The following is a 57,130-nucleotide window of genomic DNA, read 5'->3' on the forward strand; positions in this document are numbered from 1 at the left end:
ACACCCCACCCCCCCCCCCCCCCCCCCCCCCCCCCCCCCCCCCCCCCCCCCCCCCCCCCCCTCCCCCCTCCCCCCCCCCCCCCCCCCCCCCCCCCCCCCCCCCCCCCCCTTCGGCGTCCGCCGTCCGCAGTGCGGGCAGGGAGCCGTCGGGCCCCGCGGCGCGGATAGGCTGAGCGCGCAGTTCCCCATCCCACCACCAGGAGCGTGGACCATGAGCGTTGTGACCCCGGCAGGCGGCGAGAGTCCGGCGACGCGGTCCTGGCCGGACGTGCTGACCACGCTGCTGGCAGGGCGGAATCTGGGTGGGGACGACACCGCGTGGGCGATGGACGCGATCATGCGCGGCGAGGCGAGCGACGTGCAGATCGCCGGGTTCGTCGTCGCGCTGCGGGCGAAGGGGGAGACCGTCGAAGAGGTCTCCGGCATGGTGCGGTCGATGTACGCGCACGCGAACACCATCGAGGTGCCCGGCGCGACCGTGGACATCGTCGGCACCGGCGGCGACCGGGCGAAGACCGTCAACATCTCCACCATGTCGGCGATCGTGGTCGCGGGCACCGGCGCGAAGGTCGTCAAGCACGGCAACCGCGCCGCGTCCTCGGCCAGCGGCGCCTCCGACGTCCTGGGAGAGCTCGGCGTCAATCTGCAACTGACGCCGCAGCGGGTCGTGGAGGTCGCGGAGGAGGCGGGCATCACCTTCTGCTTCGCGATCAAATTCCACCCCGCGCTGCGCCACGCGGGCACCGCCCGGAGCCAGTTGGGGGTGGCGACCGTCTTCAACTTCCTCGGCCCGCTGACCAATCCGGCCCGGGTGCGGGCGCAGGCCACCGGGGTCGCGGACCCGCGGATGGCGCCGATCATGGCCGGGGTGCTGGCCGAACGCGGCTCGTCCGCACTGGTGTTCCGCGGTGACGACGGCCTGGACGAGCTGACCACCACCGCCACCTCCCAGGTGTGGGTGGTGCGCGACGGCAAGGTGGAGCAGACCGCCTTCGACCCGCGGGACGTCGGCCTGCCCCTGGTGCCCGTGGAGGCGCTGCGCGGCGCCGACGCGGCCCACAACGCGGACGTCGCCCGGCGGCTGCTCGCGGGCGAGACCGGGCCCGTACGGGACGCCGTGCTGCTCAACTCGGCGGCGGCGCTGGTGGCCCTGCGGCCCGGCAGCGGGCCGTTGGAGGAGCAGATCGCGGCCGGTCTGGTGACGGCGGCCGAGTCGATCGACTCGGGCGCGGCGGCGGCGACGCTGGAGCGGTGGGCGGCGGCGAGCAACGCGTAATCGCCACTGTGGCGGAATTCGGATAGGTCCCCCGGGGACCGAGCACACGACGCTGTCCAATTTCTGGACGGCGTCTTGTGCGTTCGGCGCCTTGTGGCAGAATGCTGTCCAGGTCACGAGTGACAGCGTCAAGGCCCCGGCTCGCTGTCCGGCAACCCTCCGTCCGAGGCGGGGTGCCCCGGGTGATGACCAGGCCGTGAGCAGCGAGGCTCATGGCAAGCCGGACTTGGGGAGTTCTTTCATGAGCAAGCGAATGCGATAGGGCCTGTCGGCCCGGTTCCGCCGTTCCGCCTTTCGTTCGACGTTTCCATCCCGCGCTTCTGTACCGCGAGCCATTCCTTTTCGGCTTCAGACGTGCGGTGATTTCGCCTGCCGTAATCCGGGAGATCGCCATGACTGTGTCCATCGCTGCCACCGACCGTGAGATTTGTACCCCGCTGCCCGTTCTGGGCCGGGACGTCCTCGTGCCGCTCGTGACGGGCGGCGAAGTGACGTACGCCGCGCTCGACTACGCCGCCAGCGCCCCCGCGCTCCAGCGGGTGTGGGACGACGTGGCCGCCTACGCCCCCTACTACGGCAGCGTGCACCGCGGCGCCGGCTACCTCTCGCAGCTCTCCACCGACCTGTTCGAGCAGAGCCGGGTCACGGTCGCGGAATTCCTCGGCTGTCGGGCCGAGGACCAGGTGATCTTCACCCGTTCGACGACCGACTCGCTCAATCTGCTCGCCGCCGTCATCCCGGCGGGCACCCACGTCTTCGTCTTCGAGACCGAGCACCACGCCTCGCTGCTGCCGTGGCGGACGCGGGACGACGCGCGGGTCACCGTCCTGGGCGCGCCGCGGACGCCCGAGCAGGCCGTCGCCGCGCTCGACGTGGCCCTGCACGGCGCCCCCAAGGGGCCCAAGCTGGTCTGCGTCACCGGCGCCTCCAACGTCACCGGTGAGCTGTGGCCGGTGCGGGAGCTGGCCGCCGCCGCGCACCGGCACGGCGCCCGTATCGTCCTGGACGCCGCCCAACTGGCCCCGCACCACCCGGTGGACATCGCCGCGCTCGACGTCGACTGGGTCGCCTTCTCCGGCCACAAGCTGTACGCGCCCTTCGGCTCCGGTGTCCTCGCGGGCCGCGCCGACTGGCTGCGCGAGGCCGAGCCGTACCTCGCGGGCGGCGGCGCCAGCCGCAAGGTCGCGCGGCGCGCGGACGGCGGAGTCGACGTCGAGTGGCACACCACCGCGGCGCGGCACGAGGCCGGGTCGCCGAACGTCATCGGCGTCTACGCCATCGCCGCGGCCTGCAAGGCGCTGACCGAGGCCGGGTTCGACCAACTCGTCACCCGTGAGCAGCGGTTGCTCGCCCGGCTGCGGGAAGGGCTCGCCTCCGTGCCCGAGGTGCGGGTGCTCTCCCTGTTCGGCGAGGACGCGCCCCGGGTCGGCGTGCTCTCCTTCGTCGTCCAGGGCTGGAACAGCTCGCACTTCGCCGCCGCGCTCTCCGCCGAGTACGGGATCGGTGTCCGTGACGGTCTCTTCTGTGCCCACCCGCTGGTGCGTACGCTCCTCGGCGCCGAGGGCGACGACCCGGGCGAGTGCGGCGCTCCCGAGGCCGCGCCCGGCGAGCGCGTCCTCAACGCCATCCGCGTGAGCTTCGGCGCGGGCACCCCCGAGGAGCACGTCGACCGCTTCGTCCACGCCGTCCGCACCCTCGTGCGCGACGGCGCCCAGTGGAACTACCGCACGGAGGACGGCCGCTGCGTGCCGGACCGCGGCTAGCGCCTCTCCGGCGGAACACGAACGGCGTCTTCGGTGCGGGACTCGATGGCCTTCAGGACGGCGATCATGTCCGCGGCCGGGTCGGTGGCGGCGGTCTCGGTGAACAGGGCGAGGCAGGTGTCGAGCAGGGGAGTGGCGGTGGCGGAGGCGCGGGCGGCCTCCGCGATGAGGCGGTTGTTCATGAGGACGTCGGCGGCGGCGGCCTGGACGGTGAAGTCGCGGGCGAGCAGCTTGGGGGACTTCATACGGGAGACGCCGCTGGCCATCGGTCCCGCGTCGAGCACGGCGAGGAACTGACGGGCGTCGACGCCGTGCCGCTCGGCGAAGTGGAACGCCTCGGTGAGCCCGGTGACCACGGTGATCAGGAAGAGGTTGACCGACAGCTTCATGAGCAGGGCGCCGGGCACCGGCCCGCAGACGAAGGTCTCGTGGCACATGGGCGCCAGCAGCGGCCGTACCGCTGAGACGGCGGCGTCCTCGCCCGCGAGCATCGCCACCAGGCGGCCCGCCTCGGCCGGGGCGCGGGAGCCGGAGACCGGGGCCTCGACGTAGTGGCCGCCCGCCGCGCGGACCTCGGCTTCGAGGCCGAGCGAGTACTCGGGCGAGGTCGTGCCCATGTGCACGAGGGTGTGCCCCGCGACGTTCGCCGCGAAGGCGGGGGTGCCGCGGCCGAGGCAGGAGTCGATGGCGGCGCCGTCGGCGAGCATCACGAAGACGGTCCCGGCCCGGTGGAAGAGGTCGGCGGGGCTGTCGGCGGTTTCGGCGCCCGCCGCCCGCAGGGCCTCGGCGGCGGGCGCGCTGCGGTTCCACACCACCAGCGGGGTCCCGGCGCGGAGGAGATTGAGCGCCATGGGCCGGCCCATGACCCCGAGCCCCAGGAAACCGATGTCCACGACGCACCGCCGCCTCTCTTGCCGTTTATGACAGCCGTCATAATACTGGTCGTTATGACAGTGGTCATAGAGGGTGCGGAGCGGCGGGCGGCCGCTCCCGCCGACGGGATCGACCTGCTCAGGCCCGCCGACGCGGACGCGGTGGCCGCCCTCTTCGCGGCCTGCTCCCCGGAGACGGTCCGGCTGCGCTTCCTCGGCGGCGCGCGCGAATTCCCCCGCGCCCACCTGGACCGTCTGCTGGCAGGACCGCCCGCGGCGCACGACGCCGTGGTCGCGTACCGCGGCGGCCGGGACCGCCTGGTGGGAATCGCGGGCTTCGCGGCGGACGACACCGCCGGGCCGGGAACCGGCGGCGAGCTGGGCGTGCTGGTGGTGGACGCCTGGCAGCGCCGGGGCGTCGGCACCGCCATGGTCGGCCTGCTGCTGGCCCGCGCGCGGGCCAGGGGTGTCGAGCACGTGACGGTGAACGTCCCGCACGGCAGGCGGGGCCTGCTCGCCGCGCTCGGCCGCCGCCTGGAACCGGTCCGCGCGTCGTACACCCCGGACGGTCTGACCGCCGTCTATAAGGTGGCCCGGACGACCCGTGCGGCAGGGGTCGGAACGCAGTAGCTCCGTGGAGGTGTCGACGATGGCCGGGTCAGAACGCGGACCGCGCGAGCGGATGGTCTTCAGCGCGGCCCAGCTCATCCGGCGCGAGGGCGTCGGCGCGACCGGCATGCGCGAGGTCGCCGCCCACGCGGGCGCCCCGCGCGGCTCGCTCCAGCACTACTTCCCCGACGGCAAGGAACAGCTCGTCAACGAGGCGGTCGTCTGGGCGGGTAACTACGCCGCCAAGCGCGTCGCCCGCTTCCTGGCCGCGCTGCCCGACCCGACCCCCGGCGGGCTGTTCGCCGCGATGGTCGGCCAGTGGACGGACGAGTACGCGGCCGACGGCTTCGACGCCGGATGCCCGGTCGCCGCCGCCTCGGTGGACTGCGCGCGGACCACCGAGTCCACCCGGAAGGCGACCGCCGCCGCCTTCGCGGCCTGGACCGCGCCGGTGGCCGCGGCGCTGACCGGCATGGGCGTTCCCGAGGACCGGTCCGTACCGCTGGCGACCCTCATGATCAGCACCCTGGAGGGCGCGATCCTGATCGCCAGGGCCGAGCGCGACGTCCGCGCCCTCACCACCGCCGCACGGGAGTTGGGCCCGCTGCTCGACGCGGCCCGCGCGTGACCGCGTACCGGGAGCGCAGGACGAATCCGTAGGACGGACCCGTAGGCGGAATCCGTAGAGGGAATCAGCCTCAGGCGTCGAGGCCGATCGCGAACGCGGCCTCCAGGTCGTGCTGCGAGTACGTACGGAAGGCGACATGGGTGTCGGTGGCCTCGACGCCGGGGATCTTGGAGATCCGGCCCGGAATGATGTCGGCCAGGTCGTCGTGGCGGGCGACGCGGACCAGCGCGACGAGGTCGTACGTGCCGGTCACGGAGTAGACCTCGCTGACGTTGTCCAGCGCGGCGATGGCCTCGGCGATCTCCGGAATCCGGTCGACGGAAGTCTTGATGAGCACGATCGCGGTGATCACGGCTGGATGTCTCCTTGGGTCGACCCGACTACGACGCTCAGCTTACGACGCGGCCGGTAGCACACCCAGGCGCACAGGAACCCGAAGGCGAAGCCGACGACATGGGCGAGATACGCCACTCCCGGACCGTTGTTGCCGGTCTGGGCGGCCAGCCACTGGAGGACGAACCAGAAGCCGAGCACCATCCACGCGGGGAAGCGCAGCGGGATGAAGAAGAGGAAGGGGAACAGGCTCGTCACCCGGGCCTTGGGATACAGATAGAGATACGCGCCCAGCGCCCCGGAGATCGCCCCGGACGCGCCGACCAGGCTCTGCGTCGACTCGGGGTTGGCGAGCGCGAACCCGTACGTCGCCAGATAGCCCGCGACCAGGTAGAAGAGCGCGAAGCGCACCCGGCCCATCCGGTTCTCGACGTTGTCGCCGAAGACGTAGAGGAAGAGCATGTTGCCGATCAGGTGCAGCCAGCTCCCGTGCAGGAACATCGCCGTGAGCACCGACAGCAGCGGCGACTTCGCGTACGCGTGCGGGGCCGCGCAGCCCGCGGGCAGGTCGAGCCGGTCCATCGGGAGCCGGCCGTGGAACAGCTCACTGGGGATGACACCCCAGTGCGCGAAGTAGACGGCCTGCGCGCACTGGAGCTTGTCGCCCGTGCCGTAGGAGGGGTTGAAGCCGGACAGCGGTCCGAGGAGGAAGACCACGGTGCACAGGGCGATCAGCGCATACGTCACGACCGGCGTGCGGCGGACCGGGTTCTTGTCGTACACCGGGATGACCATGGACCGATGATGACGCAGCGGTCGTAACGGACATAGGCCGCCTCGCCGCAGCGCGTCGCGGGTCGGAGGCCGTAAGGTGACCCCGACGTACGCCCGTCAGCACTGATACGCCCGACCGAGGAAGAGGTGCAGGACCGATGCCGGTGCCCATGCCCACCGCCACCACCCGGTGGCGCTGCACGCAGTGCGGCAATCTGACCCGGTTCGACGTGACCCGCTCCACGCGGGTCGTGGAGTACGTCCATCTCGACCTCGGCGGCGAGCCGCGGATCGAGGAGACCGACGTGCTGACCGAGACGGTCGAGTCCGTGCGGTGCCGCTGGTGCAACGCCGCGGACCAGATCGAGCTGGTCGACCGGCCGGGCGCGGCCGTGGCCGCGGGAACGTCCGAGGGAACGGCCGGGGAAACGGACTCCGGCGCGGACGCGGAGACCGGTTCGGCGCGGGACTGAGCCTCCTTACGGGGACAATGGATGCAAGAGGCGGCGGCCGGAGGGATCGAAGGGGGCCGGGGAGGCGCCGTGTAACCGGACGGGAGTGACTGGTGGACGGTATCGGCGGCTTTCCGCGGGCCGAGGCGAGGGGGTCCGAGACGGATGCCGCCGACGGGCCGGGCGCCGACGCGTCCGGCGCCGCGGCGCAGGACCCCGACACACCGCGGGCCGACGACGAACCGGGCGCCGAAGCACCGCCCGGCCGTGACGGCGGCGGCACTCCCGACGGCTCTACCGGCAGCGTCTCCGGCAGCGCTCCCGACGGCAACGCTGCCCCCGGCGCCGACGCTCCCGGTGACCCCGCCGACACCGGTGATACCGCCGACCCCGCCGATACCGGTGTCACTGCCGATGACGACGCCGCTCATGAACCCGCGCTCGACCGGCCGCTGCCCGAAGGCGTACGCCACCGCGTCGTCGCCATCGCCGCCGACGCCTTCGGCGGGTTCACCTTCGCCGAACTGCCGGTCTCGCTGCGGCCGTACGCCCGTTTCACCCCGTCCAGACGTGTGAAATACGCGGCCACCGCGCTGGCCACCGCGCTGGAGGGCGACCCGGCCTTCCGGCACAAGGTCGCGGGCAAACTGCGCGAGGCGCAGCCGGAGCTGACCGGGGCGCTGGACGCCGGCACCCCGCCGCCCGCCGCGGATCCGCTCGACGTGGCCGCCGCGGCCTATCTGCTGCGCCCCGCGGGCTGGGCCAAGCTTGTCACCACCGCGGGCGAGGAGGCCCAACGGGCGCACGCCGAGCGGGCCGACGAGGAGACGCTGCGCGAACTGGCCAAGCTCCGCGAGGAGGTCCAGGGCCTGCACACGCAGCTGCGCTCGGACGCCGTACGGGCCCGCGCCGAACTGGACGCCGTCCGCAAGGAGGGCGACTCGGTGCACCGCAAGCTGCGCAGCGCCCTCAGCGACGTCAAGCGCGCCGAGGCCGCCCAGCGCAAGATCCAGGCGGAACTGGACGAGGCGCGGGCCGCCGCCGCCCAGGACAAGGCCGCCGCGGAGAGCGAGGCACGGCGGCTGCGCACCCGGCTCGCCGAGGCCGAGGCGGCGGTCGAGTCGGGCCGCCGCGCCGCCCGTGAGGGCCGCAGCATCGAGGACGTACGGCTGCGCCTGCTGCTGGACACCGTCCTCGACGCGGCCTCGGGGCTCCGCCGTGAACTGGCCCTGCCGCCGCGCGACACCCTGGGCGTACGCCCCGCCGACACGGTGGACGCGGTCGCGCCCGGGGCCTTCAGCCCGCGCGACATCGCCACCCGCGCGCTGTCCGAGACCGACCCGGCGCTGCTCGACCAGTTGCTCGCGCTGCCGCAGGCGCACCTCGTCGTCGACGGCTACAACGTCACCAAGACCGGCTATCCGTCGATGCCGTTGGAGAAACAGCGGCTGCGGCTGCTCGGCGGGCTCGCGGCGCTGGCCGCGCAGAGCGGCGCCGAGGTCACCTGTGTCTTCGACGGCGCCGACCTGGACATGCCGGTGCTGCTCGCGCCGCCGCGCGGGGTGCGGGTGCTGTTCAGCAAGGCCGGTGAGACCGCTGACGAGTTGATCCGGCGGCTGGTGCGGGCGGAACCGCCCGGCCGGCAGATCGTGGTGGTCTCCGCGGACCGCGAAGTCGCCGACGGGGTGGCCAAGGCGGGCGCCCGCCCGGTCGCCTCCGTCCTGCTGCTGAAACGTCTCGCACGCGTCTGAACCGCGCTTGCCGCTCGCGCCGCCCGCGCCTCCGGCCCCCCGGCTCCCGGTCGCCGCACCGCCGCAGCACCGAACCACCGAACCACCGAACCACCGAACACATCACTATTCGTTCGGACATTCGGTTCGCGAACGCGCCATCGTCGACGGAGCGTTGATCCACCCTCACTGCGCGTACGAAGGTCGTAAAGAATGTGCGAACCGGTCGAGATTTTGCCAACAAGGATTTGAACCGATCACAGATAGGTCACTAAGGTCGGGCGTCGAACCTCCGCGCAGTCGATCATCCAATCCGGATGGCGCGCCGGGGGCCGCCCGCCAGTCAACCGGTAGGCGGCTGAAGGAAGAAGGAGCTCGCCTTCGTGGCGTCCCACCGTCGTCCCAAGCCGGCAAGCCGCACGCGCGTGACCGTGCTGACCGCCACCGCCGCAGCCGCGGTGGCCCTCACCTCCCAGGCGGCCCAGGCCGCCCCCGCCAAGCCGACCGTCAAGGACGCCAAGGCGAAGGTGGACGCGCTGTACGAGCAGGCTGAGCAGGCCTCAGAGAAGTACGACGGGGCCAACGAGAAGCTGCACACCCTCCAGAAGGAGGCGGGCACTCTCCAGGACCAGGTGGCCAGGCAGCAGCAGCACCTGAACCAGCTCAGGGACGGCCTCGGCGCCATCGCCGCGTCCCAGTACCGCAGCGGTGGCATCGACCCGTCGCTCCAGCTCTTCCTGTCGTCCAACCCGGACAACTACCTGGACCAGGCGACCACGCTCAACCAGCTCACGTCGATCCAGACCGACTCGCTGCACCAACTCCAGGACGCCAAGCGGACCCTGGACCAGCAGCGCGCCGAGGCGACCGCCAAGCTGACCGAGCTCCAGACCACCCGCACCGAGCTGGCCAAGCGCAAGGCCGAGGCGAAGGACAAGCTGGCCCAGGCCCAGCAGATCCTCAACTCGCTGACGGCCGCGCAGCGCGCGTCCATCGCCGCCGCCGACGCCCGCGCCAACCGCTCCACCACCCGCGTGGACCTCGGCGACGCGAAGCCCGCCTCGCAGCGCGCCGCCGCCGCCTTCTCCGCCGCGCAGTCCAGGGTCGGCCTGCCGTACGTGTACGGCGCCTCGGGCCCCAGCTCCTTCGACTGCTCCGGCCTCACCTCGTGGGCGTACCACCAGGCCGGCGTGACGATACCGCGCACCTCGCAGGCCCAGGCGAACGCCGGAACCCGGATCTACTCCACCTCCCAGCTCGCCGTCGGCGACCTCGTCATCTTCTACGGCGACTACCACCACGTCGGCCTCTACGCGGGCAACGGCATGGTGCTGCACGCGCCGAAGCCGGGCGCCTCGGTGCGCTACGAGTCGATCGGCAACATGCCGTTCCAGTTCGGCGTCCGCATCTGACGCCTTCCGGCGTCGTTCCTCACCGATTTCACGGGTCCGCGGGAGTCTCCCGCGGACCCCGGTGCGTTCATACGGCGTTCGGACTCCTACGGCGTTCGGGTGATGAACAAGTGCCCGGTGCCGCCCGGTGCGGGTGCGTGACCTGGGCGGGAGGCGCGGCGCGGCGATGCGGGGGCCGCGCCTTCTTTGAACTCTCCGCGTCGCGCTGACTACTGTCAGCTCCCGTGGCTTCCCATCGACGCTCCCCACAGCCGGGCTTCGCCGCCCGCACCACCCGGGTCACCGTGCTGTCCGCGGCCGCCGCGGCCACCGCGGCGCTGTCCGGCGGTGCGGCGCAGGTCGCCTCGGCCGATCCCGGCGGGGGCGCACCCGACACGGCGTCCCGGCTCGACCGGCTCTACCAGCAGGCCGAGCAGGCCACCGAGAAGTACAACGCGGCGCAGGAGCACGCCAAGCGGCTCCGCGCCGACCTGACCACCCTCCAGGACCGGGCCGCCGAGGGGCAGCAGCGGGTCAACGACATGCGGCAGGAGCTGGGTTCGCTCGCCTCCGAGCAGTACCGCAGCGGCGGCATCGACCCCTCGCTCGCCCTGATGATGTCCTCGGACCCCGACCAGTACCTGGACCGGGCCACCACCTTGGACCGGCTCAGCGCCCAGCAGGCCGGGCGGTTGCGCCAACTCCAGGAGGCCGAGCGGCTGTTGCTCCAGCAGCGCTCCCAGGCGGCGGGCAAGCTCGCCGAACTGGACAAGGCCGGGGCGGTGCTCCAGGACCGCAAGCGGTCGGTGCAGCGGGCGCTCGCCGAGGCCCAGCGGCTGCTCAACGCGATGCCCGCCGCCCAGCGCGCCGGATACCGGCCCGGCATGGACGCCGGGCGCGCTTCCCGCGACCGCACGACCGCCGACCTGCCGGCCATCCCGAATCTGCCCGCCGCCTCGGGGCGCGGCGCGATGGCCGTGGCCGCCGCCCGCCAGATGGTCGGCGCCCCTTACGTCTGGGGCGCCACCGGGCCCAACTCCTTCGACTGCTCGGGCCTGATGCAGTACTCGTACGCACGGGCCGGGGTCGCGCTGCCGCGCACCTCGCAGGAGCAGATGAACGCCGGGCAGCGGGTGCCGCTGGACCAGGCGCGGCCCGGCGATCTGGTGATCTACCGCGGCGACGCCAGCCATGTCGGGATGTACGTCGGCGGCGGCCAGGTCATCCACGCCCCCTACCCCGGTGCCAGGGTCCGCTACGACCCGGTCGGCATGATGCCGATCACGGCCGTGACCCGGCCGTAAGGGCGCGGCGCCCCGGCCGTGGGGGGCGTCCTCGGGGCCGTACGATCGGGCCCATGGCCGTGGCGCCCCTCCGACGTACGCCGACCGCTTCCCGTGTCCGGGCGGCGGCGCTCGGCCTGTCCCTGGCGCTGCTGGCGGCGCTCGTCGCCGGGTGCGGCGGGACCGCCTCGGGCGGGCGGCCCACGGCGGACGCCACCGACGCCGGGATCCGGCAGGCGCTCGACCGGCGGGCCGCCGCGGTGCTGCACCACGACCGGGCGGCCTTCCTCGCCGGGATCGACCCGCGGGCGACGCGCTTCCTCGACCGGCAGAAGGCGATGTTCACCGACATCGCGGACGTGCCGCTGGCCGACTGGTCCTACCGGCTGGTGCGGACCGGCGCGTTCGGCCTGCCGCCGACCGCCGACGGCACGGTACGGGCCGCGGCCGAGGTCCAACTGCGGTACCGGCTCAGCGGATTCGACGCGGCGCCGGTCGCCGCGACCGACTACCTGACGCTGTCCCGGCGGGGCGGGAGCTGGTACGTGGCCGGGGACGACGACGGCGCCGCGTCCGGGCACCGCGGCGCCGTACAGCTGTGGGACCAGGGCCGGGTGACGGTGGTGCGCGGCACGGACAGCCTGGTGCTCGGGCTCGGCGACGCCGCCGGGCTGCGCGGCTACGCCGAGGACGTGGACCGGGCGGTGCCGGAGGTCCGGCGGACCTGGGGCGGCGCCGGGTGGTCGGGCAAGGTGGTGGTCGAGGTGCCGCGCACGCTGGACCAGATGGCCGCGCTGGCCGACGCGGACCCGGCCGATTACCGCAACATCGCCGCCGTCACCACGGGGGAGGGCGGCGGCAGCGCGCGGGTCGGCTCCGACCGGGTGATCATCAACCCCGAGGCGTTCAGCGGGCTCTCCGCCTTCGGCCGGCAGACCGTGCTCACCCACGAGACCACGCATGTCGCCACCCGCGCGTGGACCACCGCCCGCACCCCGCTGTGGCTCTCCGAGGGCGCCGCCGACTGGACCGCCTACCGTACGGCGGGCCGCACCGCCCGCGAGCTCGCCCCGGAGCTGGCCGCCGCCGTCGCCGCGGGCCGCGTCCCCGCCGCGCTGCCCGCCGACGCCGACTTCCACTCCGCCGACGCCGACAGCCTCTCCCGCGCCTACGAGGGCGGCTGGCTCGCCTGCCGCCTGATCGCCGACCAGTGGTCCCCGGACGCGCTCGTCGCCTTCTACCGCGCCGTCGCCTCCGGCGGCACTGTCGACTCCCACCTGCGCACCACTCTCGGCACCACCCTCCCCGCCTTCACCGCCCGCTGGCGCGCCTACCTCCACCAGGAGCTGCCATGACCCGTGACCCCGCCGCGGACCCCCCGGCCCACCGGCCCCCGCCTCCGTCGAACGCCCCCCCAGGACGCCCCCCGCACACCTCGCCGCCGCCAACAGGATCTTCGCCTGCGGCGGATGCCGGGGCTTCGGCCGCGGGGGTGGGGGACTTCAGTGCGGAGGAGGTCGGGCGGGCGCGGGCTTTGCGGCGGGGGGTGTGGCCGGTCGCGCTCGGCGGGCGGGTGGCAGCGCTGGGGCTGATGCTGGGGCTGGGGTTGACGGCCGGGGGAGCGGGGCTGGTCGCGGCGTTCGGCGGCGGGACGTGGGGCGGCCGGGTGGCGGGCGCGGCGGTGTCCCTGGTGCTGCTGCCCGAGGTGCTGGGGCTGCCCTTCGCGGCGCGCGGGCGCGTGGTGCGCCGCCGGTTCGGCCTGGTGACGCAGGGCTGGGGCGGGTGGTGGGCGGACGTGCTGCGCGGCCTGCTGATCTCGCTGCCGCTCACCTTCGGCGCGCTCTTCGCCGTCTACGCCCTCGCCGGGGCGACCGGCCACTGGTGGGCGTGGGCCGCGCTCGGCGCCGCCGCGCTGACCGTCCTGATGTCCTGGGCGGCGCCCATGATCTTCGAGCCGCTGTTCAACCGCTTCACGCCGATGGAGCCGGGCCCCCTCAGGGACGCCCTGCTGGCGCTCGCCGCCCGCGACGGCGTCACCGTCGAGGATGTGCTGGTCGCCGACGCCTCGCGCCGTACGACCGCGCTCAACGCGTACGTGTCCGGCTTCGGCCGCACCCGCCGCATCGTCGTCTACGACACCCTGCTGACCACGGCGCAGCCGCGCGAGGTGGAACTGGTGGTCGCCCATGAACTCGGCCACGTCGTGCACCGGGACGTGCCGCGCGGCACCGCGCTCGGCGCGCTGGGCGCGGCCGTCGGCGTGTGCGTCCTGGCCGCCGTGGTGACCTGGCGGCCCCTGCTCGACCTCGCGGGCGCCGACGACTTCGCGGACCCGCGCTCCGCCTGGCTGCTGGCGGCCGTCGCCACTGTCGGCGGCGCCGTCGCCGGGCCGCTGGGCTGCGCGGTGAGCCGCGGGGTCGAGCGGCGCGCCGACCGGCACGCCCTCGAACTGACCGCGGACCCGGCCGAGTTCATCGCGATGCAGCGCCGCCTGACGGTCGCGAACGTCGGCGACCCCGACCCGCCGCGCGCCCTGCACCTGATGTTCGGCACCCACCCCACCCCCGCCGAACGCATCGCCGCCGCCCGCGCCTGGCGCCCGGCCGCCCCGCAGGACACGCTCTAGCCCTTGTCGTGCACCCCGACCCGCTCGGCTCGGGTCAGCACCGCGGCCGGGGCGTCGGCGGGCTCCCCCTCGACCGCGCCGCGCGCCGCGCGGCGCGGCACGGTGGCCGCCCACAGCCGACGGCAGGCGCTCAGGGACGCCAGGACGAGCAGGCCGTTACGGGTGACGATCAGCGCCACGCCCAGCTTGTCGCTGTGGGCGATGTCCTCGAAGAAGATCGGGAACTCCAGCGTGGTGAAGAGCGTCGCGCCCAGCATCAGCGCGACCGGCCGCCGTACCACCGACTCCCGCAGCGTCATGCAGACCGCGCCGATGCCGACCAACCACACCATGTACTGCGGGCTGATCACCCGGCTGGTGGTGGTGAAGACCAGCACCGCGGTGAAGGCCGCGTCGAAGGGCGTGGCGACCGAGTACGAGCGGGCCCGCACCCGCCACAGCAGCAGCCAGGCGAAGGCCAGCAGGGACAGCGCCATCGCCGCGGTGCTCACCAGGTGCACATGCGGGCCGATGAACTCGACCGACCCGTAGTGCATCCGCGCGGTGCCGTGCCAGCCGAAGTGCCGGGCGATGTGGAAGACGGTGGCCCCCAGCGACTCGACCTCGGTGCCGCGGTCGCGCTGGAAGGTGAGGAAGGACAGCGAGCCCGGCATGGCCAGGTGGAAGGCGAGCGCGATCACCGCCATCGTCACCGCCGCCGAGATCCACGACCGCCGGGTGGTACGGCCGCGGGGCGTCCCGATGAGCAGCAGCAGCGGCCACACCTTGAGCATGGCGCCCACCCCGGCCAGCACCCCGCCCGCCTTCGGGCGGCGCGGCAGCAGGAGCAGCCCCGCCACGGCGACGGCGGTCACCATCACGTCGTAGCGGGCGTAGATGATCGGGCCGAGCAGCGCGCCGCCGCCGACCCACACCCACACCCCGGCCATCCGGCCGCCGCGCCTGACCCGCGAGTCGCGCAGCAGCACCGCCAGGATCACCGCGTCCGCCAGGAAGGCCAGCCAGAAGAAGGCGGCGGTGTAGCTGAGGAAGGGCAGCAGGCCGGGCGCGAGGATCACCAGCGCGGCCCCCGGCGGGTACTGCCAGGTCACGTCGTGCAGCGGGAAGCTGCCCGTGCTCAGCACCCCGTACCAGCGGTGGTAGACGGACGAGACATCGTGGGCGATGTACTGGCCGGGAAAGTGGACGACCTCGAACACGAACAACAAGAACGCGGCTCGGGTGACGACCCAGGTGAGCACGGCCCAGCCCCGACCGCTGATATGTGTGTTTGTCACGATACGCATCATGCGGTGAGCGGCGGCCCGGTCGCGGGACGGACGCGGCCGGTGGCGGCCAGCCGGGTGAACACCGCGTGAGCGGGTACTGTCGGCGGCGATGGACAAGACCCTGATCGTGACCAACGACTTCCCGCCCAGGCCCGGCGGCATCCAGTCCTTCGTGCACAGCATGGCGCTGCGGATGGACCCGGGACAGGTCGTCGTCTACACCTCCACCTGGAAGGACGGCGCCGAGGTCGCCCGCTTCGACGCGGAGCAGCCCTTCCCCGTGGTCCGCGACCGCACCTCGATGCTGCTGCCCACCCGCAGGGTCACCCGGCGCGCCGCCGACCTGCTGCGGGAACACGGCTGCTCCTCCGTCTGGTTCGGCGCCGCCGCCCCGCTCGGCCTGATGGCGCCCGCGCTGCGCAAGGCCGGGGCGCGGCGGCTGGTCGGCACCACGCACGGGCACGAGGCGGGCTGGGCGCAGCTCCCCGCCAGCCGCTCGCTGCTGCGCCGGATCGGCGAGGGCACCGACACCCTCACCTACCTCGGCGAGTACACCCGCTCCCGGATCGCCGCCGCGCTGACCCCGGCCGCCGCCGCCCGGATGGTCCAACTGCCGCCGGGCGTCGACGAGAAGACCTTCCACCCCGGCTCGGGCGGCGCGGTGGTACGGGCCAGGCTCGGCCTCGCCGACCGCCCGGTGGTGGTGTGCGTGTCGCGGCTGGTGCCGCGCAAGGGCCAGGACACGCTGATCCAGGCCATGCCCCGGATTCTGCACGAGGTGCCGGACACCGCGCTGCTGATCGTCGGCGGCGGACCGTACCGGGGGGACCTGGAGAAGCTGGCGGAGCGGACCGGCGTCGGCCACGCGGTGCGCTTCACCGGGCCCGTGCCGTGGGAGGAGCTGCCCGCCCACTACGGCGCCGGTGACGTCTTCGCGATGCCGTGCAGGACCCGGCGCGGCGGCCTGGACGTCGAAGGGCTCGGCATCGTCTACCTGGAGGCGTCCGCGACCGGGCTGCCGGTGATCGCGGGCGACTCCGGCGGCGCGCCCGACGCGGTCCTGGACGGCGAGACCGGCTGGGTGGTCGCGGGCGGCTCGCCCGCGCAGTGCGCCGACCGCGTCCTGACCCTGCTGCGCGACCCCGACCTGCGCGCCCGGATGGGCGAGCGCGGCCGTCGCTGGGTCGAGGACGCCTGGCGCTGGGACCTGCTGGCGCAGCGGCTCACGTCCCTGCTGTAACCCGATGGGCGCGGTCACGGCCGCCGTCCCGGCGCCGTCGTCGTACGAGAACCGGCCGCCGTAAAAGACCATGCGTCATGGGCATGGAGGGTTCACGCGGACCCGCCCATCATGCGCGCATGACATCAGACCTGACGCGCCGTCACTTTCTGGGACTCGGCGCCCTCCAGACCGCAGCAGCACTCGGCCTCACCCGTATCGCGCTCTCCGCGACCCCCGCGTCCGCCGCGCAGGCGGAGCCCGCCGCCACCACCTTCAGCCCCGCGATCGTGATCGGCTCCGGCTACGGCGGCGCCGTCGCCGCCCTCCGGCTCGGCCAGCGCGGTGTCACCACGACCGTCCTGGAGATGGGACGGCTGTGGGACACCCCCGCCGCCGACGGCAAGATCTTCTGCAACACCAGCTCGCCCGACCAGCGGTCGATGTGGTTCCGCAGCCGCACCGAGGCGCCGCTGGCGACCTTCCTCTGGCTCGACCTCGTCAACAAGGACATCACCCCCTACCCCGGCGTCCTGGACCGCGTGCACTACGGCGACATGTCCGTCTACGTCGGCCGCGGCGTCGGCGGCGGCTCCCTGGTCAACGGCGGCATGGCCGTCACCCCGTCGCGCGCGTACTTCGAGGAAGTCCTCCCGCAGGTCGACTCCACCGCGATGTACTCCACGTACTTCCCGCGCGCCACCAGCATGCTCGGCGTCAACACCGTCGACCCCGCCTGGTTCGAGTCCACCGAGTGGTACCAGTTCGCCCGCGTCTCCCGCGACCAGGCCCACAGCGCCGGCCTCAGCACCACCTTCGTGCCGAACGTGTACGACTTCTCGTACATGAAGGCCGAGGCCGCGGGCACCGCCACCAAGTCCGCGCTGGACCAGGAGGTCATCTACGGCAACAACCACGGCAAGCGCAGCGTCGACAAGACCTATCTGGCCTCGGCGCTCGGCACCGGACACGTCACCATAGAGACCCTCAGCCGGGTCAGAGCCGTGAGAAGAGCGGCCGACGGCACGTACGTCCTGACCGTCGACCGGATCGACCTGACCGGCGCGGTCGTGGAGACCCGCGAGGTCGGCTGCCGCTACCTCTTCCTCGCCGCGGGCAGCCTCGGCTCCACCGAGATCCTGGTCAGGGCCCGCGAGACCGGCACCCTCCCGCAACTCAACGCGAGCGTGGGCACCGCCTGGGGCGGCAACGGCAATATCATGCTCGCCCGCGCCAACTACCTGTGGAATCCCACCGGGGCGCACCAGTCCACCATCCCCGTCATGGGCATCGACGACTGGTCCAACGCGAGCAACCCGGTCTTCGCCGAGATCGCGCCGCTCCCGATCGGCTTCGAGACCTGGATCAGCCTCTACCTGGCCATCACCAAGAACCCCGAACGCGGCACTTTCTCCTACGACGCCGCCACGGACTCCGCCCGGCTGAACTGGACGCTCGCCCAGAACCAGCCCTCGGTCAAGGCCGCCAAGACCCTCTTCGACCGGATCAACCGCAAGCAGGGCACGATCTACCGCTACGACCTCTTCGGCGGCAACAAAGCCTTCGCCGACGACTTCTGCTACCACCCGCTGGGCGGCCTGCCGCTCGGCCGCGCCACCGACGCGTACGGCCGTGTCAGCGGCTACGACCACCTCTACGTCACCGACAGCTCCCTGATCCCCGGCTCCATCGGCGTCAACCCGTTCGTGACGATCACCGCGCTCGCGGAGCGGCTCATGGACAGCGCCCTCGCCGAAATCAGCCCGTCCGGCGTGTGAGGACAGAACCTCAGCGCTGGTAAAGGGCCTCGATCTCCGCCGCGAAGTCCGTCAGGACGACATTCCGCTTCAGCTTCAGCGACGGCGTGACGTGGCCGGACTCCTCCGTGAACTGGGTCGGCAGAATACGGAACTTCCGCACCGACTCGGCCTTGGAGACGGCCGCGTTGCCCTCGTCCACCGCGCGCTGCACAGCCGCCAGCAGCTCCGGGTCGGCCGCCAGCTCGGCGACGCCCGCGCCCGCCTTGCCGTGCTGCTCGGCCCAGTGCGGCAGGAACTCCTCGTCCAGGGTGATCAGCGCCGCCACGAACGGGCGCCCGTCACCGACCACCATGCACTCGGCGACCAGCGCGTCCGCCCTGATCCGGTCCTCGATCACCGCGGGCGCGACGTTCTTGCCGCCCGCCGTCACGATGATCTCCTTCTTCCGGCCGGTGATCGACAGATAGCCGTCCTCGTCGAGCGAGCCCAGGTCACCGGTGTGGAACCAGCCGTCGGAGACCGCCTCCGCGGTCGCCGCCTCGTTGTTCCAGTACCCGGTGAACAGGTGCTCGCCGTGCAGCAGCACCTCGCCGTCGTCCGCGATCCGCACGGTCGACCCCGGCAGCGGCTGGCCGACCGAACCGATCTTCGTACGGTCCCAGGGGTTGAAGGCCGTGGCCGCGCAGGACTCGGTGAGGCCGTAGCCCTCCAGCACCGTGAAGCCGATACCGCGGTAGAAGTGGCCGAGGCGCTCGCCCAGCGGCGCGCCGCCGGAGATCGCGTGGGTGGCCCGGCCGCCGAGGACCGCGCGGAGCTTGGCGTAGACGAGCCGGTCGAAGACCTTGTGCGTGAACCGCAGCTTCAGCGACGGGCCCGCCGTGGTGTCCAGCGCCCGGCTGTACTCGATCGCGGTGGCCGCCGCGCGGTCGAAGATCTTGCCCTTGCCGCCCGCCTCCGCCGTGGCCCGCGCGGTGTTGTAGACCTTCTCGAAGACCCGCGGCACCCCCAGCACCATCGTCGGCCGGAACGAGCCGAGGTCGTCGGTGAGGTTCTTCACGTCCGGCACATGGCCGAGCCTGATCGGCGCCATCACGGCCGCGACCTCGACCAGCCGCCCGAAGACGTGGGCCAGCGGCAGGAAGAGCAGCACCGAGGAGTCGCCGGTACGGAACAGCGGGCTCAGCCGCTCCACCACGTTGCCGCACTCCGCGAAGAAGCTGCGGTGGCTCAGCACACAGCCCTTGGGGCGGCCCGTGGTGCCCGAGGTGTAGACGACGGTCGCGGGGGAGTCGGCGCCCGCGCTCGCGCTGCGCTCGTCCACCACCGCGTCGGAGATGTCGGTACCCGCCGCGTTCAGCGCGTCCACCGCGCCGGTGTCGATCCGCCACAGGTGCTTGAGCCGCGGCAGCCGCTCCCGTACGGACTCCACCGCGCTCTCGTGCGGCTCGGACTCCACGACCGCCGCGACCGCGCCCGAGTCGCTGAGGATCCACTCGATCTGGGACGCCGACGACGTCTCGTAGACCGGCACGGTGACCGCGCCCGCGCTCCAGATCGCGAAGTCCAGCAGCGTCCACTCGTACCGCGTCCTGGACATCACGGCCACCCGGTCGCCCGGCTGCACGCCCGAGGCGATCAGACCCTTGGCGGCGGCGCGCACCTCGGCGAGGAAACCCGTCGCGCTGACGTCCTGCCACCGGCCCGCGGAGTCCTTGCGGGCGACGACGGCGGTGTCCGGATGCTGAGCGGCGTTGCGGCGGATCAGATCCGTCAGATTGGCGTCCGCGGGGACCTCGTACAGGGCCGGAAGACTGAACTCACGCAAGGCGGCTGCTCCTCATCGGTGCCACGGCGCACCCGGAGGGAAGATGTGGACGGCGTGGACGTTACCCATCGGTAAAGCTCTGGCGATAGGGGGGCCGTACAGATGTTCTCAGCGTCACACACACATCACACGCGCTTCACACACCGGGGCGGAGCGGCTGGGTTCCTGCCCGGAAGAGTAGTCCAGCGCCCGGCCGGGCCGCCGCTGACCCGCTAGGGTCTGTCCGGCTATAAAGTGTCCGCATGCGGGTCCATGTGGTGAGTGACGTCCATGGCGCTGCCGAGGCCCTGAGCCGGGCCGGGGACGGCGCGGACGCGCTGGTCTGCCTGGGCGACCTGGTCCTCTTCCTCGACTACGCCGACCACTCCCGCGGCATCTTCCCCGACCTCTTCGGCGTCGCCAACGCCGACCGGATGGTCGAGCTGCGCACCGCCCGCCGCTTCGACGAGGCCAGGGTCCTGGACCAGGAGCTGTGGGCCGGGACCGACCGGCGCACCGCCATCGAGTCCGCGGTGCGCAAGCAGTACGCGGAGCTGTTCGCCGCCTTCCCCGCCCCGACGTACGCCACCTACGGCAACGTCGACATCCCGGCCCTCTGGCCGGAGTACGCGGGCCCCGGCACCACCGTCCTGGACGGCGCGACCGCCGAGATCGGCGGCCGGGTCTTCGGCTTCGTCGGCGGCGGCCTGCGCACCCCGATGCGCACCCCGTACGAAATCTCCGAGGAGGAGTACGCGGCCAAGGTCGCCGCCCTCGGCCCGGTCGACGTGCTCTGCTCCCACATCCCGCCCGCGATCCCGGAACTCTGCTACGACACCGCCGCCCGGCGCTTCGAGCGCGGCAGCCAGGCGCTGCTGGAGGCGATCCACACCGTCCGGCCCAAATTCGCGCTCTTCGGCCACGTCCACCAGCCGCTGGTGCCGCGCACCCGGATCGGCCGCACCGAATGCGTCAACGTCGGGCATTTCAACCACACCCGCCGGCCGTGGGTCCTGGAGTGGTGACCCGGCCGCCGGACGCGACCGGCGGCGCCCGCAGCGGTGACGGCCGCCCCACCTGCACGCGGTAGCCTTCAGCAGCAATGGCATGCGATGTCCCGGAGGGGCTACGGCGATGGCGGAACACACGAAGTCGAGCATCACGATCGAGGCGGCTCCGGCCGCCGTCATGGGCGTCATCGCCGACTTCGGCCGCTACCCGGAGTGGACGGGAGAGGTCAAGGAGGCGGAAGTCCTCGCCACCGACGCCGAAGGCCGCGCCGAGCAGGTCCGGCTGGTGCTCGACGCCGGGGCGATCAAGGACGACCACACCCTGGCGTACACCTGGATCAGCGCCACCGAGGTGCGCTGGTCGCTGGTCAAGTCCCAGATGCTGCGCACCCTCGACGGCTCCTACGCCCTCGCGCCGCGCGACGGCGGCACGCGCACCGAGGTGACGTACCAGCTCACCGTGGACGTCAAGATCCCCATGCTCGGCATGATCAAGCGCAAGGCGGAGAAGGTCATCATCGACCGGGCGCTCGCGGGCCTGAAGAAGCGCGTCGAGTCCGGGAGCGGCGAGAGCGGGGACGCGGCCGGCACGCCGGACTCCGCCGACGCCGCGGCCGACTCCGCCGCCAAGCCCGACGACCCGGCCTGACCCGGTGACCCGCGCCCCGCGACCGCCCCGCACCCTGCTCGTCACCGGCCACGGAGGCGCGGGCCGCACCACGGTCGCGGCGGCGACCGCCGTGGCCGCCGCCCGCGACGGCGTCCGTACGGTGCTGCTCACCGGCGACCGCGCCGACGTGGCCGCCCTGCTGCCGCTGTCCGCAGCGCCCGAGGCCGTGGGACCGCTGTCCGGATCACCCGCGCTCGGCCGCCCCAGCGCGGTGGACGGCGTGCCGGAACTGCGGGTCGCGGCCGTCGACACCGCCGCCTCCTACCGGGCCGCCACCCTCGACCTCCAGCAGCGGATCGGCACCCTGCTCGACATGCTCGGCGCGGCCCCCCTCGACCCCGAGGAGCTGACCGAGGTCCCCGGCGCCGACGCGCTCGCCCTGCTGCGGGCGCTGCGCGACGTGCACACCGTCGGCCACGACGACCGGCCGCCGTGGCACCTGGTCGTCGTCGACCTGCCGCCCGTGCGCGACGCCGTCGCGCTGCTCGCCCTGCCGGAACAACTGCGGCGCTACCTGCGGCGGTTGCTGCCCGCCGACCGGCAGGCGGCCCGCGCGCTGCGCCCGGTGCTCGCCCAGCTCGCCGGGGTCCCGATGCCCGCCGAGTGGGCGTACGAGGCCGCCGCCCGCGCCGACCGCGAGCTGTCCGCCGTGCAGTCGGTGATCGAGGACACCGGGACGACCGTGGCGGTCGTCGTGGAGCCGGGACCGCACGCCGAGCGCGTCCTGCGCGACGCCCGTACCGGACTCGCCCTGTTCGGCCACCGCCTCGAAGCCGTGGTCGCCAACCGCCTGCTGCCCGCCGACTCCGCCGACCCCTTCCTCGCCGGGCTCGGCGCCCGCCAGCAGGACCGGCTCAAGGCGATGGCCGAGACCTGCGCGGCCGACGCGGTGGCGCTGCGCGAACTGCCGCACCTGGGCGCGGAACCGCGAGGACCCGCGGAACTGGCGGCGCTGGCCGTCGACACCTTCGAGCACCGCTCTCCGCAAGCCGGTGTCTCGGGTTCGCGGGCCGCGGACCCCTGGACCGTCGACGACCGCCTCGCGGCCGAGGGCCACTTCGTGTGGTCGCTGCCGCTGCCCGGCGCGAGCCGCGAAGGGCTCGACCTGGTCCGCCGCGGCGACGAACTCGTCCTGGACGCGGGCGGCTTCCGGCGGATCGTGCCGCTGCCGTCCGCCCTGCGCCGCTGTACGGTCTCCGGCGCCGCGCTGCGGGACGGCGTGCTGCGCGTACGGTTCACGCCCGACCCGGCGCTCTGGCCGAACTGAGCGGGCGCCCCCGGCCCTCCCCGGGCTCCCCGGCGCCGGCTGCCCGTTCCCGGCTGCCTGCCGCCGGTACCCGCTGTCCCGTCGGCCGGTCGGGTACCGTCGAGGGAGCCGACGCAACCAGCCCGGAGCGCCCCTTTTGGAGCCGATCATGAGCGAATCCACGGAACGTCCCGACGCCGACGCCTGGGCGAAGGCCAGCGCCGAGGACATCGCGGCCGAGCACGCCAGACGGCGCGAGCAGGCGGGGCAGGGAGTCGGCAGCGCGGGCGAGGAGCTGCGCCGCCTCGCGGAGGCGTTCGGCGAGGCCGTCACGGACAAACTGGGGGCGCTGCGGAACCCCGCGGTACAGATGGCCGCCCAGGGCGTCATGTCCCAGGTGCGTTCAGTTGTCGAACCCATCAAGGACCGTAATCCGGATGTGTTCGACCATCTGACGGCCGCGGGAGCCGAACTGCTCGCCGCATACCGCTCTGCGGTGGCCCAACACGAGACGCGGTGGACGGGCGAGGACCGCGCTCCGAGTTCACCGACTGAACACATCGACCTCGACTGACCTCCCCTCCGGTACGGTTCTCCTAAGCGGGGATCGACCGAAAACTGAGGGACACATGGGACTCACCATCGGCGTCGACATCGGCGGCACCAAAATCGCGGCCGGCGTGGTCGACGAGGAAGGCTCGATTCTCGAGACCGTCAAGGTGCCGACGCCGCCGACTCCCGAGGGCGTCATCGACGCGATCGTGGAGGCGGTACGCCAGGTCAGCACCGGTCACCAGATCGAAGCCGTCGGCATCGGCGCCGCCGGCTATGTCGACGACAAGCGCGCCACCGTCCTCTTCGCCCCCAATATCAACTGGCGGCACGAGGCACTGAAGGACAAGGTCGAGCAGCGTGTCGGGCTCCCCGTGGTCGTGGAGAACGACGCCAACGCGGCGGCCTGGGGCGAGTACCGGTTCGGTGCCGGGCAGGGCCATTCCGATGTGATCTGCATCACGCTCGGAACGGGTCTCGGCGGCGGCATCATCATCGGCAACAAGCTGCGGCGCGGCCGGTTCGGCGTCGCGGCCGAGTTCGGTCACATCCGGGTCGTGCCCGACGGGCTGCTGTGCGGTTGCGGCAGTCAGGGCTGCTGGGAGCAGTACGCGTCCGGGCGCGCGCTGGTCAGGTACGCGAAGCAGCGGGCCAACGCGACCCCGGAGAACGCGGAAGTGCTGCTCGCCCTCGGCGACGGCACGGTGGACGGCATCGAGGGCAGGCACATCAGTGCCGCCGCCCGCCAGGGCGACCCGGTCGCCGTCGACTCCTTCCGCGAGCTGGCCCGTTGGGCGGGCGCGGGGCTGGCCGACCTGGCCTCGCTCTTCGACCCGTCGGCGTTCATCGTCGGAGGCGGTGTGTCGGACGAGGGCGAACTGGTCCTCGACCCGATCCGCAAGTCCTTCCGGCGCTGGCTGATCGGCGGGGAGTGGCGTCCGCACGCGCAGGTGCTGGCCGCCCAACTCGGCGGCAAGGCGGGGCTGGTGGGCGCGGCCGACCTGGCACGACAGGGCTGACACGATGACAGTGGAGGATCTGCCGAGTTCCGCCACCGAGCCGGGGGGCTCGGCGGTCGTCCGCGTGCTCAGCTACAACATCCGTTCCATGCGGGACGACACGGCGGCGCTGGCCCGGGTGATCCGAGCCTGCGCCCCCGATCTCGTCCTCGTCCAAGAGGCTCCGCGGTTCTTCCGATGGCGTAAGGCCGCGGCCCGCCTCGCCCGTGCGTCCGGCCTGGTGTACGTGACCGGCGGGGCGACCGCCGCGGGCCCGATGATCCTTTCCTCGCTCCGCGCGCATGTGGAGCGGGCGGAGGATCCGCTCATGCCGCACCGGCCCCCGCTGCACCAGCGGGGGTTCGCGACCGCCGTGCTCAGGATCGGCGGCGCGCGGCTGGCCGCCGTCTCCACGCACCTGAGCCTGTCGCCCGCCGAGCGGTACGAGCAGGCCGGATACGTACTGGACCGGGTGGCCGCGATGGGCGAGCCGTATGTGGTGCTGGGCGGCGACTTCAACGAGCCGCCGGACCGCCCCGGCTTCTCCCGGATCGCCGACGTCCTCCAGGACGGCTACGCCACCGCGCCGTGGGGCGCCGAGATCACCAACCACCGGGCGCCGTTCCAGCGGATCGACGCCGTCTTCAGCACACCGGGCATCGAGGTGCTGGGCTGCGGGGTCCCGTTGGGCCTGCCCGGAGTCAACGAGGCCGATCTGTACGCGGCCACCGACCACATGCCGGTGCTCGCCGCGCTCCGCGTACCCGCCACCGCGATGGAGGCGGAAGCGGAGGGCCACGCGGAAGCGGAGGCCGGGGCGGACGCGCGGGCCGGTGCCGAGGCAGAAGCCGAGGTGGAAGCGGCGGGTTAGCCCCGCCGCCGCTCCTCGTCAGGGACGCGGGGCCTCAGACGACGGCCCCGCCGCCCGGCAGGTCGTCGTCGTCCTCTCCCGTACGCATCCGCGCGACCAGCGTCGTGAAGCCGCCGAGGAATCCGCCGACGCCCAAGAGGATGGCCCACCAGGTGAGTTCGACCTGGAAGAGGACGAAGCCCAGCATGAGCAGCGGTCCGCCCAGGACCGCGATCCAGGCGAATTTCGTGGTGACGTCCGCGTCGGGCAGCGGCGGCGGCTCGGGCGGCACGTAATGCGCGTCCTCGTCGTCGTCGGCCAGTTCGTAGTCGCGCGGACCCTGGATGACCGGGTGCACGACGATGCTGCGGCTGGAGCCGGGCAGCGCGGGACGTCCGGCGTCCGCCTTCGTGCCGGTCCCGGCCTCGCCCTCGTCGTCCTTCTCGCCGTCCTTCTCCGCGTCCGCCGAGCCGTCCCCCGGGCTGTTCCCCGAGGCGCGCCCGGAGCCGGCCCCCGAGCCGTCCGCCGACCGGTCGCCCGGCCGCTGACCCGTGCCCGACGTGGTGGGTCCCGAGGCCGTCTCCGTGACGTTCTCCGAGTCCGGCCACGCCACCGACCCCGGCTCGGGCTCGTCGTCGTAGCCGGCGATCAGCGCGGCCCACGCCGCGTCCTCGTCGAGCGGCGGACGGGCCGGCTCCTCCTGCGGTGCGGTGCCCTCGTCCTCGCGGTCAGCCACCGGCCGTACCCCCCTTTACCGCTTCGTCGGCCGCGCCGCCCTCGGCGAGGTCCCCTGCGGGCTCCCCGCCCGGCCGGGACAGCCGCTGGATGAAGTCGTACGACTCCGTGAAGATCTGCTCGGCGTCGTGGTCGAGCGTGGCGACGTGGAAGCTGCGCTCCAGCACCCGCTCGGTGACATCGGTCGAGGAGACCTTGCTGAGCACCACCGCCGAATTCGACGGGTGCACCACATGGTCGACCCTGCTGTGCAGGAGCAGCAGCGGCTGGGTGACCTGCGGCAGCCCGGCGTGCACGACGGGCCAGAACTTGTTGAGCGAGTGCACGGCGTGCAGCGGCGTCCGGTCGTAGCCGAGCTCGGCGCCGCCCTCACGCGCGATGTCGCTGGCGATACCGGGCACCGACGGCACCAGGTGCCGCAGCACGGGCACCGCCTTGAGCTGGAGGCTGTCGGCCTTCACCGACGGGTTCACCAGCACGAGCCCGCTGATCGCGGCGCCGTGCCGCTCGGCCAGCCGCAGCGCCAGTGTGCCGCCCATCGACAGACCGCAGACGAAGACCTGCGAGCAGCGGTCGGACAGCGACCGCAGCTCGCGGTCGACCTCGGCGTACCAGTCCTGCCAGCCGGTGACCTGCATGTCCTGCCAGCGGGTGCCGTGGCCGGGCAGCAGGGGAACGGAGACGGTCAGCCCGCGGGCGGCCAGATATTCGCCCCAGGGACGCATGGACTGCGGTGTACCGGTGAATCCGTGACAGATCAGGACGCCGATCTCGCCGCCGTCATGGCGGTACGGCTCGGCTCCGGGCATGAGCGGCACCGTGGGTCTCCTGTTCGAGGGCGCGATCGCGGGTACACGAAGGTGAGAGGTTCAGCGTACGCGGACCGGATACCAAGCGGTAAGCCCCGTCGGTGGCCGCGGCGAGCGTGGCCCGGGCGGCCGTGGCGTGACCATGGCACCTTCATGGCGGCGGCACGACGGTGCCGTGATGTCGTCACGGCGTGGCCGCGGTGCCGGGGTGCGTGGGGAGAGACCGGGCCCGACTGGCGTTAAGGTCTTCCCGTCGGCTACAGGAGGTCCTCGGTTGTTCTACGGTGCGATGAAGATCGCCATCGGCTCGCCGCTCAAGGCTGCCTTCCGCCCCTGGGTGGAGGGCCTGGAGAACATCCCCAGGGAAGGGCCGGCGATCCTGGCGAGCAACCACCTGTCCTTCTCGGACTCCTTCTTCCTGCCCGCGATGCTGGACCGCAAGGTCACCTTCATCGCGAAGGCCGAATACTTCACCTCCCCCGGGGTCAAGGGGAAGCTGACGGCCGCCTTCTTCAAGGGCGTCGGACAGCTCCCGGTGGACCGCTCGGGCGCGCGCGGCGCGGGCGAGGCCGCGGTCAAGAGCGGCATCGCGGTGCTGGAGCGCGGTGAGCTGTTCGGCATCTACCCCGAGGGCACCCGCTCGCCCGACGGCCGCCTCTACCGCGGCAAGCCCGGCGGGCTCGCCCGTGTCGCGCTGGCCAGCGGCGCCCCGGTGATCCCGGTCGCGATGATCGACACCGAGAAGGTGCAGCCGGTCGGCCAGGTGATGCCCAAACTCTCCATCCGCCCCGGCATCCGGATCGGCAAGCCGCTGGACTTCAGCCGCTACCACGGCATGGAGGGCGACCGCTTCATCCTGCGCTCGGTCACCGACGAGGTGATGTACGAGATCATGAAGCTGTCCGGCCAGGAGTACGTGGACATCTACGCCACCGCCGCCAAGCGCCAGATCGCCGAGGCCGCCAAGCGCGCCGCCGAACTGGAGAAGGCGGGGGGCCGCGACTCCGGTACGGGCGGGGAATCCGGTACGGGCGGGGACTCCGGCACCGGGGACTCCGGCTCCGGGGGAACCGGCGAGGGCGGCCCCGGCGACATAAAGCAGGAGCAACCCGCAGGCCAGTGACCGGCCGCGGGGGAGGGGACCCGGCATGAGGATGTCCGTCGAACAGCCGCTGTGGCGCGCGCTGGTCGCCTACCGTGTCCTGACCCTCGGCTACGCGCTGTCGCTGTACGTCTACGCGTACCACGACCTGCTGCACCCGCTCGGCGCGGGTGCGTACATGCTGGTGCTCGCGGTGTGGACGCTGTCCACGCTCGGCCGCGTGATGTCGGCCGAGCGCTGCACCAAGCGCTTCCTGACCATCGACCTCACGGTCGCGATCACCGGCATCCTGCTCACCGCCGTGGTCGACACCCAGGCCAGGATCGACTCGGGCTCCTTCACGCTGCCGTCGATATGGACCGCGGGCTCGGTGCTGGCCTTCGCCGTCAAGGGCGGCTGGCGGTGGGCCGCGGTCGCCTCCACGCTGGTCGCCGCCGCTGACCTGATCGAGCGCGGCACCCCCGGCCGCGACACCCTGCACAATGTCGTGCTGATCTGGGTGGCGAGCATCGCCATCGGCTATGTGGTCGAGGTCGCGCGGGCCAGTGAGCGCACCCTGGCCCGCGCCCTCCAGATCGAGGCCGCCACCCGGGAGCGCGAGCGGCTGGCCCGCGACATCCACGACGGCGTCCTCCAGGTGCTCGCCATGGTGCAGCGGCGCGGCAACCAGGCCGGGGGAGAGGCCGCGGAGCTGGGCCGGATGGCGGGCGAGCAGGAAGCCGCGCTGCGCACCCTGATCACCGGCGGCCCGCTGCCCGAGGCGCGCGGCGCCGGTGACGCCCTGACGTCAGGCCCGCACGACCTCACCACGCTCCTCACGCCGTACGCCTCGGCGAGCGTCACGCTGTCCGCGCCCGGCACGCCCGTCCTGCTCGCACCGGACGCGGCGGCCGAACTGACCGCCGCCGTGGGCGCGGCGCTGGACAATGTGCGCAAGCACGCGGGTGACGGCGCGCACGCCTGGATTCTGGTCGAGGACGAGCCGGACGCGGTGCTGGTCAGCGTGCGGGACGACGGCCCGGGCATTTCCGAGGGGCGGCTGGCCGCGGCGGAGGACGAGGGGCGGCTCGGTGTCGCCCAGTCGATCCGCGGCCGGCTGCGGGACCTCGGCGGCACCGCCGTGGTGGAGTCGGTGCCGGGCCAGGGCACGGAGGTCGAACTGCGGCTGCCCAGGGGGCCGTCGAAGAACACCGCGCCCGCTGCCGAGCCCGACCGCGCGCCCGTGTCCGAGCCCGGACCCCCGCCCGTGTCCGAGCCGGAGGACACCGACCCCGCACCCGTATCCGACCCCGCACCCGTATCCGGTATCCGACCCCGCGCCCGTATCCGGCCCTGACCCCGTGTCCCGGCCCGTGCCCGTACTCAGCGAGACAGAGGGAAGCAGGACCGCATGACCGATCAGTCCGTGACGGTGATGGTCGTCGACGACCACCCCATGTGGCGCGACGCCGTGGCCCGCGATCTGTCCGACTCCGGCTTCACGGTGGTGGCCACCGCGGGCGACGGCCCCGAGGCGATCAGGCGGGCGCGCGCCGCCCGCCCGCAGGTGATCGTCCTCGACCTCAACCTGCCCGGCGCCTCCGGCGTGCAGGTGTGCAAGCAGGTCATGTCGGACGACCCCGCCATTCGCGTCCTGGTGCTGTCCGCCAGCGGCGAGCACGAGGACGTCCTGGAGGCGGTGAAGTCCGGTGCCACCGGCTATCTGCTGAAGTCCGCGGGCCGGGACGAACTGGTCGACGCGGTGCGCAGGACCGCCGTCGGCGACCCGGTGTTCACACCGGGCCTGGCCGGACTCGTGCTCGGCGAGTACCGCAGGCTCGCGACCGTGCCGCCGCCCGCCACGACCGGCGAACCCGCCGCGCCCCGGCTCACCGAACGCGAGACCGAGGTGCTGCGGCTGGTCGCCAAGGGCCTGAGCTACAAGCAGATCGCGCAGCGCCTGGTCATCTCCCACCGGACCGTGCAGAACCACGTGCAGAACACCCTCGGCAAACTCCAGCTCCACAATCGCGTCGAGCTTGTCCGATACGCGATCGAGGCCGGTCTTGACGGCGACCTGGACGGCGACATGTGACCCAAGTCACGCTAGCTTGGCCGGTGTTTGTCACATCCGGCACAGCTGGCTTGCGACGAAGGGAAGAGTCCATGCGGGTCGGAGTTCTGACCGGCGGCGGTGACTGCCCAGGTCTCAACGCGGTCATTCGCGGCATCGTCCGTAAAGGCGTCCAGGAGTACGGGTACGAATTCACCGGCTACCGGGACGGTTGGCGCGGTCCCCTCGAAGGGGACATCGTGCCGCTCGACATCCCGGCCGTGCGCGGCATCCTGCCGCGCGGCGGCACCATACTCGGGTCCTCCCGCACTAACCCGCTCAAGGTCGAGGGCGGCGTGGAGCGCGTCCAGCGCAATCTCGTCGAACAGGGCGTGGACGCGCTCATCGTGATCGGCGGCGAGGACACCCTCGGCGTGGCAGCCACCCTCCACGACGAACACGGCGTCAAGGTCGTCGGCGTCCCCAAGACCATCGACAACGACCTCGACGCCACCGACTACACCTTCGGCTTCGACACCGCGGTCAACATCGCCACCGAGGCCATCGACCGGCTGCACACCACCGCCGAGTCCCACATGCGCGTCCTGGTCGTCGAGGTCATGGGACGGCACGCGGGCTGGATAGCCCTGCACTCCGGCCTCGCGGGCGGGGCCAACGTCATCCTCATCCCGGAACAGCGCTTCGATCTCGACCAGGTCTGCGCGTGGGTCGAGAGCCGCTTCAAGATCCGCTACGCGCCGATCGTGGTCGTCGCCGAGGGCGCCATGCCCAAGGACGGCGACATGGTCCTCAAGGACGGCACCCTGGACTCCTTCGGCCACGTCCGGCTCTCCGGGATCGGCGAATGGCTGGCCAAACAGATCGAGAAGCGCACCGGCAAGGAGGCCAGGACCACCGTCCTCGGCCACGTCCAGCGCGGCGGCACCCCCAGCGCCTTCGACCGCTGGCTCGCCACCCGCTTCGGCCTGCACGCCATCGAGGCGGTCCGCGACGGGGACTTCGGCACGATGGTCGCGCTGCGCGCCACCGACATCGTCCGGGTGCCGATCGCGGACGCCACCGCCCGTATCAAGACCGTCGATCCGCTGCTCTACGAGGAGGTCGGCGTCTTCTTCGGCTAGGGCTGCTCCCCGCCGGAAATTCTTTTGCCCGTCGCTTGCCCGACACCGCTTGTCACCAGCGATCTCCTCGCCCTATTCTCCCTCCACCCGGCATCGGACCTGTCCAGTCCCGCCGCTTCGTTTCCCCCCATTGAGCACATGAGGAGCGCCCGGTATGACGGGTGTGGCGAGTGGGCAGCACGTGCCCCTACTGGCGGTCGCAGGCGGCACCGCATCCGGCAAGTCCACGCTTGCCGAGGCGTTGGCGCGGCATGACCCGGAGACCGTCGGTCTCATCCATCTCGACGACTTCTACGTCCCCGCGCACGATCCTGTGCGCGGGGTACGTACGCGGAGCGCCTCGGGCGCCGACACGCTGGACTGGAACCATCCGGGTTCCATCGACGAGGGGGCCGTCACGGCGGCCGTCGACGCCGCGACCTCCGGCGGACGGTACCGGCTGGTCGTCGTCGAGGGCCTGTTCGCCCTCACCCTCCCCGCCGTCGTCGCCCGCGCCACCTGGCGCGTCTACGTCGACACGCCGGACGACATCCGGCTGGCCCGGAAGATCCTCCGCAAGATCGACGTCCTCGGCCAGGACCCGCGGCTCTCCCTCCTCAACTACCTTCAGAGCGGACGCGAACGCCACGCGGCCTACGTCGCCCCGTCCAGGGCCCGTGCCGATCTCGTGCTCGACGGCACGGCGGACGGCGCGTCGATGCTGCGTGCGGTGACCGCGCTCATGACGCTGCCCCCGAGGAGTGCGGGGAGCTGCGCGATCAGCCACAGCGTGGCGGCACTCGCCCCGCAGGCCGAGCCGCTCGCGGTCTGATCCCTCCCACCGGCCGGTGGGACGTGGCCGCGCGGTTCCTCGCGCCCCTGAGGAACGAGGAACCGCCGCCCGCCGGGCGGACCTTCAGGTTGCGACCGTCACCGACGTCAGCAGCTCGGCCACCACGGCGGGGCCGTTCAGGGTCAGGACGGACTCGGGGTGGAACTGGACGCCGGCGAAGCCGGGGCCGCGCAGGGCGTGGACGTCGCCGGTGGCGGGGTCCAGGCTCAACTCGACCTGGTGCATGGCCAGTTCCTCCGCGACGGCGGAACCGGGGGCGCAGCGGGCGGTGAAGGTGTTGTAGAAGCCGACGGTCTCGGGGCGCCCGAAGAAGTCGATCCGCTCCTGGGCACCCTGCGCGGGACGCGCCTTGCGGACGATGTCGAGGCCGAGTTCGGCGGCGAGCAGTTCGTGGCCGAGGCAGACCCCGAGGATGCCGTGCCGGTGCCGGGCGACGAGATCGGCCGCCAGGCCGCGCAGCAGCCGCATCTTGGGGTCGGCGGTGTCCGACGGGTCGCCGGGCCCGGGGCCGAGGACGACCGGCCCCGGGTGGCCCAGGGCGGTCTCCCGCAGACCGGGCTCGTCGAAGCGCCGTACCGTCACGGCCAGCCCCGAGGAGCGCAGGACGTGCGCGAGCATCGCGGTGAAGGTGTCCTCGCCGTCCACCACCAGCGCGTGCCCGGCCGGCGGCGCCTCGTCCGTACGCGCGGTCCGCATCCGCAGCCAGAACGGGGCGAGGTGCGCCCGCCGGGCGTCCAGCGCCGCCCGTACCCGGATGTCGTCGGCCAGCCTCGGCCGTGCCCCGCTCGCCGGGGCCGCGGGGGCCGGGCGGACCCCGAGGGCGGTCAGCACCCCGGCGACCTTGGCGTGGGTCTCGGCGACCTCGCCGTACGGATCGGAGTGCCGGACGAGGGTCGCGCCGACCGGCACCTTCAGCTCCCCGGCCGGGGAGATGTCGGCGGTGCGGATGAGGATCGGCGAGTCCAGGGTCTGCGCGCCGCCCGCGTCGCGGCCGAGCAGGGCGAGCGCGCCCGCGTAGTAGCCGCGCCCCGCGCCGTCGGGCCCGACCGGCTCGTAGCGCTCGATGACCCGGCACGCGTTCTGCACCGGTGAGCCGGTCACGGTCGCGGCGAACAGCGTCTCGCGCAGCACGTCCCGCACGTCCATGGTGGAGCGCCCGCGCAACTCGTACTCGGTGTGCGCGAGATGGGCCATCTCCTTCAGCCGCGGGCCGACGACGACCCCGCCGAGGTCGCCGACGGTGCACATCATCTTCAGCTCCTCGTCCACGACCATCGTCAGCTCCTCCACCTCCTTCGGGTCGTGCAGGAACGCCAGCAGCCCCTCGGCCGACGGCCCTTCGGCCGGATAGCGGTAGGTGCCGCTGATCGGGTTCATCACCACCGCGCTGCCCGACATCCGTACGTGCACCTCGGGGCTCGCCCCGACCAGGGTCCGCTCGGGCGTGTGCACCACATACGTCCAGTACGCGCCGCGCTCGCCGCGCAGCAGCCGGGCGAAGAGCGCGAGCGCCGCGTCCGGGCCGTGGTCGGCGACCGTGCCCCGGAAGGTGCGGCGGATCACGAAGTTGGCGCCCTCGCCGCGCCCGATCTCGTCCTCGATGACCCGCTCGACGATGCCCGCGTACGTGTCGTCGTCCACGTCGAAGTCGCCGCCCTCGACGCGTACCTCGCGGTCGGGCAGCGCGGCCAGCAGGTCGGCGAGCGCGAACGCGTACGACTCGTCGGGCCGCAGGACGGTCAGCGGGGTGCCGTCGTCGTGGACGTCGAAGCCGCGCTCGCGGATCTGCCGGAACGGGACGAGGGCGAGCGCGTCGGTGGCCGGGGAGCCGTCGGCGGGCGCACCCGTCGGCAGCGGGATGTCGGCCAGCCGCTCGACGGACCCGACCGGGCCGAGCAGCACCTCCACCACGGCGTCCGGGCGGCCGGGCGTACGGCGGTGCAGCAGCGCGAACGGCGGGCAGCCGGGGGCGGTCAGGCGCTCGACGAGGGCGTGCGGGGTGGGCTGGGTGACGTGCACGGCGGTTCCTTCCAAGGGAGTTCGGAAGGGGCGGCCGGCCCGGCGGGGAAACGCCGAAGGCCGCCCCTGGGGGCGGCCTTCGCGAAGTGTCGTGCGCGCGATCAGTGGGCCGCCGGAGGAGCGGTCCACCACCAGTTCTGGTTCAGCGACTGAATCGTCGTTGTCGGCGCGTTCATACCGCCGACCTTAGCGCACGGCCCGCGGGTGGGACAGCCGGTTCCACCCGCGGGCCGGGCCCGTGGTCACGCGCGGCGGCGGTGGGTCAGAACAGCAGGTTGTACGCGTTCCAGCCGCCGCCGATCTGGGACTTGGCAGCGAAGGGTCCGCCCGTCGCCGTCCCGGTGCCCTTGTAGAACCACAAGGTGCCCGAGGCGTCCCGCGCCACGGCGTCCGGCTTCCCGTCGCCGTTGAGGTCGCTGACCCCGACGATGGTGTTGTACGCGTTCCAGCCGCCGCCGACCTTCACCCGCGCCGCGTACGGGGCGGTGGGGCTGCCGGTGCCCTTGTACAGCCACAGCACACCGGCGGTGTCGCGGGCCAGCAGGTCCGCCTTGCCGTCGCCGGTGATGTCACCCGTGCTGATCAGCATATTGAAGATGTTCCAGCCGGGGCCGATCTTCACCTTGGCCGCGAACGGCGCCGCCGGGTTGCCCGTGCCCTTGTACAGCCACAGGTTGCCCGAGGAGTCGCGCGCGATCAGGTCCGGCTTGCCGTCCCCGGTGATGTCCCGGGCGCCGATGATCATGTTGTAGACGCCCCAGCCCGCCCCGGTCTTCAGCCGCGCCTTGAACGGCCCGGACGGCTTGCCGCTGCCCTGGTAGTACCAGAGCACGCCCGAGGTGTCGCGGGCCACCAGGTCACCGGTGCCGTCCGCGCGCAGCGCGGCCATCGCGGTGACCGTGTTGAAGATCTGCCAGCCGGGACCGACCTTGAACTTCGTGTAGAAGGGCGTGGTCGCGCTGCCCGTGCCCTGGTACTGGTACAGGCCGCCGGAGGCGTCGCGGGCCAGCAGGTTGTAGCGCGTGGTGCCGGAGTCCGCCGCCGTGCTGGTCTTGAGCTGGACGTCGCTGGCCTTCACCCAGGCGATCCGGTGGTTGTACCGGATCGGGTAGAAGAGGTTCGTCTTGCCCTGCACCAGCGTGCGGTCACCGGCCGCGGTGCCCGCGAAGGTCCCCGCGAACCAGTAGTCGCCCGCCTTCTGCACACCCGCCGTCGGGTACGCCTGCCCGGACAGCACGCTGTACTTCGTCAGCGACGCGTTGTTCTGCGACTGCACCGGCACATTGGTGCCGGTGTACGCCGCGTCCTCCGGGTACGCCCGGCCGTAGACCGGGATCGAGGTCGCGCCGGTCTTCGGGGTGATCACGCTGGTCGGCGCGACGACCGAGGTGTACTGGCCGCCGGGGTTGCGGAACCACAGCTTCTTGCCGCCGTACCAGATGGCCGTCCAGTCGTTCTGCGCCTCGGCGACGACGTAGGCGCCGCCCGCGAGGACCTTGTTCGACCAGTTGGAGCCCTCGGTCGGCAGCGGGCCCGTACCGACGTACGGGTCGGTCGGCTGCGCGGCGGTGGTGGACGGCGAGGTGTACAGGTACAGGAAGTTCGCGGGCTGCGCGGCCACCGCGGTGCCGCCGTTGGTCAGCTTCGGCTGGTTCGCCGTGCTGTACGGCGGGACGACCCGCACGAGCTGGCCGGCCTTGACCGGACCGCCCGCGCCGCCGGCGCCGTCGGGCGCGCCGAGCAGCGACATGTAGTGGTTCCAGTCGAAGAACGGTCCCGGGTCCCAGTGCTGCGCGCTGACGTTGGTGTCGAGCACGCCCGGCACCTCGTCGTGGCCGATGATGTGCTCACGGTCCAGCGGGATGTTGAACTTCGCGGCCAGGTACTTCACCAGCGTCGCCGAGGACTGGTACTCCTGCTCGGAGACCCACTGGCCGTTCTTGATCGCGTAGCCCTCGTGCTCGATGCCGACCGAGTGCATGTTCACGGTCTTGTTGGCAGCGTGCCACGCCTCGTTCTTGGTCTCCACGGCCTGGGCGACCTGGCCCTGGCCGCCGACCACGTAGTGGGCGCTGGCGTACCGGGACACGTCCTTGAACGTCGCCAGGGTGCCCGCGAAGGTGCCCTCGGCGTCGTGGATGACGATGTAGCGGATGTCCTCGCCGTTGGCGGGCCGGTTCGACTCGTTGTAGTTGCCGAAGTCGTCCGCCGCGGAACCGGCCTTGGCGTAGGCGGCCGGGTCGAAGGTGCAGTGCAGCTCGGCCGGGCACTCCGGAGTCGGGACGGCCGCCGTGCTCGCGAACGTCGCCGTCACCGGGACCTTGGCGGGCTTGACCACCCGCACCGTCGGGTCCGCGGGCAGCGTCAGCGACTGGCCGTCGGTGGTGACCCGGCTGACGCCGGTCTTCACCGAGCCCAGCACGCGCTCCGCGAAGAGCTGCGCGCCCTGCGGGTCGGTCGACTGGCTGTAGCGCGCGATGCCCGCGTACCACTGGCCGGGGTCGGCCGGCAGCGAGCCGGTGGCCTCCTTCTGGTACCGCGCGAGCAGCGCGGCGCCCGCGCGGACGCTCTGCCGCTCGTCGGTGCGTACGTCCTCTTGCGAGGTACGGGTCAGCTTGGCCGCCGCGTCCAGCGTGTGCAGCCGCGGGTCGTCGGTGTTCACCTTCGCCGGGTCGGACCTGAGCGCCCGCGCGGCGTTGAAGTGCTTGGTGACCACCGGGTCGCCGCTGAGGTTCACCTCCGCCAGCTTGTCGGCGGTGCTCGACTCCTCCAGGTCCTCGGGCTCGACCTGGGTCAGCCCCATGACGTTGTACGCGCCCGTAGTGCTCGGCTGTCCGTTGTGCGCTTCCCACAGCGTCTGCTGGTACGAAACGGCCATCAGCACGCTCTGCGGGACCTTGAACTCCTTCGCCGCGGACGCGAAGGCGTCCTGCAACGAGGTGGTGGAGCCATCCGCCTTCGCGTCCGTCCCGCCCCCGGATGACGGTGTCGCGATGGCGATGGTGCCGTAGGTGGCGACGGAGGCCAGCACGACGGCGGCGGCTCCGTAAGCGATCAGTGATTTCTTCCGGCGGTGTCTACGTGTCAACGCGCAGCCCTCGGCTATTCCGGCACGCGAGTCGCGCGCCCTCCCCTTGATGACCGCGGGGTTTGGCGGTCACCGGCCCTGGGGCCGGTCCGGCGGATCGCGAACGGCCCCTTCGGCTGCTGGACCGCTCGTGCAATCAGCCCGACGGGCCTAGGCGGCCAGACATTAGCAGTCACGGAAGGGGCAGGAGTGGACCGGGTCCGTGTCGCCCGCCGGACCTTTCGCCTCCGTTTTCGACCGATGGTGGCCACCGGGTCCGTCTCACTTCCTGAGCGGGGCCATAAGCACGTGACACGACCCCGTAATGTTGGGCCCGTGACCGTGAACGCAGATATCCACGCCGGTGACAACACCTGGCATTCTCTTCCCGCGGCGCAGCAGCCTGAGTGGCCCGACTCCGAGGCTCTGCGCGATGTGATCGCCGACCTCGCCTCGTATCCGCCGCTCGTCTTCGCGGGGGAGTGCGACCAGTTGCGCAGTCGCCTGGCGGCTGTGGCCAAGGGTGAGGCGTTCCTGCTCCAGGGCGGTGACTGCGCGGAGGCGTTCGACGCCGTCGGCGCGGACCAGATCCGCAACAAGCTCAAGACGCTGCTCCAGATGGGAGCGGTGCTCACCTACGCGGCGTCCGTGCCGGTGGTCAAGGTCGGCAGGATCGCCGGGCAGTACAGCAAGCCGCGCTCCAAGCCGACCGAGACCCGCGACGGCGTGACCCTGCCGACCTACCGCGGCGACTCGGTCAACGGCTTCGACTTCACCCCCGAGGCCCGCATCCCGGACCCCGAGCGGCTCAAGCGGATGTACCACGCGTCCGCGTCCACGCTGAACCTGGTGCGCGCCTTCACCACCGGCGGTTACGCCGACCTGCGCCAGGTGCACGCGTGGAACCAGGACTTCGTCAAGTCCTCGCCGTCCGGGCAGCGTTATGAGGCGCTGGCCCGCGAGATCGACAACGCGCTGAATTTCATGGCCGCCTGCGGCACCGACCCGGCCGAGTTCCGCACGGTCGAGTTCTACGCCTCCCACGAGGCGCTGCTGCTCGACTACGAGACCGCGCTGACCCGTACCGACTCGCGGACCGGCCGGCTGTACGACGTGTCGGGCCACATGGTGTGGATCGGCGAGCGGACCCGGCAGCTCGACGGGGCGCACATCGAGTTCGCGTCCCGGATCAGCAACCCGATCGGCATCAAGCTCGGTCCCGGCACCAGCCCGGAGGAGGCGCTCTCCTACATCGAGCGCCTCGACCCGGAGCGCGAGCCGGGGCGGCTGACCTTCATCGTGCGGATGGGCGCCGACAAGGTGCGCGACAAGCTGCCGACGCTGGTGGAGAAGGTCACCGCGTCCGGCGCGCAGGTCGCCTGGGTCTCCGACCCGATGCACGGCAACACCTTCGAGGCGGCCTCCGGCCACAAGACCCGGCGCTTCGACGACGTGCTCGACGAGGTCAAGGGCTTCTTCGAGGTGCACCACGCCCTCGGTACGCACCCGGGCGGCATCCACGTCGAGCTGACCGGTGACGACGTCACCGAGTGCGTCGGCGGCGGCGACGAGATCTTCGTCGACGACCTGCACCAGCGGTACGAGACGGCCTGCGACCCGCGGCTCAACCGCAGCCAGTCGCTGGACCTGGCCTTCCTCGTGGCCGAGATGTACCGCGGGCAGTAGCGCGCGGCGGCCCCACCGGCCGTTTCGTCCAGAGGGGCGCGGATCACACCGATCCGCGCCCCTCGGCGCTTTTCCTGACCAGGGGCGCCGGGTAAGGTAAGGGTAACCTCAGCTCCTGAGGCACTCCTGGGCCCTGATCGGCGGTGACCGCGTGTACGTCTGCTCCTGCTTCGGCATCACCGAGCAGCAGGTCAAGCAGCACGCCGACGACGGCCGCTGCACCCCGCGCCAGATCGCCTCCGCCTGCAAGGCGGGCACCGACTGCGGCTCCTGCGTCAAGCGCATCCAGGGCCTCCTCGGCCGCGGCGCCGCCCCGGCCACCACCCGCACCCAGCGCCTCGCGGCGATGCTCGCGGACGCCCGCGGCGCGGAGCAGCCGGCCGCGGCACGGGTCGAGCCGGACGTCCCGGCGGCGGCCCGCGCCGAGCGGATCGCCGTGCCCGGCGCCAACGAGCCGCCCGCCGCCGCGCAGGCGGCCTGACCGGGGCCGCGAAGCGCGGCTACGGCACCGCGGCGCGCCGGCCGGCGGGACCGTCCGTCAGGATTCCGGCTGCTCGATGAGCTGCGCGATGTACAGCGGCTCGCCCAGCTTCTCGACCAGTTCGAGCTGGGTGTCGAGGTAGTCGATGTGGTGCTCCTCGTCCTCCAGGATCGACTCGAAGATGTTCGCCGAGGTGATGTCGCCCTTGGCGCGCATGACCTCGATGCCGCGCCGCAGGCGGTCGATCGCCTCGACCTCGACCTGGCGGTCGGCCTGGAACATCTCGGTGACCGTCTGGCCCACCCGGACATGGAAGAGCCGCTGGTAGTTCGGCAGCCCGTCGAGGAAGAGAATCCTGTCGGTCAGGATCTCCGCGTGCTTCATCTCGTCGAACGACTCCGACCGGGTGTACTTCGCGAGCTTCGTCCAGCCGAAGTTCTCCTGCATCTTCGCGTGCAGGAAGTACTGGTTGATCGCGGTCAGCTCAGCGGTCAACTGTTCGTTGAGGAACTCGATGACCTCGGGGTCGCCCTGCATGGCAACGCCGTCCTTCCGATCGGGCTGTCAGGTTCCGCGCATCTTCGCACTGCTCAGGCATCTGATCCAGTAAGTGCAGGCTTACGTTCCGGGGCCCGGCTTGCCCGGAAAGACCCCGCCCGGTCGGAAGCATCACGCCCCGTCTGTCACCATGGAGACATGGGTCAGTCCGAACGCCAGACGGGGGAGCTTCCTCCGGGGCAGCGGATCCAGCGGGGCTGGCCGGTCACGCACTACGGCCCCGTACCCCGTTTCACAGCGGACCGCTGGGAGTTCCGGGTCTTCGGCGCGACCGCCGACAACGACAAGACCTGCTGGAACCACGAGGAGTTCTCCGCGCTGCCGTATGCCACGGTCGTCGCCGACTTCCACTGCGTCACGAAGTTCTCGATGCTCGGCATCGAATGGGGCGGGGTTTCCACCGATACCGTGCTGAAACTGGCGCCGCCCGCCGACGACGTCACGCATGTGATGGTGTGGGCCGAATACGGATTCAGCTCGAATCTGCGGATCGAGGACTTCATCGACGACAAGTCGATATTCGCGACCCATAAGGGCGGCGAACCCCTCACCGCGGAACACGGATTTCCGGTCCGCCTCGTCGTCCCCGGCCTCTACGCCTGGAAGGGCCCCAAATGGGTCCGCGGGGTGGAGTACATGACGGCGGACCGCCGCGGCTTCTGGGAGGAGCGCGGCTATCACAACCTCGGTGACCCCTGGAACGAGCAGCGGTACTCGTACCAGGAGGAGCCGGGCGACGGGCCCGAGCTGTAGCGGCTCAGTGGTGGTACTGGTGCACCACCGCGTGGCCCTTGCCCCGCCCGATCAGCCACTTGTTGACCGGGGTCGTGACGGCGAAGGCCACCACGAAGGAGAGCGCCAGGCTCACCCAGAACAGGGCGTCGGCCAAGGTCGCGTCCATGGCGCCGGGGAAGACCAGGATCGTGCCGTTGTCGGCCAGCTCCATGAAGATGATCGACACGGTGTCGGCGGCGAGCGCCACCCGCAGCGCCGAGCGCGGGTCCAGGCCCGCGCGCAGCACGCCGCGCATGGTGAGCGAGTAGCCGAAGACGAAGGCGAGCACGATCGCCAGCAGCATCGTCCGCACGTTGTCCCAGCCGAGCGCCGTGCCGATCAGCATGCCGAGGACCTCGCCGATGGCGCAGCCGGTGAGGCAGTGCAGCGTCGCCTGGGCGGCCGTCCGCCAGCCCGCCCCGCCGCCGCTGCCGCCGTGGCGCGCGTGCGCCGCGTGGTCGTGAGCTGCCTGGCCATGAGCTGCCTGATCGTGCGCCGCGTGGTCGTGGGCCGTGTGCTCGTACGCCATGGGATGTCCCCGTCCTCAGGAAGTGCGTGCGGTGCCTTGCGGTCAGCACAACCACATACCCCCTGGGGGTATTCCTGAGGGGCCGGGAACAGCCCCTATCCGCGCAGCTCCTTCAGCAGCTTCACGTCCGACGCGTGCCCCTCGGGCCCGCCCGGCGTCTCGATGACCAGCGGCACGCCCTCCGTCGCCGGGTGCCGCAGCAGCTCACGGAACGGCTCCGCGCCCAGATGGCCCGCGTCGATGTTCGCGTGCCGGTCCTTGCGCGCCCCGCACACGTCCTTGCTGCCGTTGGCGTGCACCAGCCGCAGCCGCCCCTCGCCCGCCGTCGCCGCCAGTTCGTCCAGCATCGCCGTCATCCCGCCGGGCGCCGCCATGTCGTGCCCCGCCGCGAAGGCGTGACAGGTGTCCAGGCACACCCCGAGCCGGGGATGCCGGTCGAGCGCCGCCATGTACGGGCCCAGGTCCGCGACCAGCGAGCACAGCGAGGAGCCCTGCCCCGCCGTCGGTTCCAGCAGCAGCCACGGGTCGTCGTCGTGCGTCAGCTCGTCCAGCAGCGGCCGTACCCGCTCGCGCACCTGCGCCAGCGCCACCTCGCGGGTCCTGCCGCCGGTCGCCGAGCCGGTGTGCACCACCACGCCCAGCGCGCCGATCGCCCGCGCCCGGCGCAGCGAGTGCCGCAGCGACTCCACCGAGCGGTCCACCGTCGCCTCGGTGTGCGAGCCGAAGTTGATCAGATACGGCGCGTGCACGTACGCGGGCAGGTCCAGCTCCGCGCAGCGCGTCCGGAACTCCTCGTCCTGGGCAGGGCTGCCGGGCGGAGTCGCCCAGCCGCGCGGATTGGCCGCGAAGACCTGGACGGTCTCCGCGCCGATCCGCTCCGCGTACCCCAGCCCCACGGTGGCCAGCCCGCCGGCCACCGGCACATGGCTGCCCACCGGATTGCGCGACCGCATCAGCCCGCCGCACCCGTCGGCGCGTCCGTCACCACACGCATCAGCGCACCCAGATGGTGATCGTCGCGCCCTTGGGCGCCTGCCCGCCGCCGTCGGGGGACTGGCTGAAGACGGTGTCGCCGAAGAACACGGTGATCACCCGGACGTCGAAGCCCGCGTCCTGGAGGATCTGCTTGGCCTCGTCCTTCTTCTTGCCCGTCACGCCCGGCACGTCGAACTGCTGCTGGCCCTTGGACACGGTGATCGTCACCGTGTCGCCGGTGCCGACCTGCGTCCCCACCTCCGGGGACGCCAGCGCGACCTGGTCCTTGTCCGCGACGTCGGAGAACACCTTGTCCGGCGCCAGGACGACCTTCAGACCCGCGTCCTCGATCTGCTGCTGCGCGTCGGTGACCGAGTCGCCGATCACGTCCGGCACGTCGACCGGAGCCCCGCGCGACACCTTGATCGCCACCGGGGTGTCGGGCGCCCGGCGGATGCCGCCGGCGGGGTCGGTGGAGACGACCTGACCGCGGGGCACGTCCTCGCTGAACTCCTGGGCCACCGTGCCGGGCGTCAGACCCGCGTCCTTCAGCTCCTTGCGCGCGGTCTCCAGCGGCTTGCCCCGGACGTCGGGCACCTGGACCTGCTGCGGGCCCTTGGAGACCTTCAGCGTCACCGTGCCGTTGTCCCGGACGCGCTTGCCGGGGCCCGGATCCGTCGAGATCACCTTGCCGCGCGGCACCGTGATCGAGAAGTCCCGTGTCACCTTCGCGCGCAGCCCCGCCGCGTCCAGCTTCTTCTCCGCGTCGGCCTGCGACAGCGCCAGCACCGCGGGCACCTTCGTGAACTGCCCGTCGCTGATGTACCAGACGCCCGCGCCGACCCCGAGCAGCACCAGCAGCGCCAGCACCACCGCCAGCGGCCCGCGCCGCCGCGGCGCACCGTCCCCGCGGCCCCGCCGCCGCGGCTGCCGCGGACCCGCGGGCGGCTCCTCGGGCGGCGGGGGCGGCAGCAGCAGCCTGCTCGTACGGTTCATCTCGCCGCTGTCGGCCGCCGCCGGTACCGGCGGCGCGGACGCGGGCATCGGCTCCGACGCGAAGGCCGCCGACGGATAGCGGTGGACGACGCTGGTCGGGTCCTCGGACCCGGCGCCGCTCATCTCGCCGATGGTGTCCGCGGGCTCGCGGTCCAGCTGCGCCGGGGTCAGCGCCGCCCGCACGTCGCGCACCTCGGCCAGCAGGTCCACGGCGTCCGCGGGCCTGCCCCGCGGGTCACGGCAGGCGGCCCGCGCCACCAGGGCGTCCAGCGCGGGTGCCAGACCGGCGACGACCGAGGACGGGGCGGGCACGTCCTCGTTGAGGTGCTGGAACATCACCTGCGCGGGCGTCGTCCCGTCGTACGGCTTGCGGCCGGTCAGCGTCTCGTACAGCACGACCCCGCACGCGTACACATCCGTGCGCTGGTCGACCACGCCGTGCCCGATCTGCTCGGGGGCGAGGTACGAGACGGTGCCCAGCAGCGAGCCGGTCGACGCGCTGGTCTGAGTGTCCACCGCCCTGACCAGGCCGAAGTCGGCGACCTTCACGCGGCCGTCGTCCCCGATCAGCACATTCTCCGGCTTCATGTCGCGGTGGACCAGGCCCGCGCGGTGTGCGGCGCCGAGCGCCGCCAGCACCGGCTCCATGATGTCCAGCGCCGCCCGCGGCTGGAGCGCCCCGCGCTCGCGCACCACGTCGCGCAGCGTGCAGCCGGCCACGTACTCCATGGCCAGATACACGTAGGTGCCGTCGGCGCCCTGGTCGAACATCCCGACGACATTCGGGTGTGCCAGCTTCGCCACGGCTTTGGCCTCGCGGATGAAGCGCTCGACGAAGCCGGTGTCGGTCGCCAGGGCCGGGTGCATCACCTTGAGCGCGAGCACCCGGTCGAGGCGGGTGTCCACGGCCCTGTACACCGTGGCCATCCCCCCGACAGCGATGCGCGCCTCGACCCGGTAACGGCGGTCGAGCGTCTGCCCGACGAGCGGGTCCTGCACGGTCGTGTCCACGATCGCCGATTCTACGAGGCCGGAATGCCCCGAACGGCGCTGCGCGCCCGGTCTGTACCCCACCTGTTGCGTGCCGCAACGCTTCCGTGACCTCCCGTCCCCCTGCCCGGGGTCGGCGCCCTTCCCCGGGGCTCCGCCCCTGTACGGCCCTCCACGGAGGGCGGCGGGCCGATCCTTCAAGGGTCGCGGTGGGCACGTCCTGTGCGCGGTGGACGCGGGGCCCTGGACCTAGAAGGCGGGGCGTTCGGGGTCGAGGGAGGGGAGACCTTCGGGCGGGGAGGAGGGGAGGGCGAAGTGGCGGCGGGGGATACGCCCGGCACGAAAGGCCAGGCGCCCGGCCGAAACGGCGTGACGCATGCCCTCGGCCATGAGAACCGGCTGCCGCGCCCGCGTGACGGCCGAGGCCAGCATGACGGCGGCGCACCCGAGTTCCATGGCGAGCGCGGCGTCGGACGCCGTCCCCGCCCCGGCGTCGAGGACGACGGGAACACCGGCCCGCTCGGTGATGAGCTGAAAATTGTGCGGGTTGCGGATTCCGAGCCCCGACCCGATCGGCGACCCGAGCGGCATGATCGCCGCGCACCCCACATCCTCCAGCTTCCGCGCCAGCACCGGATCGTCGCTGGTGTACGGCAGCACCGTGAAGCCGTCGTCCACCAACGTCTCGGCGGCGTCGAGGAGTTCGACCGGATCGGGCAGCAACGTCCGCTCGTCCGCGATGACTTCCAGCTTCACCCAGTCGGTGCCGAGGGCCTCACGCGCCAGCCGCGCGGTCAGCACGGCCTCACCGGCCGTGAAGCACCCGGCGGTGTTGGGCAGCACACGGATGCCGTGCCGCCGCAGCACCGACAGCACCGACCCCTTCGTCGTGGGGTCGAGCCGCCGCATGGCGACGGTGGTCAGCTCCGTACCGGACGCGAGCAGCGCCTGCTCCAGCACCTCCAGGCTCGGCGCCCCGCCGGTCCCCATGATCAGCCGCGAGGAGAAGACGGCGTCCCCGATCCGCAACGGGTCGCTGACGTCGACAGCGGAAGTCGTCATCCCTCAGCCCCCCTGCACGGCGGTGAGGATTTCCACGCGGTCACCGTCGGACAGCGGCGTCGCCGCCCACCGGGTGCGCGGGACGACCGTCTCGTTGAGGGCGGCGGCCACGCCGGAGGCGGCCGGGGTGAGGTCGGCCACCAGGGCGTCGAGGGCGAGGGGCGCGGGCAGGGAGCGGCGCTCGCCGTTCACCAGGACCGTGATCGTCATACGGTCTGCTCCTCACGCGCGGCGGCGGCCGGGGGACCGGATACGGGGAAGACGGGCACCGGGACGGCCGCGAAGCGGGAGGCGGCGAACGGCCGCGCGTACGCGGGCAGTTCGTCCGTGACCAGCGCCTCCGCCATGATGTCGCCGGTGATCGGGGTGAGCAGCACGCCGTTGCGGTGGTGGCCGGTGGCCAGCAGCAGGCCGTCCAGCGCGCCGCGGCCGAGGAGCGGGGCGTTGTCCGGGGACCCCGGCCGCAGGCCCGCCAGGGTCTCGGTGAGCGGCAGTTCGGTGATGCCGGGCACCAACTCGTGGGCGTCCCGGAGGAGTTCGTAGACCCCGCCCGCGGTCACCGTGGTGTCCCAGCCCAACTCCTCGCTGGTCGCGCCGAGTACCAGCTCCCCGTTCTCGCGCGGCACCAGGTACACGTGGCTGCCGCGCACCACCGCCCGGACCGTACGGGACAGGAACGGCGCGTGGCCCGGCGGGATGCGCAGCCGCAGGATCTGCCCCTTCACCGGCCGTACCGGCGGCAGCGCGGCCTCGGGCACGCCCGCGATCCGGCCGCTGTCGCTGCCCGCGGCCAGCACCGTACGACCGGCCGTGACCGCCGTACCGTCGTCGAGCAGCGCGCCGACGGCCCGGCCGCCCGAGATCTCGACGCGGGCCACCGCCGAGCGGTGCAGGACCACACCGGCCAGCTCCGTGGCCCGCAGCAGCGCCGTGGCGAGACGGCGCGGGTCGACCTGGTGGTCGCCGTCCACCCGCAGTCCGCCGCGGACACCGGGGGCGAGCAGCGGTTCGAGGCGGCGGCAGTCCCGGCCGCTCAGCCACTCCGAGGGCAGGCCCAGCGAGGTCTGGAAGGCGTGCAGATCGCGCAGGTGCGCGCGGTCGTCGGCGTCCAGCGCGACGGTCAGGGTGCCGCAGGCGCGGAAGCCGACGTCGAGGCCGGTCGCCTCGGTCAACTCGGCCACGAAATCCGGGTATCGGCGCGCCGACGCCAGATTGAGGTCCAGCAGCGTCTGCTCGCCGTACTGCGATTCGGTGACCGCTGCCAGCATGCCCGCCGCCACCCGCGCCGCGCCGCCGCCGGGGTCCGGGTCGGCCACGGCGGTCCGCAGGCCGCGCTGCGCCGCCCGCCAGGCGGTGACCAGCCCGATGATGCCGCCGCCCACCACCAGGACGTCGTACGACGCCGCCGCGCGGGAACTCCGCGGCGCGGCCGTCGGAGCCGCCGGTCCGCTCGGCGCCGCCGGTTCAGGTGTACCCATCGAATACCGCCCTCCCTTCGCCGGAATGACCCGGATCAGGTTCGTACGGTCGGCGGCCGTCCAGCCGCCCTCTCAGCCCGGTGCGTCCGGGCTCCCGCGTGTTCTCTGGCCCCGACACCATATCCCCGCCCGCCGCCCGGGGGTGGCCCGGCGTCGTCGGCGGCCCGTACCGACTACCGTGAATCATGTGAACGACGTCGTGATTGTCGGGGCCGGGATGGCCGGGGTGCAGACGGTGGTCTGCCTGCGCGAGCAGGGCTGGCGGGACGGCATCGTGCTGGTCGGCGACGAGCCGCACCCTCCGTACGACCGCCCGCCGCTGTCGAAGGCGGTCCTGCTCGGCACGGCGGGCGAGGACACCGACGTCCGCTTCGACGTCGACTTCGACGCCCTGGACGTGGATCTGCGCCTGGGCGTACGGGCGCAGGGGCTGCGGCCAGCCGACCACGAGGTCGTCACCGACAAGGGCGGCCTGCGCTACGGCCGTCTCGTCGTCGCGACCGGCGCCTACCCCGTGGCCCTGCCCGGCACGGCGGGCCTGCCCGGCGTCCACCTGCTGCGCACCCTGGACGACGCGGCGGCGCTGCGCCCGGTGCTGGACGCCCACAAGGACGTCGTGGTGGTCGGCGCGGGCTGGATCGGCGCCGAATTCGCCACCGCGGCGCGGCAGGCGGGCTGCGAGGTGACCGTCGTGGAGGCCGCGGACCGGCCGCTGTCCGGCGCGCTGCCCGCCACCATCACCGGCCACATGCGGGCCTGGTACGCCGACGCCGGGGTACGGCTGCTCACCGGCACCGCCGTCGCCGAGGTCGAACCCGGCGCCGTGGTGCTCGCCGACGGCACCCGGCTGCCCGCCGCGGCCGTCGTGGTCGGCATCGGCGCCAGGCCCGCCACCGGCTGGCTGGCCGGTTCCGGCGTCGGCCTCGGCCCGGACGGCGCCGTACTCGCCGACGACCGGCTGCGCACCACCGCGTCCGACGTGTACGCCGTCGGCGACTGCGCGTCGTTCCCGTCCGCGCGCTACGGCGAGCGGCTGCTCATCCACCACTGGGACAACGCCGTGCAGGGCCCGCGGACCGCCGCCGCCAACGTCCTCGGCGGCGACGAGGCGTACGACCCGGTGCCGTACTTCTGGTCCGAGCAGTTCGGCCGCTTCGTGCAGTACGCAGGGCACCACACGGGCGCCGACACGATGCTGCTGCGCGGCGACCCGGCGAGCCCGTCCTGGTCGGTGTGCTGGCTGCGCGGCGGCGCCCTGGCCGCGCTGCTGGCCGTGGACCGGCCGCGGGACCTGGCGCAGGCCCGCAAGCTGGTCGCCCGCGCGGCGGTGCTGGACCCGGCGCTCGCCGCCGACCCGGCGGTGCAGCTCAAGTCGGCGGCCCTGCGCTGAGCGGGGCGTCCCGCTAACGGCGCAGTGCCGCAGCGGTTGTCGGCGGCGGGTGGCACCCTTGTCCTGTGACTGTTTTCTCGTCGGTTGACGCACACATTGACGCTCTCGTCCCCTCGTGGCTCACGCTGCCCGAGGTCGCGGAGCGGCTCGGACTCGACATCACCCGGATTCGCCCCCTCATCAAGGAGGGCCAGCTCATCGCGGTCCGCCGCGGTGAGAACAAGGTGCTCATGGTGCCCGCGGACTTCGTCGGCGAAGGCGCCATCACCAAGGGCCTGTCCGGCACGCTCACCGTGCTCAAGGACGACGGGTTCTCGGACGATGAGGCGCTGGAATGGCTCTTCACGCCCGACCCGAGCCTCCCCGGCACCCCCGCCCAGGCACTGCGCGAGAATCGCGGGACCGAGGTGAAGCGCCGAGCGCAGGCGCTCGCCGTGTAACCCGTACGCCTCAGGGGGAACCGCCCGCATGACGACCACCGCCGCCGCCACCGCCGTGGGTACCGCCCGTGACCGGCTCGCCGCCGCCCGGCTCTATCTGTGCACCGACGCCAGGACCGAGCGCGGCGACCTCGCCGAGTTCGCGGACGCGGTACTGAGCGGCGGGGTGGACGTCATCCAGCTCCGGCACAAGGGCATCGAGGCGGGGGCCGAACTGGCGGCCCTCGCCGTCCTCGCCGAGGTCTGCCGCAGGCACGGCAAGCTCCTCGCGGTCAACGACCGCGCCGACGTGGCGCACGCGGCCCTGGCCGACGTCCTGCACCTCGGCCAGGGGGACCTGCCGGTCCCGGCCGCGCGCGCCATCCTCGGCGAGGAGGTGCTGATCGGGCGCTCCTGCCATGCCGCTTCCGAGGTGGACGCCGCCGCCGTGGAGCCCGGCGCCGACTACTTCTGCACGGGGCCCGTCTGGCCCACGCCCACCAAGCCGGGGCGTCCCGCCCCGGGGCTCGACCTGGTCCGGCACGCCGCCGGGCTCACGACCGACCGGCCCTGGTTCGCCATCGGCGGCATCTCCCTCGACAACATCGCCCAGGTCCGCGCCGCCGGTGCGCGCCGCGTCGTCGTCGTCCGCGCCCTCACCGAGGCCGCCGATCCCGCCGGTGCGGCCTCCGCCCTACGCGCCGCCCTCGCCTGACACCTAGGCGGTGAGCATTCCCAGGGCCCGGGCCCCTGGACGGTCCTCTCCCGCAGGCGGCAAGCCGATCTTTTCGGGGCGCGGCCCCGAGGCGGTCTTTCTGCCAGGGCGGCTGGCCGGTCTTTTCAGGGGCGCGTGGAACTGCGCGACCAGCCCCCACCGGGCTGTCAGCCCGGAAACAACAGCATCTGCCCCGCTGGGGCCGGTTCTCAAAGGCCCGCCACCGCCGTGGCCGAGCGCGCAGTTCCCCGCGCCCCTGAAAACCCGGCGTGCCGCCCCCGGCAGAGAAACCGCCCGGGCCCGCGCCCCGGAAAACCCGGTGTGCCGCCCAGCGCAAGGAGGCCGCCCGGGGGCGCGCCCCTCACTACACGGTGTGCCGCCCCCGGCAGAGGGACCGCTCGGGGTCGCATCCCGGGAAAGCGGGGACCCGCGGGAGGGGAAGGTGGCTTCGGCGGGGCCTGACGGGGGGCGAGCCCCGGGGAAGGCGCGGGCATGGGCGCCAAGCCCACCCGGTGTCCAATCCGTGGACCGCCGGTGGCCAGGAAATGGACGTACGAGGTCATATCGCCCCGTCCGGTTACGGACGGTGGCCAGCCGGGGCTAGCCTTCAAGGCATGGCTTTGGGGACACCTTCCACGCGAACAGACCGGGCGATCACGATCCGTGAGCTCCTGGCGCGGGGCGAGCGCTCGTACTCGTTCGAATTCGCCGCGCCGAGGACGGAGAAGGGCGAGCGGACGCTGTGGAACGCGATCCGCAGGATCGAGGCGGTCGGCCCCACGTTCGTGTCGGTGACCTACGGCGCGGGCGGCTCCTCGCGGGAGGGCACGGTGCGGGCCACGGACCGGATCGTGTCGGACACCACGCTGACCCCGTGCGCGCACCTCACGGCCGTGAACCACTCGGTGGCCGAGCTGCGCAACATCATCGGTCAGTACGCGGACGCCGGAATCCGCAACATCCTGGCTGTGCGCGGTGACCCGCCGGGCGACCCGCTCGCGGAGTGGGTGCCGCACCCGGAGGGCCTGACGTACGCGGCGGAACTGGTCCGGCTGATCAAGGAGTCCGGCGACTTCTGCGTCGGCGTGGCCGCGTTCACCGAGATGCACCCGCGCTCCACCGACCCGGCCGAGGACACCCGGCACTTCCTGGACAAGTGCCGCGCGGGCGCCGACTTCGCCATCACGCAGATGTTCTTCGATGCGGAGGACTACCTGCGGCTGCGCGACCGGGTCGACGCGGCGGGGTGCAGCACCCCGATCATTCCCGAGGTCATGCCGGTCACCAACGTCCGGCAGATCGAGCGTTTCGCCCAGCTCGGCAACGCCCCCTTCCCCTCCGACCTGGCCGAACGCATCCTCGCGGTGCAGGACGACCCGGTCGCGGTCCGGGCGATCGGCATCGAGTTCACCACCGAGATGTGCCGCCGTCTGATGGCGGAGGACATTCCGGGGCTGCACTTCATTACTCTTAACCACTCGACAGCGTCGCTGGAGATCTACGAGAACCTCGGTCTGCACCAGCGGACGTGACCGGCTCGGTACAGTCGGCTCGGTCCAGTTAAGGAAGTGGGCGCATGGGCTACTCGGTGCTGTACGTCGCCTTCGGAATCGTCGCGCTGTGGCTGCTCGGTGAGGTACTGCTCCAGTACAAGGCGCGGCTGCGCTATCGCGTACTGGCCTTCGCCGGGTTCCTGGGCGTGGTCGTCGGCGTGTCCCAGCGCAATGTGATCATCATCGTGCTCGGCGCGCTCGCCTTCGGCGCGGGCCAGTCCTTCGTGACGCTCTCCTACAAGCGCGGCTTCTCCACCGGCTGGGCGCTCGGCGGGCGTCCCGGCTCCAGCCGCCGCCGCAGGAAGGGCGGGGTGACCGAGCCGGTGCTGGAGGTCAGCCCGGTCGAGGAGGAATACCCGGAGGAATTCGCCGCCGCCCGGCAGCCGGGTCCGCGCGACGAACTCGACGCGGACGAGCCCGATCTGTTCGGCGGCGGGCGGCCGTTGGACTCCGGCCAGATCTACCAGCCGGTCCCGATGCACGAGGACAGCGGCGAATACCCGGTCTACGACGGCCAGTCGACGTACACCCCCGACCCGTACACCAGCGGCGGCTACGAGGGGTATGGCGCGCAGGGCTATGCGGGCTGGGGCGGCGAACCCCAGCCCGCGGCGGCCTCCTACGCCGGTGACGGCTCCGACCAGTCCGGCTGGGGCGGCCACGAGTACGGCTACGACCCGGGCGCCTACCAGGAGCCCGCCCCCGCCCCCTACGGCTACGACACCCCGGCCGGCGGCGGCGAGCCCTACCCGTACCCGTATCCCCAGCCGCAGCCGCGGTACGAGACCTACGGCGGTCAGCAGGAGCAGGAGCAACAGCCGCTGGGCAGCGACCCGTACGGCTACCCGTACCAGCAGCAGCCCGACCCGCAGACGCAGCCGTACATCCCCCAGCAGCAGTACCAGTCGCCGTACGAGCAGCAGCAACCGCCCCAGCAGGAGCAGCAGCCGCAGTACGCCGACCCGTACGACCCCTACCGCTACTGAGAGTTCGCCCCGCCGCCCGGCCCGCTACCCGGCCTGGGTGCGGGCCGCGTGCAGCAGTGACGGCAGCCGGGCCGCCGCCGTGCCCAGGCCGTTGGGCGCGGCCCAGGTCTGGGCGGGCAGCACGGCGGCCACGTGCGGGAAGTCCCGCCGCAGCGTCTCCTCCTCGTACCGGTGGCAGCCCTCGTGCCAGGTGAGGATGCCCGCCAGCCAGTCGCGCAGCTCCTGCGCGTAGCCGAGCAGCACCTCGCGCGCCGCGTCGTCGAGTGCGAACTCCTCGAAGAGCGTGGGCAGTTGGTTCTCGGTGATGTGCTGGAACTCCTGCATCCGCGCGGCCATCAGATCCCCGACCACGTCCATCGCCTCCTGCGGCGAGCAGTCCAGGAAATTCTGCACGACGAGCACCGCGTTGTGGATCTCCCCCTCGAACTCGATCTCCTTGCGGTACGAGAACACGTCGTTGAGCAGGCAGGCGAAGTCGGCGGCGGCCACCTCCATGGACTGCACGGGCCGCGAGCGGTAGACGGCGTCCGGCAGCGCGTCACCGTGGCCGATCCGCGACAGGCTCATCGTCAGGTCGGAGCCGAAGGTCTTGCGGCGCATCTCGATGTAGTCGACCGGGTCCGGCACCCGGTTCTGCTTCTGGTTGGCCAGCTCCCACAGCCAGCTCTCGCACATGTCCTCGACGGCGAAGCGGAATTTGCCCCGCGCGTCGGGGGACATCGGGCCCGCGGTGCGCCGCCACAGGTCCGCCAGACCCCGTTCCAGCGCGCTCACCGGCGTGGGCGCGGGCTCGTCGCCCAGCGGCATGAACAGCTTGAACCGCTCGGTGGCCAGCCGGGCCGCTCCGGTGTCGGGGGACCGGCCGAAGACCAGCGGGTAGTAGTCGTCGCCGTAGGTGCCCCAGGTCAGCCAGTCCGTGGTGAGGTTCAGCTCCTCCGGCGAGGCCGCCGGGTGGATGCCCGCCGCGCACAGCGCGAAGTCGTAGTCGGCGAGCTTGCGTTCGTTCCACAGCCCGCCGGGGACGGGGAAGCCGGGCTCCGCGCCGAGGATGCCCATCGCCCGGCCCCACTCCATGTTGTGCCGCCGGGCGGTGTCCAAGTGCGGGCTGAGCGTGGTCTCGAACGGCATGTGGATCTCGGCGCGCCGGACCGTGTCGGTGGGCTGGTGCGGGGCGTGCGAGAAGGACCGGGCGCGCTGCGGCAAGGTCGCGGCCAGCGAGTGCAGGATCTGCGCGGCCGAGGTGCCCAGGCCCGTCGGCCCGCCGATCGCGCCGCCGCCGATACCGGCGCCCGCGCCCACGGCGCGGGAACTGCCGTCCGCGCCGTTCATGTACCGGCTGGAGCGCATGTGCCACTCGTGGCCGCCCGACTGCCAGTCCTGGAGTCCCTTGACGTACGCGAAGACGCCGAGACGTTCCTGCGGGGTCAGGCCGAACTGCCCGAACAGCGGCTCCACTTCGGTGAGAGCGGTGTGCTCGAACTGGTGCAGCCGCGAGGTCAGCAGGTCGTTCACCCGGTCCGCTGCCTGCTGGGCGGTCAGATCGAGGAACCGCTCAAGGACCAGGACGGCGTTGGAGAGTTCGCCCTCGTCCTCGATCTCGCGCTGGTACGAGAACAGGTCGTTGCGCAGGTGCACGCTGTCCGCGAAGCAGTCGCGCAGCACCCGCATCGCACGGCTCCCGGCGATCCGCGCCGGTACCTCGGCGCCCGCCGCGTGCTCGATCAGATTCGCCGACCAGGGCGCGCCGCCCACCTTGCGGCGCATCTCGATGTACTCGATCGGATTCGAGACCCGGCCCGCGTTGATGTTGGACAGCTCCCAGAGCGACTCCTCCAGCAGGTAGTACGTGCTCTCGTGGAACCGCTCCCTGAAGTCCTGCGACATCGTCGGCACCGTGCGCGCCCACAGGTCCGCGAGCCCCGCCTCGACCTGGTTGGTCGGCTCCGGCACCGGCTGTCCGGGATCCACCGGCATGAAGGCGGGCAGCCGGTCCAGGTACGCCTTCGCGCCCTGCATGTCCTGGCTGCGCTTGAAGATGTCCAGGAAGTGGTCGTCGAAGAAGAACACCCACACGTACCAGTCGGTGACCAGGTCCAGTTCGGGACCCGACGCGTCGGGATGGGTGTACGCGCACAGCAGCGCGTAGTCGTGGGCGTCGTAGTCCGCCTCGTCCCAGATCCCTGAGCCCTCGATCATGTCCATCTCGCGGGCCCACGCCTTGGAGTGCTCCCTGGCCCGTTCCAGGTGGGGGTTGAGCCGCGCCGGATACGGCACGTAGAACTGCGGGAGTTCGAAGGGCTGCGGCATGCTTCGTACGGCCTTCCGCTCGGTGATCACGGGCCGCCGTTCACGCTAGGCGGCCACCGCGCGCCCCCGGAGCGCCCACCGGGCTTTTCCGTCCGATCGGTTGAATCCGGGCGGTGGTCCGCTTAAGGATCTTCGCGGCGGTAACGGGGGCGGCAAGAGGCGGACAGCGGACGGGAATCCGTCGAGCGAGCCGTCAACGAGCGCGCGGCGCACGCCCGTTCACCGGCTGCCGCCGGGCCCGCCCATGATCAGGTCCGCCACGATCGCGCCCGACATGCCCGCGTGCGGCAATCCGCCGCCGGGGTGGGCCCAGCCGCCGACCCGGTAGAGACCGGGCAGCGCGTCGGCGTTGGGGGAGCGCAGCAGTGAGCCGTGCGCGCCCGCGAGCGCGGGCGCGGGCACCGAGCCGCCCGGTGCGCCGGTCTCGCGTTCCGTGTCCGCCGGTGTCCGCACGATCCGCCACAACTCCCGCTCCCGCAGGCCGGGTACGGCCGCCTCCGCGGCGGCCACCGCCCGCTCGGCGACGGCGTCGGCGGCGCCGGGAGCCGTCCAGTCCAGGCCGGCCCGGCCGTGCGGCGGCACGGTCACCCTCACGGTGACCGCCTCGTGCCCGTCGTCCGGGCGCAGCGCGGGGTCGTCGGGCCGCAGCACCGTCACCGTGGGGACGGCGTCCGTGGTGCCGGGGGAGTCGAATGCCCAGGTCAGCGCGCGCTCGCGGTCCGGGGCGTGCACGACCGTACGGTGCACGGCGTCGGCCGGGCGCGCGCCGCGCAGCGCCAGGTGGACGGTGAGGACGCCCCGCGGGTGCCGCGGGCCCCAGTCGGGCAACTCGTCCTCGGACTCCCAGGGCAGCACGTGGTCCCGGTAGAGCGCGGGCAGCGGCGCGCCCGCCACCACGAAGTCGGCCTCCGCCGTACCGCCGTCGGCCAGTTCCACCCCGGCGGCCCGGCCGTCCTTCTCCAGCACCCCGGTGACCTCGGCGCCGAACCGGAACTCCACCTTCCGCGCCAGACAGCGCGCGTACACCGCGTCCGCCAGCGCCCGCAGCCCGCCGGGCACGTACCAGACCCCGAAGGTCTGCTCCACGTACGCCAGTACGGTCGCCGAGGCGGGAGCGGTGCGCGGGTCGAGGCCGTAGTCGAGCGGATAGCTCTCCAGCAGCGCGGCCAGCCGGGGGTCGCGCAACTCGCCGTCCGCGACGGCGGACAGGGTCCGCGCCCGCGCCGCGCGCCGCAGCAGACCGCGCTTCCCGGCCGCCGGATACGGATCCTCGCGCAGCGCGGCGGTCGCCCCGGACACCGCGTCCTCCAACAAGGGCCTGCGAGTGGCCTCCCAGGCTTCCCGGGCGCGCAGCATGACCTCGCTCCACCGCTCGCCGTTCCCGGCCCCCAAAGCGCCGTCCAGCGCCTCCATGACCCCGGAGCGCGAGGCGTTGGGCAGCGTCAGATCCGTACCGTCGGCGAAGACGTGGCGGGCGGCCGGATCGGCCTGCGCCAGACCGACGGACTGTTCGAGCGACTCCCGGCCGGTCTTGACGAACAGATCGCGCTGCACGGCGGGCAGCAGCAGGAGACCGGGGCCGGTGTCGAAGGCGAAACCGTCCCTCTCGACCCGGCCCACACCGCCGCCGTACGTCGCCGACCGCTCGTGCACCACCACCCGGTGGCCGCCGATGGCGAGCCTGGCCGCCGCCGCCAGCGAGCCCATACCCGCGCCGATCACCGCAATCCGTGCCATGGCAGGGACTGTATCGAAGGCCGCCCGACAGGCTCTCAGGTGGGCGCCGGGGTGCCGTTCCGGTTCTTGCGCTCCCTGCGCTCCCTGCGGCGGCGCAGCGCGCGCCGGATCCGGGACAGCAGCAGGAGCACGACGGTCATGCCGAGCACCAGCAGCACCGCCGCGATGATCGCGGCCGGCAGCGGATGGAAGAGCGCGAAGGTGACGATGCTCGCGACGCCCAGGTCCTCGGCGAGGCTGACCACGATATTGCTCGCGGGCTCGGGCGAAGTGTTCACCGCCAGCCTCGTGCCCGCCTTCACCAGATGGCTGGCCAGCGCCGTGGACCCGCCGACCGCGCCCGCCGCCAGCTCCGACAGCGAACCCGACTGCCCGGCCAGCAGCGCCGCCACCACCGCGCCCGCGACCGGCCTGATCACCGTGTGCACGGCGTCCCACGCCGAGTCCACGTAAGGGATCTTGTCGGCCACCGCCTCGCAGAGGAACAGGGCGGCCGCGATCAGCAGCACATCGGTGCGCTGGAGCGAGAGCGGCACCTCGTCGGTGATACCCGCCCTGCCCATCACACCGAGCAGCAGCACGACGGCGTAGGCGTTGATCCCGCTCGCCCAGCCGCTGGTGAAGACCAGCGGAAGTACGGACATGCGCGGGACTCTAGCGAACCGCGCCCACTGTCACCGAGTGAAATCGCGCGGTCATGAGTATCCGTACCTAGACGCGCGGTTGAGTACGTTCGCGGATGGGGCGTCGGCCGGGAAACCGGAAGAGTGGGGACCGCGGACGGGCTTCGGTGCCAGAACCGCCGACACGGGGCGGCGGAAGTACACCGGTCCGTACGTGAACGGGGGGCGCACGGGGGAGGCGCTGTTCTGGCACGGACCTGCGGGGGACCGGACCCTGCCAGAACAGCGCACCCGCGGACCGCTCACTGGCGCGCCGAACGCCCGCCGACCCTGCCCTGGAGCAGCCGGGACAGCGCCGCGTGCACCTCGTCGATACCGCGCTCCGGCTGGAACGCCTGCCAGTCCAGCGCGGCGACCAGCACCATCCCGAACAGCGCGGACGCCGTCAGCGGTACGTCGATCTCGTCGTTCAGCTCACCCGCCGCCACGGCCTCGCCCAGCACCTTCTCGACCACCGCCACCGCCTCCTGACGCAGGATCATCAGCGTGTCCTGCCAGGCGCGGTTGGTGCGCCACAGCTCGGCCACGTAGAGCTGCGTGAAGGACGGGTAGCGCACGATGAAGTCGAGCCCCGCGTGGATCATCGCGTCCAGCGCGTCGACCTTGCCGCCGCCCTTGGCCTCCGCGTCCTGCGCGGCCTCGCGCAGCGAGACGGTCAGCAGACCCACGCCGTGCCGCAGCAACTCCTCGAACAGGTCGTTCTTGCTGGCGAAGTTGTAGTAGACGGTGCCCTTGGCGACCCCGGCCCGTTCGGCGATCTCGTCGACCGTGGTGGCGGAGAAGCCCTGTTCGGCGATGAGGGTGACGGCGGCCTCGTACAGCTTCTGACGAGTGGCCTGGCGTCGTGCGGTGGTCATGGTGCCGATTCTGCCTGTCCGGCGTCCGGCATGTTCACCGGGCACGTTCACCCGGCGGATTCCGGCCACCGCGCCAATGTCCCGTTTTCGGGCGTTACCCCA

At 72.6% G+C, this 57,130-nt stretch carries 51 protein-coding genes and 2 riboswitches; of the genes, 31 read left to right on the forward strand and 20 right to left on the reverse strand.

From position 1 onward, the window contains the following. Positions 1-211 precede the first annotated feature (211 nt). Both trpD and ACZ4EF_RS29480 read left to right on the forward strand, forming a co-directional pair. Positions 212-1,276: an anthranilate phosphoribosyltransferase gene (gene trpD, locus ACZ4EF_RS29475; protein ID WP_355334260.1), complete on the forward strand. Its 1,065-nt coding sequence runs from the start codon at positions 212-214 to the stop codon at positions 1,274-1,276. Between the two features lie 111 nt (positions 1,277-1,387). Further along, a riboswitch (SAM riboswitch) is annotated at positions 1,388-1,504 on the forward strand. Between the two features lie 164 nt (positions 1,505-1,668). Further along, complete coding sequence (locus ACZ4EF_RS29480) at positions 1,669-3,039, forward strand: aminotransferase class V-fold PLP-dependent enzyme (RefSeq protein ID WP_467507126.1); 1,371 nt, start codon at positions 1,669-1,671, stop codon at positions 3,037-3,039. Here ACZ4EF_RS29480 and ACZ4EF_RS29485 read toward each other — a convergent pair. Beyond that, the gene (locus ACZ4EF_RS29485) at positions 3,036-3,932 is read right to left on the reverse strand and encodes an NAD(P)-dependent oxidoreductase (protein WP_467507128.1); all 897 of its coding nucleotides are present in this window, start codon (positions 3,930-3,932) and stop codon (positions 3,036-3,038) included. The two genes, ACZ4EF_RS29480 and ACZ4EF_RS29485, sit on opposite strands and share 4 nt — an antisense overlap. Before the next feature lie 54 nt (positions 3,933-3,986). Here ACZ4EF_RS29485 and ACZ4EF_RS29490 point away from each other — a divergent pair, with 54 nt between their 5' ends. Next, positions 3,987-4,541, forward strand: coding sequence for a GNAT family N-acetyltransferase (locus ACZ4EF_RS29490; protein ID WP_391159812.1), 555 nt, complete (start codon positions 3,987-3,989; stop codon positions 4,539-4,541). A gap of 19 nt (positions 4,542-4,560) precedes the next feature. Further along, positions 4,561-5,148: a TetR/AcrR family transcriptional regulator gene (locus ACZ4EF_RS29495; protein ID WP_467507130.1), complete on the forward strand. Its 588-nt coding sequence runs from the start codon at positions 4,561-4,563 to the stop codon at positions 5,146-5,148. A 70-nt stretch (positions 5,149-5,218) separates the two neighbouring features. Here the strand turns inward: ACZ4EF_RS29495 and ACZ4EF_RS29500 are convergent, their stop codons facing one another. Both ACZ4EF_RS29500 and ACZ4EF_RS29505 read right to left on the reverse strand, forming a co-directional pair. Next, a complete protein-coding gene (locus ACZ4EF_RS29500; RefSeq protein WP_188281460.1) occupies positions 5,219-5,500 on the reverse strand; it encodes an Lrp/AsnC ligand binding domain-containing protein in 282 nt (93 codons plus the stop codon). Then, positions 5,497-6,276 carry a rhomboid family intramembrane serine protease gene (locus ACZ4EF_RS29505; protein WP_355334249.1) on the reverse strand — a complete coding sequence of 260 codons (780 nt, stop codon included), beginning with the start codon at positions 6,274-6,276 and terminating at the stop codon, positions 5,497-5,499. The genes ACZ4EF_RS29500 and ACZ4EF_RS29505 overlap by 4 nt, the downstream gene beginning before the upstream one ends. A 137-nt stretch (positions 6,277-6,413) precedes the next feature. Here ACZ4EF_RS29505 and ACZ4EF_RS29510 point away from each other — a divergent pair, with 137 nt between their 5' ends. The 6 genes from ACZ4EF_RS29510 to ACZ4EF_RS29535 all read left to right on the forward strand — a co-directional run bounded on the left by ACZ4EF_RS29510 (position 6,414) and on the right by ACZ4EF_RS29535 (position 13,737). Next, positions 6,414-6,728 (forward strand): hypothetical protein, encoded by a 315-nt coding sequence (locus tag ACZ4EF_RS29510; RefSeq protein ID WP_391043890.1) that lies wholly within the window; start codon positions 6,414-6,416, stop codon positions 6,726-6,728. 431 nt (positions 6,729-7,159) lie between these two features. After that, the gene (locus ACZ4EF_RS29515; RefSeq protein WP_391044265.1) at positions 7,160-8,458 is read left to right on the forward strand and encodes an NYN domain-containing protein; all 1,299 of its coding nucleotides are present in this window, start codon (positions 7,160-7,162) and stop codon (positions 8,456-8,458) included. Positions 8,459-8,820: 362 nt separating this feature from the next. Next, positions 8,821-9,849 carry a C40 family peptidase gene (locus ACZ4EF_RS29520; protein WP_391043892.1) on the forward strand — a complete coding sequence of 343 codons (1,029 nt, stop codon included), beginning with the start codon at positions 8,821-8,823 and terminating at the stop codon, positions 9,847-9,849. 224 nt (positions 9,850-10,073) lie between these two features. Next, the gene (locus ACZ4EF_RS29525) at positions 10,074-11,132 is read left to right on the forward strand and encodes a C40 family peptidase (RefSeq protein ID WP_391159808.1); all 1,059 of its coding nucleotides are present in this window, start codon (positions 10,074-10,076) and stop codon (positions 11,130-11,132) included. A 53-nt stretch (positions 11,133-11,185) separates the two neighbouring features. Continuing rightward, on the forward strand, positions 11,186-12,466 hold the full coding sequence (locus ACZ4EF_RS29530; protein WP_467507133.1) for a hypothetical protein: 1,281 nt from the start codon (positions 11,186-11,188) through the stop codon (positions 12,464-12,466). Between the two features lie 218 nt (positions 12,467-12,684). Continuing rightward, on the forward strand, positions 12,685-13,737 hold the full coding sequence (locus ACZ4EF_RS29535) for a M48 family metalloprotease (RefSeq protein WP_467507135.1): 1,053 nt from the start codon (positions 12,685-12,687) through the stop codon (positions 13,735-13,737). Here ACZ4EF_RS29535 and ACZ4EF_RS29540 read toward each other — a convergent pair. Beyond that, entirely contained in the window at positions 13,734-15,023 is a 1,290-nt protein-coding gene (locus tag ACZ4EF_RS29540; protein WP_391043902.1) for a glycosyltransferase 87 family protein, read from the reverse strand. The genes ACZ4EF_RS29535 and ACZ4EF_RS29540 overlap by 4 nt on opposite strands. A gap of 91 nt (positions 15,024-15,114) precedes the next feature. Here ACZ4EF_RS29540 and ACZ4EF_RS29545 point away from each other — a divergent pair, with 91 nt between their 5' ends. Both ACZ4EF_RS29545 and ACZ4EF_RS29550 read left to right on the forward strand, forming a co-directional pair. Beyond that, positions 15,115-16,245: a glycosyltransferase family 4 protein gene (locus ACZ4EF_RS29545; RefSeq protein ID WP_467507137.1), complete on the forward strand. Its 1,131-nt coding sequence runs from the start codon at positions 15,115-15,117 to the stop codon at positions 16,243-16,245. A 119-nt stretch (positions 16,246-16,364) separates the two neighbouring features. Then, a complete protein-coding gene (locus ACZ4EF_RS29550; RefSeq protein WP_401852905.1) occupies positions 16,365-18,002 on the forward strand; it encodes a GMC oxidoreductase in 1,638 nt (545 codons plus the stop codon). A gap of 10 nt (positions 18,003-18,012) precedes the next feature. Here the strand turns inward: ACZ4EF_RS29550 and ACZ4EF_RS29555 are convergent, their stop codons facing one another. Beyond that, positions 18,013-19,809 (reverse strand): AMP-dependent synthetase/ligase, encoded by a 1,797-nt coding sequence (locus ACZ4EF_RS29555; RefSeq protein WP_355334225.1) that lies wholly within the window; start codon positions 19,807-19,809, stop codon positions 18,013-18,015. Between the two features lie 242 nt (positions 19,810-20,051). On the opposite strand from ACZ4EF_RS29555, the gene ACZ4EF_RS29560 reads away from it, so the two are divergent. The 6 genes from ACZ4EF_RS29560 to ACZ4EF_RS29585 all read left to right on the forward strand — a co-directional run bounded on the left by ACZ4EF_RS29560 (position 20,052) and on the right by ACZ4EF_RS29585 (position 25,135). Then, entirely contained in the window at positions 20,052-20,813 is a 762-nt protein-coding gene (locus ACZ4EF_RS29560) for a metallophosphoesterase family protein (RefSeq protein WP_355334223.1), read from the forward strand. A 109-nt stretch (positions 20,814-20,922) separates the two neighbouring features. After that, positions 20,923-21,447: an SRPBCC family protein gene (locus ACZ4EF_RS29565; protein ID WP_467507140.1), complete on the forward strand. Its 525-nt coding sequence runs from the start codon at positions 20,923-20,925 to the stop codon at positions 21,445-21,447. 4 nt (positions 21,448-21,451) lie between these two features. Further along, entirely contained in the window at positions 21,452-22,735 is a 1,284-nt protein-coding gene (locus tag ACZ4EF_RS29570) for an ArsA family ATPase (protein ID WP_467507142.1), read from the forward strand. 148 nt (positions 22,736-22,883) lie between these two features. Beyond that, on the forward strand, positions 22,884-23,288 hold the full coding sequence (locus tag ACZ4EF_RS29575) for a DUF5304 family protein (protein WP_355334216.1): 405 nt from the start codon (positions 22,884-22,886) through the stop codon (positions 23,286-23,288). Positions 23,289-23,343: 55 nt separating this feature from the next. Then, positions 23,344-24,285, forward strand: a complete 942-nt coding sequence (locus tag ACZ4EF_RS29580; protein WP_355334214.1) for an ROK family glucokinase — start codon at positions 23,344-23,346, stop codon at positions 24,283-24,285. 4 nt (positions 24,286-24,289) lie between these two features. Further along, positions 24,290-25,135, forward strand: coding sequence for an endonuclease/exonuclease/phosphatase family protein (locus tag ACZ4EF_RS29585; RefSeq protein ID WP_467507145.1), 846 nt, complete (start codon positions 24,290-24,292; stop codon positions 25,133-25,135). Between the two features lie 34 nt (positions 25,136-25,169). Here the strand turns inward: ACZ4EF_RS29585 and ACZ4EF_RS29590 are convergent, their stop codons facing one another. Continuing rightward, a complete protein-coding gene (locus ACZ4EF_RS29590) occupies positions 25,170-25,850 on the reverse strand; it encodes a hypothetical protein (RefSeq protein ID WP_391043914.1) in 681 nt (226 codons plus the stop codon). Beyond that, positions 25,843-26,667 carry an alpha/beta hydrolase gene (locus ACZ4EF_RS29595; RefSeq protein ID WP_467507147.1) on the reverse strand — a complete coding sequence of 275 codons (825 nt, stop codon included), beginning with the start codon at positions 26,665-26,667 and terminating at the stop codon, positions 25,843-25,845. The genes ACZ4EF_RS29590 and ACZ4EF_RS29595 overlap by 8 nt, the downstream gene beginning before the upstream one ends. Positions 26,668-26,932: 265 nt before the next feature. Here ACZ4EF_RS29595 and ACZ4EF_RS29600 point away from each other — a divergent pair, with 265 nt between their 5' ends. The 5 genes from ACZ4EF_RS29600 to ACZ4EF_RS29620 all read left to right on the forward strand — a co-directional run bounded on the left by ACZ4EF_RS29600 (position 26,933) and on the right by ACZ4EF_RS29620 (position 31,745). Next, entirely contained in the window at positions 26,933-27,781 is an 849-nt protein-coding gene (locus ACZ4EF_RS29600) for a lysophospholipid acyltransferase family protein (protein WP_467507149.1), read from the forward strand. Positions 27,782-27,806: 25 nt separating this feature from the next. Further along, positions 27,807-29,096 carry a MacS family sensor histidine kinase gene (gene macS, locus ACZ4EF_RS29605; protein ID WP_467507151.1) on the forward strand — a complete coding sequence of 430 codons (1,290 nt, stop codon included), beginning with the start codon at positions 27,807-27,809 and terminating at the stop codon, positions 29,094-29,096. A gap of 54 nt (positions 29,097-29,150) precedes the next feature. Next, entirely contained in the window at positions 29,151-29,834 is a 684-nt protein-coding gene (locus tag ACZ4EF_RS29610; protein ID WP_355334202.1) for a response regulator transcription factor, read from the forward strand. 71 nt (positions 29,835-29,905) lie between these two features. Then, positions 29,906-30,934, forward strand: coding sequence for a 6-phosphofructokinase (locus ACZ4EF_RS29615; RefSeq protein ID WP_355334200.1), 1,029 nt, complete (start codon positions 29,906-29,908; stop codon positions 30,932-30,934). Between the two features lie 154 nt (positions 30,935-31,088). Next, on the forward strand, positions 31,089-31,745 hold the full coding sequence (locus ACZ4EF_RS29620; protein ID WP_391159794.1) for a uridine kinase family protein: 657 nt from the start codon (positions 31,089-31,091) through the stop codon (positions 31,743-31,745). Positions 31,746-31,829: 84 nt separating this feature from the next. Here ACZ4EF_RS29620 and ACZ4EF_RS29625 read toward each other — a convergent pair whose 3' ends face one another. Continuing rightward, a complete protein-coding gene (locus tag ACZ4EF_RS29625; protein ID WP_467507154.1) occupies positions 31,830-33,785 on the reverse strand; it encodes an anthranilate synthase family protein in 1,956 nt (651 codons plus the stop codon). A gap of 262 nt (positions 33,786-34,047) precedes the next feature. Then, entirely contained in the window at positions 34,048-36,813 is a 2,766-nt protein-coding gene (locus ACZ4EF_RS29630; RefSeq protein ID WP_467507195.1) for an N-acetylmuramoyl-L-alanine amidase, read from the reverse strand. Positions 36,814-37,188: 375 nt separating this feature from the next. Between ACZ4EF_RS29630 and ACZ4EF_RS29635 the strand changes: the two genes are divergently transcribed. Together ACZ4EF_RS29635 and ACZ4EF_RS29640 are read left to right on the forward strand one after the other, a co-directional pair. Next, positions 37,189-38,538: a class II 3-deoxy-7-phosphoheptulonate synthase gene (locus tag ACZ4EF_RS29635; RefSeq protein ID WP_355334194.1), complete on the forward strand. Its 1,350-nt coding sequence runs from the start codon at positions 37,189-37,191 to the stop codon at positions 38,536-38,538. A 151-nt stretch (positions 38,539-38,689) separates the two neighbouring features. After that, complete coding sequence (locus ACZ4EF_RS29640) at positions 38,690-39,019, forward strand: (2Fe-2S)-binding protein (RefSeq protein WP_391159792.1); 330 nt, start codon at positions 38,690-38,692, stop codon at positions 39,017-39,019. 57 nt (positions 39,020-39,076) lie between these two features. On the opposite strand, the gene bfr is transcribed toward ACZ4EF_RS29640, so the two are convergent. Further along, positions 39,077-39,556, reverse strand: a complete 480-nt coding sequence (gene bfr / locus ACZ4EF_RS29645; RefSeq protein WP_188284346.1) for a bacterioferritin — start codon at positions 39,554-39,556, stop codon at positions 39,077-39,079. Between the two features lie 159 nt (positions 39,557-39,715). Between bfr and ACZ4EF_RS29650 the strand changes: the two genes are divergently transcribed. Then, positions 39,716-40,330 carry a sulfite oxidase-like oxidoreductase gene (locus ACZ4EF_RS29650; RefSeq protein ID WP_355334188.1) on the forward strand — a complete coding sequence of 205 codons (615 nt, stop codon included), beginning with the start codon at positions 39,716-39,718 and terminating at the stop codon, positions 40,328-40,330. A gap of 4 nt (positions 40,331-40,334) precedes the next feature. Here ACZ4EF_RS29650 and ACZ4EF_RS29655 read toward each other — a convergent pair whose 3' ends face one another. From ACZ4EF_RS29655 to thiO, 6 genes are all read right to left on the reverse strand, one after another. After that, complete coding sequence (locus tag ACZ4EF_RS29655) at positions 40,335-40,880, reverse strand: DUF4396 domain-containing protein (RefSeq protein ID WP_467507157.1); 546 nt, start codon at positions 40,878-40,880, stop codon at positions 40,335-40,337. Positions 40,881-40,975: 95 nt separating this feature from the next. Next, positions 40,976-41,833, reverse strand: coding sequence for a deoxyribonuclease IV (locus tag ACZ4EF_RS29660; RefSeq protein ID WP_355334183.1), 858 nt, complete (start codon positions 41,831-41,833; stop codon positions 40,976-40,978). Positions 41,834-41,873: 40 nt separating this feature from the next. Next, the gene (gene pknB, locus ACZ4EF_RS29665) at positions 41,874-43,862 is read right to left on the reverse strand and encodes a Stk1 family PASTA domain-containing Ser/Thr kinase (protein ID WP_467507159.1); all 1,989 of its coding nucleotides are present in this window, start codon (positions 43,860-43,862) and stop codon (positions 41,874-41,876) included. A gap of 228 nt (positions 43,863-44,090) precedes the next feature. After that, a complete protein-coding gene (locus ACZ4EF_RS29670) occupies positions 44,091-44,903 on the reverse strand; it encodes a thiazole synthase (RefSeq protein ID WP_355334179.1) in 813 nt (270 codons plus the stop codon). A gap of 3 nt (positions 44,904-44,906) precedes the next feature. After that, on the reverse strand, positions 44,907-45,113 hold the full coding sequence (gene thiS, locus ACZ4EF_RS29675) for a sulfur carrier protein ThiS (protein WP_188284340.1): 207 nt from the start codon (positions 45,111-45,113) through the stop codon (positions 44,907-44,909). Beyond that, positions 45,110-46,381: a glycine oxidase ThiO gene (gene thiO / locus ACZ4EF_RS29680; protein ID WP_467507162.1), complete on the reverse strand. Its 1,272-nt coding sequence runs from the start codon at positions 46,379-46,381 to the stop codon at positions 45,110-45,112. Before thiO ends, thiS begins: the two co-directional genes overlap by 4 nt. Continuing rightward, a riboswitch (TPP riboswitch) is annotated at positions 46,375-46,489 on the reverse strand. Its footprint overlaps the gene before it by 7 nt. 109 nt (positions 46,490-46,598) lie before the next feature. Between thiO and ACZ4EF_RS29685 the strand changes: the two genes are divergently transcribed. The 5 genes from ACZ4EF_RS29685 (at position 46,599) to ACZ4EF_RS29705 (ending at position 51,444) form a co-directional block, all read left to right on the forward strand. Next, on the forward strand, positions 46,599-47,771 hold the full coding sequence (locus tag ACZ4EF_RS29685; protein WP_467507197.1) for an NAD(P)/FAD-dependent oxidoreductase: 1,173 nt from the start codon (positions 46,599-46,601) through the stop codon (positions 47,769-47,771). Between the two features lie 65 nt (positions 47,772-47,836). Continuing rightward, the gene (locus tag ACZ4EF_RS29690) at positions 47,837-48,211 is read left to right on the forward strand and encodes an Rv2175c family DNA-binding protein (protein WP_355334168.1); all 375 of its coding nucleotides are present in this window, start codon (positions 47,837-47,839) and stop codon (positions 48,209-48,211) included. Between the two features lie 28 nt (positions 48,212-48,239). Continuing rightward, on the forward strand, positions 48,240-48,905 hold the full coding sequence (gene thiE / locus ACZ4EF_RS29695; protein WP_467507164.1) for a thiamine phosphate synthase: 666 nt from the start codon (positions 48,240-48,242) through the stop codon (positions 48,903-48,905). 614 nt (positions 48,906-49,519) lie between these two features. Next, positions 49,520-50,437, forward strand: a complete 918-nt coding sequence (gene metF / locus ACZ4EF_RS29700; protein WP_355334163.1) for a methylenetetrahydrofolate reductase [NAD(P)H] — start codon at positions 49,520-49,522, stop codon at positions 50,435-50,437. A gap of 44 nt (positions 50,438-50,481) precedes the next feature. After that, complete coding sequence (locus ACZ4EF_RS29705; RefSeq protein ID WP_402713918.1) at positions 50,482-51,444, forward strand: hypothetical protein; 963 nt, start codon at positions 50,482-50,484, stop codon at positions 51,442-51,444. Positions 51,445-51,468: 24 nt separating this feature from the next. Here the strand turns inward: ACZ4EF_RS29705 and ACZ4EF_RS29710 are convergent, their stop codons facing one another. The 4 genes from ACZ4EF_RS29710 to ACZ4EF_RS29725 form a co-directional block, all read right to left on the reverse strand. Further along, on the reverse strand, positions 51,469-53,751 hold the full coding sequence (locus ACZ4EF_RS29710; RefSeq protein ID WP_467507199.1) for a terpene synthase family protein: 2,283 nt from the start codon (positions 53,749-53,751) through the stop codon (positions 51,469-51,471). Positions 53,752-53,970: 219 nt separating this feature from the next. Further along, positions 53,971-55,488 carry a phytoene desaturase family protein gene (locus tag ACZ4EF_RS29715; RefSeq protein ID WP_467507167.1) on the reverse strand — a complete coding sequence of 506 codons (1,518 nt, stop codon included), beginning with the start codon at positions 55,486-55,488 and terminating at the stop codon, positions 53,971-53,973. A gap of 35 nt (positions 55,489-55,523) precedes the next feature. Further along, positions 55,524-56,132 (reverse strand): DUF4126 domain-containing protein, encoded by a 609-nt coding sequence (locus ACZ4EF_RS29720; RefSeq protein ID WP_355334153.1) that lies wholly within the window; start codon positions 56,130-56,132, stop codon positions 55,524-55,526. 281 nt (positions 56,133-56,413) lie between these two features. Beyond that, on the reverse strand, positions 56,414-57,028 hold the full coding sequence (locus tag ACZ4EF_RS29725; RefSeq protein WP_355334150.1) for a TetR/AcrR family transcriptional regulator: 615 nt from the start codon (positions 57,026-57,028) through the stop codon (positions 56,414-56,416). Positions 57,029-57,130: the final 102 nt, after the last annotated feature.

It is taken from the genome of Streptomyces sp. NPDC025721 (assembly GCF_055558595.1).

Coding starts and splice junctions, on each gene's coding strand:
- bfr (WP_188284346.1), bottom strand. CDS start 39,556: ATGCAGGGCGACCCCGAGGTCATCGAGTTCCTCAACGAACAGTTGACC.
- ACZ4EF_RS29510 (WP_391043890.1), top strand. CDS start 6,414: ATGCCGGTGCCCATGCCCACCGCCACCACCCGGTGGCGCTGCACGCAG.
- thiO (WP_467507162.1), bottom strand. CDS start 46,381: ATGGGTACACCTGAACCGGCGGCGCCGAGCGGACCGGCGGCTCCGACG.
- ACZ4EF_RS29620 (WP_391159794.1), top strand. CDS start 31,089: ATGACGGGTGTGGCGAGTGGGCAGCACGTGCCCCTACTGGCGGTCGCA.
- macS (WP_467507151.1), top strand. CDS start 27,807: ATGAGGATGTCCGTCGAACAGCCGCTGTGGCGCGCGCTGGTCGCCTAC.
- ACZ4EF_RS29715 (WP_467507167.1), bottom strand. CDS start 55,488: ATGGCACGGATTGCGGTGATCGGCGCGGGTATGGGCTCGCTGGCGGCG.
- ACZ4EF_RS29725 (WP_355334150.1), bottom strand. CDS start 57,028: ATGACCACCGCACGACGCCAGGCCACTCGTCAGAAGCTGTACGAGGCC.
- ACZ4EF_RS29585 (WP_467507145.1), top strand. CDS start 24,290: ATGACAGTGGAGGATCTGCCGAGTTCCGCCACCGAGCCGGGGGGCTCG.
- ACZ4EF_RS29580 (WP_355334214.1), top strand. CDS start 23,344: ATGGGACTCACCATCGGCGTCGACATCGGCGGCACCAAAATCGCGGCC.
- ACZ4EF_RS29560 (WP_355334223.1), top strand. CDS start 20,052: ATGCGGGTCCATGTGGTGAGTGACGTCCATGGCGCTGCCGAGGCCCTG.
- ACZ4EF_RS29565 (WP_467507140.1), top strand. CDS start 20,923: ATGGCGGAACACACGAAGTCGAGCATCACGATCGAGGCGGCTCCGGCC.
- ACZ4EF_RS29545 (WP_467507137.1), top strand. CDS start 15,115: ATGGACAAGACCCTGATCGTGACCAACGACTTCCCGCCCAGGCCCGGC.
- ACZ4EF_RS29670 (WP_355334179.1), bottom strand. CDS start 44,903: ATGACGACTTCCGCTGTCGACGTCAGCGACCCGTTGCGGATCGGGGAC.
- ACZ4EF_RS29575 (WP_355334216.1), top strand. CDS start 22,884: ATGAGCGAATCCACGGAACGTCCCGACGCCGACGCCTGGGCGAAGGCC.
- ACZ4EF_RS29495 (WP_467507130.1), top strand. CDS start 4,561: ATGGCCGGGTCAGAACGCGGACCGCGCGAGCGGATGGTCTTCAGCGCG.
- thiE (WP_467507164.1), top strand. CDS start 48,240: ATGACGACCACCGCCGCCGCCACCGCCGTGGGTACCGCCCGTGACCGG.
- ACZ4EF_RS29660 (WP_355334183.1), bottom strand. CDS start 41,833: ATGCGGTCGCGCAATCCGGTGGGCAGCCATGTGCCGGTGGCCGGCGGG.
- ACZ4EF_RS29505 (WP_355334249.1), bottom strand. CDS start 6,276: ATGGTCATCCCGGTGTACGACAAGAACCCGGTCCGCCGCACGCCGGTC.
- ACZ4EF_RS29610 (WP_355334202.1), top strand. CDS start 29,151: ATGACCGATCAGTCCGTGACGGTGATGGTCGTCGACGACCACCCCATG.
- ACZ4EF_RS29480 (WP_467507126.1), top strand. CDS start 1,669: ATGACTGTGTCCATCGCTGCCACCGACCGTGAGATTTGTACCCCGCTG.
- ACZ4EF_RS29530 (WP_467507133.1), top strand. CDS start 11,186: ATGGCCGTGGCGCCCCTCCGACGTACGCCGACCGCTTCCCGTGTCCGG.
- ACZ4EF_RS29655 (WP_467507157.1), bottom strand. CDS start 40,880: ATGGCGTACGAGCACACGGCCCACGACCACGCGGCGCACGATCAGGCA.
- ACZ4EF_RS29490 (WP_391159812.1), top strand. CDS start 3,987: ATGACAGTGGTCATAGAGGGTGCGGAGCGGCGGGCGGCCGCTCCCGCC.
- ACZ4EF_RS29650 (WP_355334188.1), top strand. CDS start 39,716: ATGGGTCAGTCCGAACGCCAGACGGGGGAGCTTCCTCCGGGGCAGCGG.
- ACZ4EF_RS29540 (WP_391043902.1), bottom strand. CDS start 15,023: ATGCGTATCGTGACAAACACACATATCAGCGGTCGGGGCTGGGCCGTG.
- ACZ4EF_RS29685 (WP_467507197.1), top strand. CDS start 46,599: ATGGCCGGGGTGCAGACGGTGGTCTGCCTGCGCGAGCAGGGCTGGCGG.
- ACZ4EF_RS29710 (WP_467507199.1), bottom strand. CDS start 53,751: ATGCCGCAGCCCTTCGAACTCCCGCAGTTCTACGTGCCGTATCCGGCG.
- ACZ4EF_RS29705 (WP_402713918.1), top strand. CDS start 50,482: ATGGGCTACTCGGTGCTGTACGTCGCCTTCGGAATCGTCGCGCTGTGG.
- ACZ4EF_RS29550 (WP_401852905.1), top strand. CDS start 16,365: ATGACATCAGACCTGACGCGCCGTCACTTTCTGGGACTCGGCGCCCTC.
- metF (WP_355334163.1), top strand. CDS start 49,520: ATGGCTTTGGGGACACCTTCCACGCGAACAGACCGGGCGATCACGATC.
- trpD (WP_355334260.1), top strand. CDS start 212: ATGAGCGTTGTGACCCCGGCAGGCGGCGAGAGTCCGGCGACGCGGTCC.
- thiS (WP_188284340.1), bottom strand. CDS start 45,113: ATGACGATCACGGTCCTGGTGAACGGCGAGCGCCGCTCCCTGCCCGCG.
- ACZ4EF_RS29720 (WP_355334153.1), bottom strand. CDS start 56,132: ATGTCCGTACTTCCGCTGGTCTTCACCAGCGGCTGGGCGAGCGGGATC.
- ACZ4EF_RS29615 (WP_355334200.1), top strand. CDS start 29,906: ATGCGGGTCGGAGTTCTGACCGGCGGCGGTGACTGCCCAGGTCTCAAC.